General features: G+C 62.5%; 40 protein-coding genes and 1 pseudogene. 16 read left to right on the plus strand and 25 right to left on the minus strand.

Annotated features, from left to right (window positions below; all coding sequences use genetic code 11):
* Positions 1-213 precede the first annotated feature (213 nt).
* Genes RIF72_RS17195 through RIF72_RS17215 form a run of 5 tightly spaced genes read right to left on the minus strand, consistent with a single transcriptional unit; the run spans position 214 to position 4,901 of the window.
* On the minus strand, positions 214-1,326 hold the full coding sequence (locus tag RIF72_RS17195) for an FAD-binding oxidoreductase (RefSeq protein ID WP_309076048.1): 1,113 nt from the start codon (positions 1,324-1,326) through the stop codon (positions 214-216).
* A gap of 39 nt (positions 1,327-1,365) precedes the next feature.
* Positions 1,366-2,412, minus strand: a complete 1,047-nt coding sequence (locus RIF72_RS17200; RefSeq protein ID WP_375164246.1) for a Gfo/Idh/MocA family oxidoreductase — start codon at positions 2,410-2,412, stop codon at positions 1,366-1,368.
* Positions 2,413-2,426: 14 nt separating this feature from the next.
* Positions 2,427-3,218, minus strand: a complete 792-nt coding sequence (locus RIF72_RS17205) for an amino acid ABC transporter ATP-binding protein (RefSeq protein WP_309076050.1) — start codon at positions 3,216-3,218, stop codon at positions 2,427-2,429.
* Positions 3,215-4,003: an amino acid ABC transporter permease gene (locus tag RIF72_RS17210; protein ID WP_309076051.1), complete on the minus strand. Its 789-nt coding sequence runs from the start codon at positions 4,001-4,003 to the stop codon at positions 3,215-3,217. The genes RIF72_RS17205 and RIF72_RS17210 overlap by 4 nt, the downstream gene beginning before the upstream one ends.
* Positions 4,004-4,034: 31 nt before the next feature.
* Positions 4,035-4,901 (minus strand): ABC transporter substrate-binding protein, encoded by an 867-nt coding sequence (locus tag RIF72_RS17215; RefSeq protein ID WP_309076052.1) that lies wholly within the window; start codon positions 4,899-4,901, stop codon positions 4,035-4,037.
* 180 nt (positions 4,902-5,081) lie between these two features.
* Between RIF72_RS17215 and RIF72_RS17220 the strand changes: the two genes are divergently transcribed.
* The 3 genes from RIF72_RS17220 (at position 5,082) to RIF72_RS17230 (ending at position 6,837) form a co-directional block, all read left to right on the plus strand.
* Positions 5,082-6,176, plus strand: a complete 1,095-nt coding sequence (locus RIF72_RS17220; RefSeq protein ID WP_309076053.1) for a LacI family DNA-binding transcriptional regulator — start codon at positions 5,082-5,084, stop codon at positions 6,174-6,176.
* 131 nt (positions 6,177-6,307) lie between these two features.
* Complete coding sequence (locus RIF72_RS17225) at positions 6,308-6,454, plus strand: hypothetical protein (protein WP_309076054.1); 147 nt, start codon at positions 6,308-6,310, stop codon at positions 6,452-6,454.
* Entirely contained in the window at positions 6,451-6,837 is a 387-nt protein-coding gene (locus RIF72_RS17230; protein ID WP_309076055.1) for a nuclear transport factor 2 family protein, read from the plus strand. The genes RIF72_RS17225 and RIF72_RS17230 overlap by 4 nt, the downstream gene beginning before the upstream one ends.
* Here the strand turns inward: RIF72_RS17230 and RIF72_RS17235 are convergent.
* The 3 genes from RIF72_RS17235 to RIF72_RS17245 are packed head-to-tail and all read right to left on the minus strand — an operon-like array spanning position 6,834 to position 9,928.
* A complete protein-coding gene (locus tag RIF72_RS17235; protein WP_309076056.1) occupies positions 6,834-7,976 on the minus strand; it encodes a phosphatase domain-containing protein in 1,143 nt (380 codons plus the stop codon). The two genes, RIF72_RS17230 and RIF72_RS17235, sit on opposite strands and share 4 nt — an antisense overlap.
* 44 nt (positions 7,977-8,020) lie before the next feature.
* The gene (locus tag RIF72_RS17240) at positions 8,021-9,322 is read right to left on the minus strand and encodes a cation:proton antiporter (protein WP_309076057.1); all 1,302 of its coding nucleotides are present in this window, start codon (positions 9,320-9,322) and stop codon (positions 8,021-8,023) included.
* A gap of 42 nt (positions 9,323-9,364) precedes the next feature.
* The gene (locus RIF72_RS17245) at positions 9,365-9,928 is read right to left on the minus strand and encodes a TetR/AcrR family transcriptional regulator (protein ID WP_309076058.1); all 564 of its coding nucleotides are present in this window, start codon (positions 9,926-9,928) and stop codon (positions 9,365-9,367) included.
* Positions 9,929-10,024: 96 nt separating this feature from the next.
* Here RIF72_RS17245 and RIF72_RS17250 point away from each other — a divergent pair, with 96 nt between their 5' ends.
* Positions 10,025-10,858 (plus strand): alpha/beta hydrolase, encoded by an 834-nt coding sequence (locus RIF72_RS17250; protein ID WP_309076059.1) that lies wholly within the window; start codon positions 10,025-10,027, stop codon positions 10,856-10,858.
* Positions 10,859-11,067: 209 nt separating this feature from the next.
* Positions 11,068-12,435, plus strand: coding sequence for an MFS transporter (locus tag RIF72_RS17255; protein WP_375164247.1), 1,368 nt, complete (start codon positions 11,068-11,070; stop codon positions 12,433-12,435).
* On the opposite strand, the gene RIF72_RS17260 is transcribed toward RIF72_RS17255, so the two are convergent.
* The 3 genes from RIF72_RS17260 to RIF72_RS17270 all read right to left on the minus strand — a co-directional run bounded on the left by RIF72_RS17260 (position 12,432) and on the right by RIF72_RS17270 (position 16,141).
* Complete coding sequence (locus tag RIF72_RS17260; RefSeq protein WP_309076060.1) at positions 12,432-13,940, minus strand: APC family permease; 1,509 nt, start codon at positions 13,938-13,940, stop codon at positions 12,432-12,434. The two genes, RIF72_RS17255 and RIF72_RS17260, sit on opposite strands and share 4 nt — an antisense overlap.
* Positions 13,941-14,156: 216 nt before the next feature.
* Positions 14,157-15,653, minus strand: coding sequence for an aldehyde dehydrogenase family protein (locus RIF72_RS17265; protein ID WP_309076061.1), 1,497 nt, complete (start codon positions 15,651-15,653; stop codon positions 14,157-14,159).
* Between the two features lie 20 nt (positions 15,654-15,673).
* Positions 15,674-16,141, minus strand: coding sequence for a hypothetical protein (locus RIF72_RS17270; RefSeq protein ID WP_309076062.1), 468 nt, complete (start codon positions 16,139-16,141; stop codon positions 15,674-15,676).
* 118 nt (positions 16,142-16,259) lie between these two features.
* On the opposite strand from RIF72_RS17270, the gene RIF72_RS17275 reads away from it, so the two are divergent.
* Positions 16,260-18,230, plus strand: a complete 1,971-nt coding sequence (locus RIF72_RS17275; protein WP_309076063.1) for a primary-amine oxidase — start codon at positions 16,260-16,262, stop codon at positions 18,228-18,230.
* Positions 18,231-18,335: 105 nt separating this feature from the next.
* Positions 18,336-18,944 carry a TetR/AcrR family transcriptional regulator gene (locus RIF72_RS17280; protein ID WP_309076064.1) on the plus strand — a complete coding sequence of 203 codons (609 nt, stop codon included), beginning with the start codon at positions 18,336-18,338 and terminating at the stop codon, positions 18,942-18,944.
* Here the strand turns inward: RIF72_RS17280 and RIF72_RS17285 are convergent.
* Complete coding sequence (locus RIF72_RS17285) at positions 18,941-19,855, minus strand: LysR substrate-binding domain-containing protein (RefSeq protein ID WP_309076065.1); 915 nt, start codon at positions 19,853-19,855, stop codon at positions 18,941-18,943. The two genes, RIF72_RS17280 and RIF72_RS17285, sit on opposite strands and share 4 nt — an antisense overlap.
* Before the next feature lie 131 nt (positions 19,856-19,986).
* Here RIF72_RS17285 and RIF72_RS17290 point away from each other — a divergent pair, with 131 nt between their 5' ends.
* Genes RIF72_RS17290 through RIF72_RS17305 form a run of 4 tightly spaced genes read left to right on the plus strand, consistent with a single transcriptional unit; the run spans position 19,987 to position 23,692 of the window.
* Positions 19,987-20,418, plus strand: a complete 432-nt coding sequence (locus RIF72_RS17290) for a RidA family protein (protein WP_309076066.1) — start codon at positions 19,987-19,989, stop codon at positions 20,416-20,418.
* Positions 20,415-21,086, plus strand: a complete 672-nt coding sequence (locus RIF72_RS17295) for a DUF1028 domain-containing protein (RefSeq protein WP_309076067.1) — start codon at positions 20,415-20,417, stop codon at positions 21,084-21,086. The genes RIF72_RS17290 and RIF72_RS17295 overlap by 4 nt, the downstream gene beginning before the upstream one ends.
* Entirely contained in the window at positions 21,076-22,233 is a 1,158-nt protein-coding gene (locus RIF72_RS17300) for a M20 family metallopeptidase (protein ID WP_309076068.1), read from the plus strand. The genes RIF72_RS17295 and RIF72_RS17300 overlap by 11 nt, the downstream gene beginning before the upstream one ends.
* Before the next feature lie 40 nt (positions 22,234-22,273).
* On the plus strand, positions 22,274-23,692 hold the full coding sequence (locus tag RIF72_RS17305) for an aspartate ammonia-lyase (protein WP_309076069.1): 1,419 nt from the start codon (positions 22,274-22,276) through the stop codon (positions 23,690-23,692).
* Between the two features lie 63 nt (positions 23,693-23,755).
* Here the strand turns inward: RIF72_RS17305 and RIF72_RS17310 are convergent, their stop codons facing one another.
* The 7 genes from RIF72_RS17310 to RIF72_RS17340 all read right to left on the minus strand — a co-directional run bounded on the left by RIF72_RS17310 (position 23,756) and on the right by RIF72_RS17340 (position 32,378).
* Positions 23,756-25,033, minus strand: coding sequence for an NAD(P)/FAD-dependent oxidoreductase (locus RIF72_RS17310; RefSeq protein WP_309076070.1), 1,278 nt, complete (start codon positions 25,031-25,033; stop codon positions 23,756-23,758).
* 143 nt (positions 25,034-25,176) lie between these two features.
* A complete protein-coding gene (locus tag RIF72_RS17315) occupies positions 25,177-28,002 on the minus strand; it encodes an FAD-binding and (Fe-S)-binding domain-containing protein (protein ID WP_309076071.1) in 2,826 nt (941 codons plus the stop codon).
* A gap of 59 nt (positions 28,003-28,061) precedes the next feature.
* The gene (locus RIF72_RS17320; RefSeq protein ID WP_309076072.1) at positions 28,062-28,982 is read right to left on the minus strand and encodes an NADP-dependent oxidoreductase; all 921 of its coding nucleotides are present in this window, start codon (positions 28,980-28,982) and stop codon (positions 28,062-28,064) included.
* 60 nt (positions 28,983-29,042) lie between these two features.
* The gene (locus RIF72_RS17325) at positions 29,043-29,276 is read right to left on the minus strand and encodes a DUF6480 family protein (RefSeq protein ID WP_309076073.1); all 234 of its coding nucleotides are present in this window, start codon (positions 29,274-29,276) and stop codon (positions 29,043-29,045) included.
* A 34-nt stretch (positions 29,277-29,310) separates the two neighbouring features.
* Positions 29,311-30,153, minus strand: a complete 843-nt coding sequence (locus tag RIF72_RS17330; protein ID WP_309076074.1) for an SMP-30/gluconolactonase/LRE family protein — start codon at positions 30,151-30,153, stop codon at positions 29,311-29,313.
* A gap of 42 nt (positions 30,154-30,195) precedes the next feature.
* The gene (locus RIF72_RS17335) at positions 30,196-31,656 is read right to left on the minus strand and encodes an MFS transporter (RefSeq protein WP_309076075.1); all 1,461 of its coding nucleotides are present in this window, start codon (positions 31,654-31,656) and stop codon (positions 30,196-30,198) included.
* Positions 31,653-32,378 (minus strand): TetR/AcrR family transcriptional regulator C-terminal domain-containing protein, encoded by a 726-nt coding sequence (locus tag RIF72_RS17340; protein ID WP_309076076.1) that lies wholly within the window; start codon positions 32,376-32,378, stop codon positions 31,653-31,655. The genes RIF72_RS17335 and RIF72_RS17340 overlap by 4 nt, the downstream gene beginning before the upstream one ends.
* A 146-nt stretch (positions 32,379-32,524) precedes the next feature.
* Here RIF72_RS17340 and RIF72_RS17345 point away from each other — a divergent pair, with 146 nt between their 5' ends.
* A complete protein-coding gene (locus RIF72_RS17345; RefSeq protein WP_309076077.1) occupies positions 32,525-33,265 on the plus strand; it encodes a DUF2306 domain-containing protein in 741 nt (246 codons plus the stop codon).
* Here the strand turns inward: RIF72_RS17345 and RIF72_RS17350 are convergent.
* Positions 33,262-34,551 (minus strand): adenylosuccinate synthase, encoded by a 1,290-nt coding sequence (locus tag RIF72_RS17350; protein ID WP_309076078.1) that lies wholly within the window; start codon positions 34,549-34,551, stop codon positions 33,262-33,264. The two genes, RIF72_RS17345 and RIF72_RS17350, sit on opposite strands and share 4 nt — an antisense overlap.
* 408 nt (positions 34,552-34,959) lie before the next feature.
* On the opposite strand from RIF72_RS17350, the gene RIF72_RS17355 reads away from it, so the two are divergent.
* Positions 34,960-35,592, plus strand: a complete 633-nt coding sequence (locus RIF72_RS17355) for a uracil-DNA glycosylase (RefSeq protein ID WP_309076079.1) — start codon at positions 34,960-34,962, stop codon at positions 35,590-35,592.
* Between the two features lie 152 nt (positions 35,593-35,744).
* Here the strand turns inward: RIF72_RS17355 and RIF72_RS17360 are convergent, their stop codons facing one another.
* On the minus strand, positions 35,745-36,737 hold the full coding sequence (locus RIF72_RS17360; protein ID WP_375164248.1) for an ABC transporter substrate-binding protein: 993 nt from the start codon (positions 36,735-36,737) through the stop codon (positions 35,745-35,747).
* A 148-nt stretch (positions 36,738-36,885) separates the two neighbouring features.
* On the opposite strand from RIF72_RS17360, the gene RIF72_RS17365 reads away from it, so the two are divergent.
* From RIF72_RS17365 to RIF72_RS17375, 3 genes are read left to right on the plus strand one after another with little or no spacing between them, the layout of a single operon-like run.
* Entirely contained in the window at positions 36,886-37,977 is a 1,092-nt protein-coding gene (locus RIF72_RS17365; protein ID WP_309076086.1) for an iron chelate uptake ABC transporter family permease subunit, read from the plus strand.
* Complete coding sequence (gene fepG / locus RIF72_RS17370; protein WP_309076080.1) at positions 37,974-39,035, plus strand: iron-enterobactin ABC transporter permease; 1,062 nt, start codon at positions 37,974-37,976, stop codon at positions 39,033-39,035. The genes RIF72_RS17365 and fepG overlap by 4 nt, the downstream gene beginning before the upstream one ends.
* Positions 39,032-39,844, plus strand: a complete 813-nt coding sequence (locus tag RIF72_RS17375) for an ABC transporter ATP-binding protein (RefSeq protein WP_309076081.1) — start codon at positions 39,032-39,034, stop codon at positions 39,842-39,844. The genes fepG and RIF72_RS17375 overlap by 4 nt, the downstream gene beginning before the upstream one ends.
* Positions 39,845-39,962: 118 nt before the next feature.
* Here the strand turns inward: RIF72_RS17375 and RIF72_RS17380 are convergent, their stop codons facing one another.
* The 4 genes and pseudogenes from RIF72_RS17380 to RIF72_RS17395 all read right to left on the minus strand — a co-directional run.
* Entirely contained in the window at positions 39,963-40,385 is a 423-nt protein-coding gene (locus tag RIF72_RS17380) for a DUF3151 domain-containing protein (protein WP_011773312.1), read from the minus strand.
* Positions 40,385-41,404: a class II fructose-bisphosphate aldolase gene (fbaA, locus tag RIF72_RS17385; protein ID WP_309076082.1), complete on the minus strand. Its 1,020-nt coding sequence runs from the start codon at positions 41,402-41,404 to the stop codon at positions 40,385-40,387. The genes RIF72_RS17380 and fbaA overlap by 1 nt, the downstream gene beginning before the upstream one ends.
* A 170-nt stretch (positions 41,405-41,574) precedes the next feature.
* Positions 41,575-42,801, minus strand: coding sequence for a lipase family protein (locus RIF72_RS17390; RefSeq protein ID WP_309076083.1), 1,227 nt, complete (start codon positions 42,799-42,801; stop codon positions 41,575-41,577).
* 122 nt (positions 42,802-42,923) lie between these two features.
* Positions 42,924-43,044: pseudogene (locus tag RIF72_RS17395) on the minus strand (rRNA methyltransferase); the annotation flags it as partial.

The following is a 43,044-nucleotide window of genomic DNA, read 5'->3' on the forward strand; positions in this document are numbered from 1 at the left end:
GCGCCACCTCCACCATCGCCTTCGCCTTCACCGGCACCCAACGCACCGAAACCACCAAATAAACACAGCACCACAACAGCCCCGCCGGGCCTGATCGGTTTCCTTTCCCCCAGCCCGATCAGGCCCGGTGAAAACTCCAATGGCCCCGATACGCTTGAGCAGATGGCGTATCGGGGCCATTGGCCTCTAAAGCGACTTACGGCAAGAAGTGATCTAGGAGAAACGCCCCGGACGGAACGTAGTCAGCATGGGGTGCTTTTCGCCGCTCAGGATCTCGCCGGACAGCAGCTCACCAGCGATGAGGCCCAGCGTGGCACCGGAGTGCGTGAAGGCTACGAAGCAGCCCGGCACTTGGCCGAGTTCCCCGAAGACCGGTTCGCCGTCGCCTGGGATGGGCTTGTAGCCGATCTTCCAGGATGCCGGTTTGAGTTCGGGATTGCCCGCGATGAGCTTGGAGGATTCGTCGGCCAGCTCCTGGACGACGTCATCCGGGATCGTGAAGGTACCGTCGGCGTGCTCGGTGATGTGTTCCTCGTACCAGTCGTGATCCAGGGCGAAAGTGTTGCCGGGGTTGGGACGAACAGCAGCCCGGGGTGTATTCATCACTGCGGTGACCTGGTGCTCCACCGGCTTGGTAACCACCAGCATGGAAACCGGCGAACCGTTGGGGATCTCCACGCCCAGCGGCTTCACGACGGCGGGCGTCGCGGCACCGCAGGCAACCAGCACGGCGTCAGCGGGGTACGTTTCACCGCCCGCAGTTTCGACGCCGGCGGCCCGGCCGCCGTCGACCATCACCGAGGCCTTGCCGGCGTTAAGGACCAGCTGACCACCCAAGGCGTGGAATTCCTCCATCAGGAAGTTCACCAGGTCCGGCAGGCTGACCCACCCTTCGCCGGGGTTAAAGATGGCGTTCTCGGGTACGGCGCTGGCATCGATGCCGGGCGTCACAGAGGCGATCTCCTCAGGGGCCAGCAGCTTGGAATCGTAGCCAATGGACTTCTCGTAAGCGTGGCGGGCTTCGGTGACCCCGCTCTGCCCGGTCGCATTCCACATGAGTCCGCCCCCAAACTGCAGCCATTCACGGCTGGGGTCCGCTGCAAAGAGCGTGCGGTAGCGGTCAACGCCGGCTACCCGCAGCTGGTGATACGGCGTGGAGCGTTCACCCGCCGAATTGAGCCACGAGAGTGAACGGCCGGTGGCTTCACTGGCCAGGCCCTGTTCGGTCAGCAGGGTGACGGAGGCGCCTTGGCGGAGCAGGTGGACGGCGGTGGAGACGCCCAGGATGCCGCCCCCGATGACGGCGACATGCTTGGTGGAGGACATGGTTCTCCCTTTCTTTGAGGTAAATACTGCTCAACGCGCCTATGCGTACGCGTGGATGTTTTCGATGATCCTGAGGGTTTCCAGCGCTTCTGTCGGCTGCACTGGAAGAGTCCCGCCCCCACGGAGCGAGGCTGCCAGCTCCCTGTAAAACTGTGGATAGTCGCCCTTCTCTGCTGGCACTGGCGTAGCTGAACCGTCCACTCCCAGAAGCCCCCAAGACTCCTGGGGTTCTATGCCATAGGTGGCGTCCGACGGCGTGATGCCGGCCGCGAGGGCAGGTTCCTGGCTGTCCAGTCCCCACTTGGTGTATCCGGCTTTAGAGCCGAGGACGTGGAAGCGCGGGCCCACCTGAGCGGCCATTCCGTTCATCCACAGCCGTGTCCGGACGCCGGATTCGTGGCGCAGCGATACGAAAGCTTCGGTGTCGGCGGCATCCGAGTGAGGGCCGTGGTTGGCGGTCTCGCCGTAGCTCTCCTCCACAGGGCCGAACAACTGGACGGCTTGGTCGATCAGGTGCGCACCGAGGTCGTGGAGGATGCCACCACCCTCAGCCAACGTGGCCGAATCGCGCCAGTTCCCGAAGCCTTCCGGACACCACCATTCAAAGCGCGACTCAAACGTGCGCACCTCGCCTAAGGCTCCGTCCCGCAGTAGCCTCCGCAGCGTCAGGAAGTCGGCGTCCCACCGGCGGTTCTGGAAGACCGTGAGCTGCACCCCGGCGTCGGAAGCCCGCTCGGCAAGCTCCTCGCCGTGGGCGACGGTGGTGACGAAAGGCTTGTCCACCACGACGTTGAGTCCGTGGGCGATGGCCGTTGCACCGAGGTCGAGGTGCGTGAGCGGCGGTGTTCCCAGGACCACCAGGTCCAGGTCGCTGGCCAGGGCGAACATGTCCTCTGAAGTGGGGACAATCCTTGCCCGCGGGTAGAGCCGCCGGGCTTCGGCCATGCGCTGTGGATCTGCTGTGACAATGACGTCAAGGGAGTAGTCCGGGTCCGCTTCGATCAGCGGCGCGTGGAACACCTTGCCTGAGACGCCAAACCCGACGACGGCGGTCCGGATGGGTGCCGCTGTTGGCCGGCGCGTCACGGGATTCCCGCCCATCACAGGACTTCCGAAAGGAAGCGCTGCAGGCGTTCGCTGCGCGGGTTGTCGAAGAGCTCGGTGGGGGTTCCGATTTCCACTACTTCGCCTTCGTCCATGAACACCACTTGATCGGCCACTTTGCGGGCAAAACCCATCTCGTGGGTGACAACCAGCATGGTCATGCCGCGGCGGCCGAGACCTGCCATGAGGTTGAGGACGCCCTTGACCAGCTCGGGGTCAAGTGCACTGGTGGCTTCGTCGAACAGCATGACCTCAGGCTCCATAGCCAGTGCCCGGGCGATGGCGACGCGTTGCTGCTGCCCGCCGGAGAGGTCGCGCGGCCGGTGATCAGCCCGTTCGGCGAGGCCGACTTCGGCGAGGCGGCGCTGGGCGCGTTCGCGGGCCTCGGACTTGGACATTCCCTTGACACTCCACAGGGCCAGGGCCACGTTTTCCAAGGCGGTGTGATCCGGGAAGAGGTTGAAGTGCTGGAAAACCATACCAATGCGTGCACGGAGGATGTCCGGTTTGACCTTGAGGGCGCTTTCGCCGGCCAGCAGCACGTCGCCGCTCTTGGGTTCGTGCAGGCGGTTTACGCCCCGCAAGAGCGTGGACTTTCCTGAACCGGAGGGGCCAATGATGCAGGTGGTGGTTCCCGGTGCCACGTTGAGGCTGACGTTGCGGAGTACTTCAACGTCTCCGTAGGCCATGGTCAGGTTTTGCAGCTCCAGGCTGGAGCCGTGGAACTTCTCGATATCCTGGCTTGGCTGGTTGGTGCTGGTGGCGCTGCTGCTGCTTGTGAGGTTCACGTGTTGCTCCCGGTGATGAGCGGCGAGGCCGCATCGAGTTCCTTGACTTCCTTCAGCCCACTGGTGGGTGCCGTGGGACGACGGCGGCCGGTGCGGAACTTGTTATCGAAGTAGTTGACCAAGTGGGTCAGGGGCACCGTGATGATCAGGTAGAAGATGCCTGCCATGACCAGCGGTGAGAGGTTGCCGGACAATACTGCTGCATCCTGCCCTACCCGGAACAGTTCACGCTCGCTGACCAGAAGTCCAAGGAAGTAGACCAGCGATGAGTCTTTGACGATTGCGATGAACTGGTTCACCAGGGCTGGCAGAACCCTGCGAATGCCTTGCGGCACCACCACGAGGGCCATGGACTTGGAGTAGCTCATACCCAAAGCCCGGCAGGCTTCCCCCTGGCCTTTATCAACGCTCTGGATGCCTGCCCGGAAGATTTCACCGATGTAGGCACTCGCGATGAGGCTCAGGGCGATGATTCCCAGCGGGTAGGGAGAGGGCCCGAAGACCGACTGGCTCAACCGCGCAAATCCCTGGCCGATCAGCAGGATGGTGAGGATAGCGGGCAGGCCGCGGAAGAGGTCCGTGTAGATCCTTGCCGGGATGCGCAGCCACTTGGAGCGCGAGATGCCCATGACCGCCACCACCATGCCCATCACTACGCCGAGGATGGTTGCTGCGATGGAGATGATCAGGGTGTTGAGGAGGCCAACTCCGAGGAGCTGGGGCAGGACTTCGACCATGGCGTCAAAGTCGAGGAACGTGCGGCTGATGGTATTGAGCCAATCCATTGAGTGCTCTCAGACGTTAGGTGTTTGGGGCTTACTTGCTGGCGGTCGGAGCCGGGCTGGAGGTTTGCTCGGCTTTCGGAAGGTACTGCTCCGGCATCGGCGAACCCGGGAACCACTTCTCGTAGAGCTTCTTCCAGGTGCCGTCTTCCATTGCTTCGGCGAGGCCCTTGTTCAAGGCTTCCTTGAAGGCGGGCTTGTCCTTGGCGATGGCGAAGCCGGCGGGGGCATCGAAGGACGGAATGTCAGCGGCACTCACCAGGCCGAACTGCTCCTGGTATTCCTTGGCTGCCTCGTAGTCCAGGAAGTGGGCGTCCACCGAACCACTGTTGACTGCGGAGATGGCGGTGTTGTTGTCCGGGAAGCGGACCAGCTGCGCCGAGGTGAAGTTCTTGACTGCGTAGGCTTCCTGCAGGGTGCCTTGGACCACGCCCAAGCGCTTGCCGTTGAGGCCATCGGCGTCGTTGATGCCTGAGGTCTTGGTGGTGATGACCGTCAGGTATCCGGCGAGGTAGCCGTCGGAGAAGTCCACGGTTTCCTTGCGCTTGTCCGTGATCCCGATAGCTGCCACGCCGACGTCGAACTGGCCGTTGGCCACAGCTGCCAGAAGGCCGGAGAAGTCCTGTCCGGTGAAGACAACATTGTCTACGCCGGCGCGGTGGGCCACGTCCTTGAACAGTTCCACGTCAAAGCCGGTGAAGTTACCGGAGCTGTCCGTGAAGGTGTAGGGCTTGGAGTCGCCAAGGCTGGCGACACGGATGGTCCCGGGCTCAATCAGCCCGTAGGGGTTCTCTGCGGATGGCGAGGAGCTGGCGGAAGATCCGCCGCAGCCGGAGAGGGCGAGGATGGCCGCCAAGGCTGCTGCTGCGAGCGCTGCCGGGCGGAAGTTCAGTTTGATCACAGCGTTGTCCAATCGTGGGAGGGAAAGCGGTGCTGTCAGGAGCCGCTGAAAGTTATTGCTCGATGCGGGGTCTTGTTGAGTCCGGTCTCAGCCTCTAGGATTGAGACCGGACTCACATCGATTGATAAGAATGTAGCGGAACTCACAAAGCCGCGTCAACACCCCTCTTGAAAGGTGAACATGAGCACTGACGGATCCCGACGGCGGGACGTAACGGTTGCCGACGTCGCCAAAGCCGCGAAAGTTTCCAAGGCACAAGCCGCCCGCGCGTTAGGCAACTACGGCGCGGTCAGCGACGACGTCCGCGAGCGGGTCCTCGCCGCGGCCGAGGAACTTGACTACCGGCCTAATGAGCTTGCCCGCAGCATGAACACGGGCAAATCCAACACCATTGGCGTAGTGGTAGGCGACATCGAGAACCCCCACTTCGGGCTCGCCATGAGGGGCATCACGGATACCGCAAAGAAGAGCGGCTACAACGTCATCCTCATCAACACGGATGAAGAACGGGCTGCCGAAGTGGATGCAGTCCGCGTGCTTTTGGACAAGCGGGTGGATGGGCTCATCGTGGCTCCGGCTTCATCCGTGGAAACCTCGCACCTGCAGCAGGTCCGCGAGTCCGGACGCCCCTTGGTCCTCCTGGATCGCGCCGCCGCAGGGGTGGACGTTGAGACCTTCGCGGTGGACATGGGAAGCATTTCCTACGAATCCACCAAGCACTTGATCGAGGCCGGGCACCGGCGGATCGCCTTCGTCTCCACCGTCCGCACCGAAGCCCCCTATGTTGCAGGGATGGAGTTGGACTCTTCGCAGATCTCAGACCGCTTGGACGGGATCCGCCGTGCTTTCGACGATGCGGGCCTACCGCATCCCACGGACCTCATCCGGCTCAATGCCGGCGATGCAGACTCCATCATGCGGATCACACGGGAGCTGCTGAGCGGGCCGGACGCCGCCACAGCCATCATCGCCTCCGACGGCCTGATCGCCCTGAGCGTCGTGGAAGCCATCCAGGAATCAGGGCGCTCCATCCCGGATGACGTCTCGTTCCTTATGTACGACGATTTCGCATGGACCCGCCTCACCACTCCCCCGCTCACCGTCATCGCACAGCCTGTCTATGACATGGGAATTGCTTCGGCTGCTGCACTGATCAGGCAGATCGAGGGCAGGAAAGCCGCTGGGCCCGGCCCGGACTTGGTGGCGACTTTGATAAAGCGGGGATCCGTCGGGGCGCCCAAGGACGCTGAGGTGCTCAGCCAGGCGGGCGGCTAAGGGGTACCGGCGCCGAGATCGTCGGAATGCTGCCGGATCGCTGGTAGCTTCAGGGTGGTTTCGACGCTTTCCCCCGTTCTCGCCGGGAGACTACCCTTCTTCGCAGGGCGCCCCGGGAGGACAATGGGGTCATGAAGGTTGCCGACGGCGGCCGCTGGGCCTGGCCGCTCTTCCTCACCGCTTGGTTGCTGAGGAAGTACGGCACCAAGTCACTCACCGACCGTAAGCCGCGCCTGTACACCCCGGACCGGCCCCGCAACGTGCCGAACGCAGGATGATGGAACAGGAACTACTCGCCACGGCAAAAGACTGGGCACGCGCCATCGTGGAAAACGATGCCGCCCTCATCGCCACTTTTGTGACGGACGATTGGGTCATCGTTTCGGATTCCGGCGTCTCCCCTGGGAAGAAGTTCCTCGACTTGGTCGCCTCCGGGGACCTGACGCACTCAAGCATGGACATGGTGGGCGAAGCAAGAATCCGTATCTTCGGGGACTCGGCCGCCTTGACATCCCGCATCACCTCTACGGCGCATTACCGGGGCCTACGGTCCGATGCCGACGAATGGACTACTGATATCTTCATCAAGCGCGGAGACAGGTGGCTTTGCGCACTCACCCACTACACCGCAGTCAACCCGCACGAGTTAGGCGTCCGTTAGACGGAATCTGTGGTGATTTCCCCTTCCTCGGGGTCGTCGGCGGAGCGAACTTCATTCCGGATAATGCCCAACTCCTCGAGCCGGGCAGACATTCCAGCACCGTCCGGGGCATAGATCCACGGGACTCCGGGTGTAGGCTGCCCGCTCGACTTTGACCGCCCACCCGCGAGGACAGCTTCACCCGCGGACAGCTGGCGGATGGCGATGGCCCTGACGTTGGCGGGATGACGCTGGGCGAACTCGGAGTAGATGGCCTCGTCATGCTGCCCGTCATCGCCCACCAGCAGCCACTTGATGTTGGGAAACTCCTCTGCGAGGCGTTCCAATGAGGTCCTCTTGTGCTCCTGACCGCTGCGGAACCATCGATCAGGAGTGGGTCCCCAGTCAGTCAGGAGCTTGGGACCGGCAGGATACAGATTGCGGGACAGGAACCGGGACAGCGTTGGTGCGACATTCCACGCTCCGGTAGACAGATACAGCACGGGAGCAGTCGGTGCAGTCCTGGCGATCCGTTCGTACAGCACTGCCATACCCGGTGTGGGGGTCCTCGCGTGCTCGTTGAGGACAAAGGTATTCCAAGCTGCCAGGAACGGACGGGGCAACGCGGTGACCATTACGGTGTCGTCGATGTCGGACACTACGCCGAAATCGGCATCGTCCGCGACGATCTCCAGCGGAGCCTCAACGATTTCGGACTCCCCGGATTGCAGCGTGATGGTGTGCCAACCGGCGTCGAGAACTACCGGAACTCGCGCGTCGACTACTCCGCCGCGGTCAGCGACGACGTCGTGGATGGTGCCATCAATGGTGACCTGCACCTTCGCGTGGGCCACGGGCGCACTGGTGAAGTTGCGCCAGCCCCGCATGCTTTCCTGCAACGGGTTCGCGTGACCTGCAGCGTCCCGAGGGTCGCTACGGACCACACGCGCGAGGACCCGGACCCAGGAAGTGCTGCCGTACCCGGTGTAAGGAATGACGGTCTCCACCCGGCCACGCCGGATCGCAAGACGTGTCTGAAAACCAAGCCATGCGTCGTCGAGCCTCATGGCGAGGTGACGGCGACCTTTACTCAACGGCGTGGGGCCTTCATTGTCAGCGGCGTCGGAATGGGGGCGCGGTTTCATGGGACGGGGTGACATGTGTCCAGTCTTCCATGGCCGCACTTCATGGACGGGCTTCATTTCTAAACAGCAGTGGTGGGTGCCCTGCCTTCGTCGCCGTGCTGCTTACGTGCTTCCGCGGCCCGGAGCCGATCCAGCCTGTTCATGAGGGGCGCTGTTGTGGCCCCGTGCACCACGATGGAGAGTGCAACCACCAAGCCGATCAGGGCCCAAAGCCCGCGCGCCTCGGCGTCGAAGTTTCCATGACTCAATCCGTATCCCACGTAATAGAGCGAGCCGATCCCGCGAATGCCGAAATAGGAAATGGCCAGGCGTTCCCGGGGACCCGTCTTGCCGCCCAACAACCCGAACCATCCAGCCAAGGGGCGGACCAGCAAGAGGAACGCGAACGCTACCAACAGCTCCGGCCAACCGATTCCTTCCAAAAGTCCGCGGGCTATGGCGCCGCCAAGCAGCACCAGTATCACCACCGTCATGAGGCGCTCGATCTGCTCTACATAGCCGTGGAGAACTTGGTGGTACGCGTGGTGGCGCTCAGCGGAACGTATAGTCACGGCACAGACGAAGACAGCGATGAAACCGTAACCTTCCACAAATTCGGCCACTCCATAAGCCAGGAATGTGGCGGCGAGTGCCACGAAACCCTCGGAGTGTTCCGATAACCGGAAGCTCTTTCCTTTGGCGGCGAAAAAGATCAGGCTGAGGAGTTTGCCGGTGCCGAAACCGAGAAGCACCCCCACAACGATGCGCCACAGAACATCAACGAAAACCCATTCCCCCAGCCACCCCTCAGGGGATGCCCCCACCAAGCTGATAAGGATGGCCAGATACACAAACGGGAAGGCAAGGCCGTCGTTCAAGCCTGCCTCGGAGGTCAAAGCGAAGCGGACCTCGTCCTCGTCCGCGTCCTCTTCAGTGTCTGCAGGTTTTCCCACCTGGACCTCGGACGCCAGCACAGGGTCCGTGGGTGCGATCGCCGCCGCTACGAGGATGGCGGCGGCCAGGCCCAGGCCCAAAAGCCACAGGCCGAGTAGCGTCATCACCAGGATGCACAAGGGCATAACAATGCCGAGGAGGCGCCAAGTGCTGGACCACCCACGCCAACTTAGAGGCCTATCCAGCGCCAGACCGGCACCCATGAGCGAGATGATGACGCACACTTCGGTCAGGTGCGTCGTGAAATCCCCGTACTGGACGGGGTCCGGGTCCGGTAAGTCAGGAAGCAGGGTGAACGCCAGAATTCCGCTGCCCAAAAAGACCATCGGCATGGAAAGCGGCATGTTGCGCAACAACTTCGGCAGAACTGCCGCGGCCAACACCGCGAAGCCTGCCGAGAGAAACAAGATGCTGGGGACTTCAAACACGAAATAGTCTTCTTCCTGCCGCGCCGGACGCGTGTCAGAAGCCTAGTCGGCTGTGAGGGCTGCGTCGATCAGTACTTCAGCTGCTTGACGCGCCTGCCCAGCGGCATCGGATGTTCCTGCGATGGCCGCAGTGGTCTGGGCACCTTCGGCAAGGATGGCGAGTTGCGGCGCCAGGAAGCCTGGCGCGCCGGCCTCGCCGGCCAAACGGGCAACGTATTCCTGGAACGATTCCTTATGCTGCCGTGCATACTCGGCGACGTCCGGGCTGATGGCACCGAGCTCAGCGAAGCTGTTGATGAAACCGCACCCACGGAACGAATCCTGACAAAACCATCCGGCGAGGTAGTCGAAGATGGCAAGGAGTCGTTCCCGGGGTGCCCCGGCCTGCTGCACCGTGGCGTCGAGCCCTTCGGTCCAGGACTTATGCCTGTGCTCAAGCACGGCCATGACGATGCTGCTCTTTGAGGGGAATTCCGCGTAAAGCTTCTTCAGCGAGACCCCTGCCGCCGTCCTCAGTTCGTCCATGCCAACGGCTTGGATTCCCTTCGCGTTATAGAGCTCGTCGGCAGTGGCAACGATGCGTTCACGAACTTCGGAAATATGCATCCACCCATTGTACTTGCATTGAGAACGCACGTTCTCTACGATGGAGAACACAGGAAGAGAACGTACGTTCTCCGTTCACAGAAAAGGGACAACATCATGGGCTTCATCAAGGTCGGCACCGAAAACACCACGGACATTGAGCTCTACTACGAAGACCATGGAACAGGTCAGCCCGTAGTCCTGATCCACGGCTACCCACTGGACGGCGGCTCATGGGAAAAGCAGACGGCCGCCCTCCTCAACGCCGGATACAGGGTCATCACCTACGATCGCCGCGGCTTCGGCAAGTCCAGCAAGCCGACCACCGGCTACGACTACGACACCTTTGCAGCAGACCTGAACACCGTGCTTGAAACCCTGGACCTGCAAGACGTCGTGCTGGTCGGCTTCTCGATGGGCACCGGCGAAGTTGGACGATACATCGGCACCTACGGAGAAGCCCGCATCGCCAAGGCCGCGTTCCTGGCATCCCTCGAACCCTTCCTCCTCCAGACGGACGACAACCCAACAGGCGTCCCCTCGTCAGTCTTCGACGGCATCCGCAACGCCGCTATCGAAGACCGTTACGCCTGGTTCACCAACTTCTACAATGACTTCTTCAACACCGATAACTTCCTAGGCAACCGCCTCAGCGAAGAAGCGCTGCGGAATTCATGGAACGTCGCAGCAGGCTCATCCTGGTACGCATCGTTCGCAGTTGTGGATTCATGGCTCACGGACTTCCGCTCCGACATCGAGAAGGTCACCGTCCCGTCACTGATCGTCCACGGCACCGACGACCGCATCCTTCCCATCGACTCCACGGGCCGCGAGTTCACCAAGCGCCTCCCGTCCGCCGAATACGTCGAGATCGAAGACGCCCCCCACGGCATGCTCTGGACTCACGGCGCCGAAATCAATGAGGTCCTGCTGCGCTTCCTCGCCAAGTAGTAAATAAACGACGGCGGCAGGTCGCCTTGGTTCCCCTGGAACCAAAGGTGGCCTGCCGCCGTCGTGCGTTGACGTAGCGCACGTCACGCCCTTATGATTAATGAATCGATTCAAGATGTAACCTTCCTCACGCTGAATGACCACTTTGTTCAGTCCTGGATGGGAAGAGTTCTTGTTCCTTGCCAACGACGCCAGAGGAGTACAGCGACGTGACAGTCACGCACCGGAGGGATCTCAGCACCTCCCCCGAACACGCCACCGGGCCCGAACCAACCACTGGCCAAAAGGATCCGAAGAAGGCCGCAATGAGCGGTTGGATCGGAAGCGCGCTGGAGTACTACGACTTCGCTCTGTACTCACTGGCGGCGACACTTCTGTTTCCCACCATCTTCTTCCCCACCGAGAATGCCACCGTGGGCATCATCGCCTCGCTGGCCACCTACGCCGTTGGCTACGTTTCCCGCCCGCTCGGCGCCGTGATTCTGGGCGCCTACGGTGACCGACACGGGCGCAAGAAGGTGCTGGTTTTCGCGATGCTGCTCATGGGCTTCGCTACTTTTGCCGTCGGTCTCCTGCCCACGTACGGCCAGGTGGGCCTTCTGGCTCCCGTCCTCCTGGTGATCCTGAGGCTGATCCAGGGATTCGCCGTCGCAGGTGAACTCGGTGGCGCCAGCGCCATGATCGTGGAGCACTCCCCCGACGCCAAGCGCGGATTCTTCGCAAGCTTCAGCCTGCAGGGCACGCAGGTGGGCTCCATCCTTGCTACCGCGGTACTGATTCCGCTCGCAGCCCTCCTCCCTGAAGAGCAGTTCCACTCATGGGGCTGGCGCTTGCCGTTCCTGCTCAGTGCCGTGGTGATTGTGGCCGGTTACGTTATCCGTCGCCGTGTGGAGGAGCCTCCCGCCTACCTGGCCCATTCCGAGGACGCCAGCGCCAAGCGCCGCTTCCCGCTGGTCGACCTCCTGCGCACCCACCCTTGGGTTTTGCTCCGCTGCATCATCATGACCTTCACCAACGTCATCGGCATGGCCACCCTCATCTTCGGCGTCTCCTTCGCCACCCAAAAGGGCTACGGCATCGGCTTCTCCAGCAGTGAGTTCCTCTGGGTGACCCTGGCTGCCAATGTGGCCGCGGTGCTGACCATCCCGCTGTTCGGCGCCTTGTCAGACAAGATTGGCCGTCGAACTCTGATGGTGGCCGGCGGTATTGCCGGCGGGCTGCTGACTGTGGGTTACCTGTGGGCGATCGAACAGCGCAGCCTGCTCCTGGTCTTCGTCTGTGTCGTGATCGTCCAGGGCATCCTCTTCCAGATGTGGAACGCCACCTTTGCCACGTTCTTCCAGGAGCAGTTCCCCATGCGGATGAGGGTGACCGGCTTCGCTGTATCGCAGAACATCGGGCTCATGATCGCTTCCTTCTTCCCGAGCCTGTTCACGGCGATCGCTCCCCCGGGGTCCGCGAACATCCCCATGGTCATAGGCTTGACCACGCTGGGCATCTGCCTGGTTTCAGCTGTAGCAACCCTTTTGTCCTCGGACACCAAGGGCAAAACGCTCGAGGACCTGGAAGCGCGCTAGTCGTTGACCAGCTCGGCCGTCTCGCTCCTCGGCGCTACCGCATCCCTCACCTTCTTGCCCCGGGCATAACCCACGAGTCCGAGTGCCAGAATGCATGCAAGGGTGCCGAGGGCGAAGGCCTCGAAGGTGAACTGCGAGACGCCCCACGTTGCCTCGAAGTCGTACGGCAAGCCGAAGAGCACATCCAGTGTCCCCGGGAAGATTGCCACCCAGGACCCGATCAGGATCCACGCGAAGCAGATGTAACCGAGGATGCGGAAACCAGCGTCGGAGACAGGAACCTTGAAGGGCCGGTCGGCGTGGGGATACTTGCTCCGGAGCTTCACAGCCGCCGGGATGGCAAAGAGGTAGCTGAGCAGGAACGTCGAAATCGCGATGGAGAGGACCACTCCAAACAGGGCGCTGCTGGTGCCGCTGAGCTGCATGGCTGCCAGCATGAACAGCGTCGCCACCACACCTGAGAGCGTATTGACGCGAATGGGCGTGCCCAGCTTGGGGTGGAAGCGTCCGAAGAAGCCTCCGAAGAAAGAGCCGTCTGCCGCGGCCATGGCCTGCATGCGGTCGCTGATGATCATCCATGCCGCGCCTTGCGAGACCAGGATGAAGCAGAAAACTACGGCCGAAATAGACAGCATGATTTCAGCAGCAGGACCAAAGACGGTGTAGACCGTGGCTACTGCTCCAAACAGCCCGCCGATGCCGGTGATCTGGTCCAGTGGCACCACCAGCAGGATGGCAAGGATCGGGAGCAGGTAGCTTGCGGCGGCAATCATGGAGGAACGGGCAACAGAGATGGGAACATCCTTGGCCGGGTTCTTCATTTCCCCGGCGGCACTGTTTCCGGACTCGAATCCAAGGAACGAGAACAGCAGGAGTGGAGTGACGCCCAGGAAGCCGGCAAGTGTTGGCGAGAAGAAGCCCAGGTCCAAACCGTTGAAACCGTGCTGCAGCCCGTAAACCATGGTGACAATGATGAAGAAGGTCAGGAAGGCGACCTTGAGGATGGCGCCCAGTGAGGGCAGCCATTTACCATGCTTCAAGCTGATAATCGCTGAGGTAACGGTTATCCAAATGAAGAGCAGCTTGAAGATGTAATCGGCCGGGCTGCCGGCGTCCACGTGACCCACGTACTCGGACCAGGTTTCTACTGCGACGAAGGCCATGGCGCCACCGACCCAGACGGGCTGCGTCACCCAGGTGAAAAGGGAAGTGATTGCTGCAACCACCCGGCCGAACGCCATCTTTGTCCACACGTAGACGCCGCCCTCTTCGGTGAAGGCGCCGCCGGTCTCGGCGAAGATCAGTCCATAGGGGACCATAAACGTGACGGCCAGGATGAGTGTCCAAGTGAAGGTTTCCCCGCCAAAGCCGGATACCTGTCCCAAGACCTCCACTGAGATAACGGCCGCGACCACCAACAACAGGATGTCGAAGCGGCCCAGGGATTTTTGCAAATGCTTGCTTTGCTCTTGCGCGAGCCGCGTTGAGGCTACTGGCTGATCCATGATCGATCCTTTGCTACTGCTTAAGTTTGCTACTGAGCAAGAAGGGTGGGAAGGGAGGGTGTCTTAGCGACGAGTGCGATGGGGAGGGGTGGACGGGCTTTCGTCTGCTTTGACCTGCCCGGCTCTGTCGATTGTGAGCCCAGCGTAGGCCTGTGAACTGCATCACGTAAACCATTGAATGGTGATGCATATCAGCGGATTTCCAGATGCACCAGATCAGCCGAACTGGATCCAGGTGGTCTTTGGAGCGGTGTAGTTATCGAAAGCATGCAGGGAGAGGTCCCGCCCGAACCCGGACTGTTTGAAGCCGCCAAAGGGTGTGGTGTTTCCCAGAGCATCCACGGTATTGACGGAGACTGTTCCAGCAAGGAGCTCCCCTGCTACGCGATGTCCGCGGGATAGGTTTGACGTCCACACAGATGCAGCCAGCCCGTAGTCTGTGGCATTGGCTAAACGCACCGCTTCCTCCTCCGTGTCGAAGGCGTGCAGCACAGCCACGGGTCCAAAAATCTCGTCGCGGTGGACGTCGTGATCCGCGCCCAGGCCGCCCAACAAGGTGGGCTCCAAGTAGGCATCTGATCCCCGGATCTCGCGCCGCTCACCGCCGAAAAGCACCTCACCTTCGGCGCGGCCGCGCCGAATCCAGCCTTCGACGTCGTTCGTGTGGGCGATGCTGATCAGGGCGCCGTTCCCTTCCACACCGGCCAGTGGGTCCGCGGGTCGGTAGCCTGCCGCCGCCTCGGCCAGCAGTTTTGCGAACTCGTCATGGATATCCCGTTGCACCAGGATCCGGGAGTTCGCAGAGCAGACCTGGCCTTGGTTGTAGAAGGCCCCGAAGGCCGCCTTGGCTGCCGCTTCAGGCAGGTCTGCCGTATCGGCAAAGATGATGTTGGAACTCTTGCCGCCCGCCTCGAGGCTAAGCCGCTTAAGGTTACTGCGACCCGAGGCTTCCAACAGGGTGCGGGAGACGGCAGTGGAGCCCGTGAAGGCCAGCGCATCAACGTCCATGTGGTGAGCCAAGGCCGCGCCTACTTCCCGCCCTGTGCCAGTAACGATGTTCAGCACGCCATCCGGAAGGCCCGCTTCCGTGGCCAATTCGGCAAGGCGCAGCACACTCAACGAGGTCTGCTCAGCCGGCTTGAGCACCACGGTGTTCCCGGAGGCCAGCGCCGGAGCCAGTTTCCACACCGCGATTTCCAGCGGGAAGTTCCAGGGCACGATTGCCGCCACCACACCGACGGGTTCGCGGGTCACCAGGGCGGTTGCCCCGGGCGGAACTGCCGGTAGTTCACCGTTCTGCTTATCCGCAGCCTCCGCGTACCAGCGCAACGTGGAGATAGCGCCAGGCACGTCAACAGTGGTGGTCTGCAGGATTGGCTTTCCACTGTCCAGGGTCTCCAAGAGCGCCAATTCATCAGAATGTTGCTCCATCAAGGCAGCCAACGCCTGCAACAGCCCTTTTCGCTTCTCAGCCCCGGATCTGGCCCACACGGGAAAAGCGCGCCTGGCGGCTGCTACCGCGCGGTCTACGTCATCGGTTCCGCACGCAGCCAACTCAGCGAGGACGCGACCATCAATCGGGCTGATCGTGGGTCGGGTAAATTCCGCGCTTGACGCTGTTCGGCGCCCATTGACGAAAGCCCTGCCATCGATCTCGAGGGCGTCGGCGCGGCCCTGCCAGTCCAAGGACAGTGTGGTTGAGGTGGTGTTCATGGTGACTCCTGATGAGGGATTTAGTGGTGGGAATTCAGTTGTGGTGTTGAGATGCGGGCGATGCGGAGGGCTGCGGAAGCCGCCAAGAGGCAAAGGAGTTCAACGCCCATGAGGTCGAGCATGGCTGTTTGGTGACCAGCTACGGAGGCGCCCCGGTTGTCATCGTGGTGCCCGTTGCCAGGCCCCAACAGCAGGACCAGGTGGATGAGGATCATCACCGCGCTCATCGCCAAGAGATGGCCGGCGGCACGCGGCACCGCCTGCCGGGAGTAGAGCCGGGACCGATTGCGGGAACAGGCCATGGGAGCCGCGCAGGTCAAGCACGCAGCACCCATCGCCACCATCCACCAGGCCATGGCTCCTGCCGGACTACTTGCCGCCGCCGTCACGTGGGCTATGGCACTGCCCGTAGCGGCAACGCCCACCAGGCCCGCAGGAATGGGCATGGTTTTGCCGAGCCGCCTGGGGAGGCGGGATTGCTGGTTCATGGTTCTCCTGGTCGCCGGCGACGTTTGGGTCAAGGACTTTACGCCAGCCTGTGAGGTGGGTAACATCAAAGCGTTGGTTGAACAGTTGTATCATCAAAAAACGACTTCAGGAAGTGCCATGACCCTTCAGACCACCCCCTTGGCCGCAACGACGCAGGCTCCGCTGGGGCAGCATCCGCTTGAGCAGCTCTCGGCAGAGGAGATCCATCAGGCCCGCCGGATTCTGGCAGACGCCGGCCTCGTCGCAGAGACCACCCGCTTCGCCTACCTCGGCCTGATCGAACCGCCCAAGGCCGCCTTTCAGGGAGATGTCGCAGATTCCCCTCGCTTGGTCCGGACCATGCTTTGGGACGCGGCACAATCGCGTTCCCTCGATGTCAGACTGTCCCTGACCACCGGACTCGTCCTTGATACGCGGGAATTGAACCCCGCAATTGATGGCCAGTTGCCGGTCCTGCTGGAGGAATTCGGGATCATCGAGGACATCCTGGCTGTAGATCCACAGTGGAACGCAGCACTGGCCAGCCGTGGACTGACCCCGGCGCAGGTCCGTGTAGCTCCCCTCTCAGCAGGCGTCTTCGAGTACGGGAACGAGGAAGGCAAACGACTTCTTCGCGGCCTCGGATTCCGCCAGGACCACGCCGCGGACCACCCGTGGGCCCACCCGATTGACGGGTTGGTGGCCTTCGTGGATGTGGAAAACCGCCGAGTCAACCACTTGATCGACGACGGCCCCGTGCCGGTCCCGGAGGTCAACGGCAACTACACCGACCCCACAATTCACGGCGAGCTCCGCACGGACTTGAAGCCGATAGAGATCACCCAGCCAGAAGGTCCCAGCTTCACGTTGGAGGGCAATCACTTGTCATGGGCAGGCTGGGATCTACGCGTAGGCTTCGACGCCCGCGAAGGATTGGTGCTCCACCAGCTGCACCACTCGCACCAGGGACGGCGTCGGCCAGTGGTCCACCGCGCGTCCATCTCCGAAATGGTGGTCCCGTATGGCGATCCTTCCCCTTATAGGAGCTGGCAGAACTACTTTGATTCCGGCGAGTACCTGGTGGGCCGCGACGCCAACTCGCTTAAGCTGGGTTGCGACTGCTTGGGTGACATCACGTACATGTCCCCGGTGGTGGCTGATGATTTCGGCAATCCCCGCGTAATCGACAACGGCATCTGCATCCACGAGGAAGACGCGGGAATCCTGTGGAAGCACACGGACGAGTGGGCCGGCTCCAACGAGGTTCGACGCAACCGCAGGCTGGTGGTCTCCTTCTTCACTACCGTAGGGAACTACGATTACGGCTTCTACTGGTACCTCTACCTGGACGGCACCATCGAGTTTGAGGCGAAGGCCACGGGCATTGTGTTCACAGCAGCACTACCGAATAAGAACTACGCCTACGCTTCGGAGATCGCTCCGGGCCTCGGCGCCCCCTACCACCAGCACCTCTTCAGCGCCCGGCTGGACATGATGATCGACGGCGACACGAACCGGGTTGAGGAACTGGACCTGGTGCGCCTTCCCAAGGGACCGGGAAACCCGCACGGCAACGCCTTCACCCAGAAGCGCACAGTGCTGTCCCGCGAGTCGGAGGCAGTCCGCGATGCCGATGGCACCACGGGAAGGGTATGGCACATCAGCAATCCCGACTCCTTGAACCACCTTGGCCACCCCGTGGGCTACACCCTCTATCCGGAGGGCAATCCCACGTTGGCCATGGCCGATGATTCCTCCATCGCTTCGCGGGCCGCTTTCGCCAAACACCACCTGTGGGTCACGCAGCACGCCGAGGACGAGCTCTACGCCGCCGGCGACTTCGTCAACCAGCACCCCGGAGGTGCCGGGCTTCCCAGCTACGTGGCCCAGGACCGGGACATCGATGGCCAGGACCTCGTTCTGTGGCACTCCTTTGGCCTGACCCACTTCCCCCGCCCCGAGGACTGGCCCATCATGCCCGTTGACACCACCGGCTTCACGCTGAAGCCACACGGTTTCTTCGATCAGAACCCCACGCTCAACGTGCCTTCCTCTGCCACCGGGCATTGCGCTCCTGCCGATCAAAGCGGCGGCGGCTGCGGACACTGACGGTTTCACCCGCGCCCACCATTGCGGGAGGGCGCCCCGGCGTTCCCGCAGTGGTAGGGTGCTCACGGTCCCGCCATGGCCACCCGCCCGAATTGAAGGAGCAGCATGCCTCGCTTGGTTGATCACGAGGAACGTCGCCGTTCCATCATCGAGACCACGTGGCGGCTGATTGCTGAGCAGGGCATCGAGAACGCCAGCATGCGGGATATCGCCCGGGAGTGCGGCTACGCGGCACCGGGGGTGCTGGCCCACTATTTCCCCAATAAGGACGCCCTGCTGCTGGCGTCCTACGAGTTGATCTGCGAGCGAACCAACGAACGCATCGCGGCTGGTACCGCCGGCCGCCGCGGGCTTCCGGCCCTTCGGAGGTTGTGCCTGGAAATCATCCCGGCCGACCCCCTCACAGTGGTGGAAGCCCGGGTTGCGGTTTCGTTCTGGCAGCGCGCGCAGACGGAGGACGCGCTGCGCTCCGTCGGCAGGGAGGCCCTGTTGCACTGGCGCGGGCTGGTGATGGGTTTCCTTGCCCAAGCAGAGCACGACGGCGCATGCGAACCTTTGGCGGACCCGGATGCGGTGGCCGATGAGCTGCTGAACCTCATGATGGGCCTGCACGTGACCTCCATGCTGGATCCGGATGCCGTTACTGGTTCCCGGCAGCGGCACCTGGTGGAGCGTGCCCTTGCGCGCTTGGCTGTCCGGAAACAGCCCGCCTAGCTTCGGACCGAGCGCGCAGCAACTATTTGGTGCCGCACCGCCTGCGCTACCGCCCGCACCCTGGCCGTGGGGCGGTGAGACCTGAGGTGGGCCAGAACTGTCTTCAATTCCGGCACCTCGTCGCGGATTTCGACGGCGGCGAGCTGGCCGCCGTCGTACGTCAACTGGTGTTGCGGCCGCTGGTGCAGGATTGAATAGCCGAGGCCCCGGGCCACGAAAGTACGCACTGTTTCATAGCTGGCCGAACGGAACCTGACGTCGGGTTCCCGGCCACCGAGCCTGGCGATGGAGAGCATGAGGTCGCGGGTGTGCGGCAAGTCCAGCAGCACGAAGGGTTCATCGCTCAATGCGGACAGCTGAACTGTCTTTGACCCGGCCAGCTTATGGTCTGGTGGAAGTGCCACATAGGGCCTGACGGTATCCACCACCGAACTGGCTATCGCTTCGGGAAGGTCGAGGTCGTAGCACAGCGCCAAATCCGCTTGGCCACTGAGCAACGCGGCGATGCAGCCCGAAGTATCGGTTTCGATGACTTCCGCTTCGAGGGCGGTGTGGTCTTCCCGCAATTTCGTCAGGACACCGGGCAGCAGGAAGGGCGCCAGCGTGCTGAAGCAGGCAACACGGATCCGACCGGAGACGCTTTGGTGTTCACCCCGTGCGTGGTCAATGCTTTCCTCAACCTGAGCCAGGATGGCTTGGGCGTCCCTGACGAACAGCTCGCCTGCCGGTGTGAGCACCAGGCCTTTTGAGCGCTGCCTGATGAAGAACTGTGTTCCAACGTGCCGCTCCAGCTGAGCGATGGCCGCTGAGACTGCCGATTGGGCCACGTTGAGCCGAACGGCTGCCCCTGTCATGGACAGCTGGGCTGCCGCTTCCACGAAGTAGCGCAACTGCGTGAGTGTCACATCCATGAGAAGAGGCTACTCCATTCATCGGAAAAGTCGATGCAATCGTTCTAAAAGAACTGTTGGACAGATTTAGAGCACCACAGGAAGCTGAAGAAGACGAGCACGCGTCCAAGAACTGAAAGGCAAGCCGCGACATGAAGCACCACCGTATCCGTACGTTCAACACGAAAGAGACCTATCCCGAGCAGAACCTGGACAACGATCTGTGCCAGGCCGTGGTGGCCAATGGCGTGGTTTACCTCCGGGGCCAAATCGGACAGGACCTTGAGACGCGCGAGTCCGTGGGCATTGGCGACGTCGAAGCCCAAACGGAGAAGGCCATGGCCAACATCGACATGTTGCTCAAGGAGGCGGGCAGCAGCCTTGAAGACATCGTCAAAGTCACCGTCTACCTCATCGATCCCCGTTACCGCGAAACCGTCTACCGCACCATGGGCCGCTGGCTCAAAGGCGTTTTCCCCGTCTCTACGGGCATTGTGGTCCAGGCCTTGGCCCGTCCGGAGTGGCTCGTGGAAATTGACGCCACTGCCGTGCTCTCCGCGGGTACCTCGGAGGGGCGGTCATGACATTCAGCATCGCGGCCACAGACGGCAGCGGCAGGTTCGGCATAGCGGTCTCCTCGTCCTCACCCGCTGTTGCCGCCCGGTGCGCGCACCTGCGCGACGGAATCGGCGCCGTTAGCTCCCAGAACATCACCGATCCCCGGCTGGGAACAGCGTTACTCGACCGCCTGCAGGCGGGCTATTCCGCGCAAGAGGCGATTGACGCCGTCGTGCAGGAATCAACTGCCGTGGAATATCGCCAGCTGGTGGTCCTGGACGCAAGCGGCGGATCCGCAGTGTTCAGTGGTGAACATACCCTTGGCGTGGTTGGCGAGGGCCGGGGTGCAAACAGTGTGGCTGCCGGCAACATGCTCGCTCATCCGGGTGTTGCCCAGGCCCTCTGCGACGCCTTTGAAGCTACAGCCGGGGAACTTGAAGTGCGGCTGATGGCTTCCCTTCGTGCGGCCGAAGCAGCCGGTGGCGAAGCCGGACCCGTGCGGTCGGCCGGCATTTCGGTGGTGTCCGGACACGGCTGGAGGGATACGGACCTGCGTGTGGACTGGCATGACCACCCGATCGAGCAACTGGAGGAGCTCCTGCACGTCTGGCTGCCGCAGCGGGAGGACTACGTAGTTCGCGGCTTGGACCCCGCCGCTTCCGTGAGTTATGGGGTGGCCGGCGATGAGCGCTGAACCGGCAACCACCACCAATCCGGCGGTTCAGCGCCAACGGGTGCTGGATTCCGTCACCGCACAGCAGCCCCACCTGATCCGACTCTCGGAAACCCTGCACGCCAACCCTGAGCTCGGCTGGCAGGAACATCGTGCCGCCGACTGGACCGCGGAGTACCTATCCCTGCACGGCTTCGAGGTGGAAAGGGAGTACCTGGGCTTCCCCACCGCCATCCGCGCTGTTTTCGGAACAGGCTCCCGCCGCGTTGGACTCATGGCCGAGTACGACGCCCTTCCAGGCCTCGGCCACGCATGCGGCCACAACATCATCACGGCCGTCTCGTGCGGTGCCGCCGTGGCCTTGGCACAGTTCGCAGCCGAACACGATCTGACCGTGGAACTCTACGGAACCCCGGCAGAAGAAGGCGGCGGCGGAAAGATCGAGCTGCTCAAAAAGGGTGCCTTCCGTGGCCTGAACCTGGCCATGATGGCACATCCCAGCCCCGTCGACTCCGCCGAGGCCCGCCCCTACGCGGTGGCCCACAACCATGTGGAATATAGGGGCAAATCAGCCCACGCAGCTGCGTATCCCGATCAAGGCGTCAATGCCAACGACGCCTTCATTATTGCCCAGGTGGCTTTGGGCCTCCTCCGCCAACAGCTGCCTCCCGGTACCAGGGTCCATGGCATTCAAACACGCGGCGGCGAAGCACCCAACGCGATCCCTGAAAAGACAGAGGGCCGCTGGTACGTCCGTGCTGAATCACTTGCCCGGTTGGGTGAACTGGAAGAGCGCGTCCAGCGGTGTTTCGAAGCCGGGGCTGTGGCATCCGGCTGCGAGTTGTCGGTGACTCCGGAATCGGAACCGTACTCGGAGTTCCGCACGGACGAGCGGGCACTGGAGCTGTACGTGAAGCATGCGAAGGCTCTTGGCCGCGACTTCAACGCCCCGCCTGAGCAAGCCACCATGAACCGGGCTTCCACGGACATGGGGAATGTTTCCCAAGTGGTTCCGGCAATCCACCCCTATATAGGACTTGGCTGTTTCCCGGCGGCCAACCACCAACCCGAGTTCGCCGCGCATTGCGTCGGTGACGCAGCCAACCTTGCCATTCACGACGGCGCAGCCGCCTTGGCGCTCACGGCACTGGACTACCTGGCAACGTAGCCAGGAGTCCGGTGTCGGGAGCATTTCCAGGAAAAGGACCATGACACAACAAGAATCTTCTCCCTGCCCGGGAGTACGACGAGAGCACGACAGCCTCGGGGACGCAGACGTTCCCGAGGCTTCCTACTGGGGCATCAGCACGCACCGGGCCGTAGACAACTTCCCCGTCAGCGGACGAACCATCGGCACCCTGCGTTCCCTCATCTGGAGCCTGGGTGCCGTGAAATACTCAGCGGCACGGGCAAACGAAAGCCTGGGCCTCCTTCATCCGGACAAATCCGCAGCCATCCAGAAGGCTTCCTTGGAGGTCATGGATGGTCTCTTGGATGACCAGTTCGTGGTGGACACCATCCAAGGCGGTGCCGGGACCAGCACCAACATGAACGCCAACGAGGTGATTGCCAACCGTGCCCTGGAGCTGATGGGTCACGGCAAGGGAGACTACTCTGCGCTTCATCCCATTGATGATGTGAACCGCAGCCAGTCCACCAACGACGTCTATCCGACGGCCATCAAAATTGCACTGCAGCGGGAAATAACAAAATTCTGTGCGGAGCACTCCAGGCTCATCCAAGCATTTGACGCGAAGGCCGCGGAGTTCGCCGGAATCATCAAAGTGGGCCGCACCCAACTGCAGGACGCTGTGCCCATGTCCATGGGGCAGGAGTTCGGGGCATTCGCCGACACCCTCCGTGAGGATGGCCAACGGCTCCTTGAACTCCTTCCCCACCTGCGGGAATCAAACCTTGGAGCCACCGCCATCGGGACCGGCATCACTGCCTCCCCCGGCTACCGGGAAGCGGTGATCAGCGAGCTCAGTTCCATCACGGGATTGCAGCTCAGCTCCGCGACCAACCTCGTGGAGGCAACCAGCGATACAGGCGTCTTCATGCTCGTCTCCGGCGTCCTGAAGAGGGCAGCGGTGAAGCTCTCCAAGATCTGCAATGACCTCCGTTTGCTCTCCTCCGGTCCGCAGACGGGGTTTGGAGAGATACTCCTGCCCGCAGTGCAGGCCGGGTCCTCCATCATGCCCGGGAAGGTCAACCCGGTCATCCCGGAAATGGTCAACCAGGTTGCCTTCCGGGTGATTGGCGCGGATGCCACCGTGACCATGGCCGTGGAGGCAGGGCAGCTCCAGCTCAATGCCTTCGAGCCTGTCATTGCTGACGCTTTGCTTGAGTCGATCGCCTGGCTTACTGTGGCCTGCCGCCAACTCCGGACACACTGCGTGGACGGCATCACTGCGAACACGCAGCTGCTGCAGCAACGGATGGTGGAGTCCATCAGCGTCGTCACCGGATTGGCACCCTTGATCGGATACGCCGCCGCTGCAGAACTGGCCAAGGAGGCCCTCGCTAGCCATCGAGGCATTGCTGAACTAGTGATTGAACGCGGACTGCTTGACCCTCAGAAAATGGAGGCGGCTCTTTCGGCCAGGTCGCTTGCGGGGCTCGGCTAAAGCCAACCAGAGCAGAAAGGGGACCACGCCTGCTTGGCGTGGTCCCCTTTTGCGGCTCTGGCGTCAGACGGCTCCGCTCGCCACCAGGGCATTCTGCTCGTTGTGGGTCAGGTAGCTCCGTTGGATGGTGATCTGGTCGGCCACGTACTTGGCGTCGTGCCAGACGCCCCAGATGAAGCTGGATCCACGGCGGGACTGCCATGGCAGGCCCAGGAAGTAGACGCCGGGCTCGGTGGAGACACCGCGTTGCTGCAACGGCTTTCCTTTGTCATCGAAAGCGTCCACTTGAAGCCAGCCGTAGTCCACTGCGAAGCCTGTTGCCCACACGATGGAGGTGACTCCAGCCGCGGCGAGGTCCAGCTCATGGATGGGGTTGGTGAGGCTCTCCGGGTCCGGCCTGAGGAAACGGGCCTCGGGCTCCTCAGGAAGATCCAGGCCGTTACGTTCAACGTACGCGTCGGCTTCGTCCAGCAACTCCAGGTAGTGTGCGTCACCGTTCGCGATGTTGGTGCGGAGGTCGTCCGCGAAGCGCATTGTGCCGTCCTGGATCTCCAGGGTCCGCCCCACGAGCTTGATTCCGTTCTCGGCGAGCGCCCGGAAATCCACGGTGTGGCCGCCTTCTGCCCCGCTGACCGCGATGGTCACGTGTTCGGCGCCCAGTGCCGGGGTGGAGGCGTCCCACTTGCCCAGCACACCCAGCCACCAGCAGAAGTCCCGGCCACGGTAGTTCCGCGGGGGCCGGTCGTGGGGGCCAACGGAAAGGTACACCTGCCGGCCTGAACGCTGGATTTCCGCGGCGATCTGGACGCCGGAGGAACCGGCGCCCACCACCAGTACGGCACCTTGGGGCAGTTGGCCGGGGTTGCGGTACGAGCTTGAGTGCATCTGCATGAGTCCGGCGGTTTCGGGAACGACGGCGGGGATTACCGGCCGCTGGAACGGCCCTGTGGCGGCTACTACGTAGCGTGCGTTGTACTCCCCATCGGATGTTTGTACGTGGAAGCCTGGCGCTCCGGCGTTCCTGCGCACGGACTTTACTTCCACGCCGCAGCGGATGGGCGCGCCGATCTTCCCGGCGTACGCCACGAAGTAGTCGGCTACCTGCTCCTTGGATGGGAACGAGCCGGGCTCGATGTCGGTGAATTCCAGGCCCGGGAAACGATCGTGCCAGGCAGGCCCATTGGCAACCAGGGAATCCCACCTCATTGAACGCCACCGCTCAGCAATGCGGTGGCGTTCAAGAACGATATGGGGAATTCCCCGCTCGCTTAGGTGCTCGCTCATCGCTACCCCGGCCTGGCCTGCCCCTACGACGAGGACCTCAACCTCTTGGCTTGACATGTGATCTCCTATATGGCGAAAGGTCGCCCTTTTCTGTGACGGTTAATTCATTCTCACGTGCCCAAAGTGCATCTGCATAGTGAATAAAACCGCACAACCACATCGGAAATTACGATGATTGGCCAAGGGGACCACGTCGTCTTTTAGCGGGAGAGCTCCTCCAACAACTCCAAGACGTGCCGGTACTGGGAGCCCGTGGCGCGCGTCATGCCAAGCTCGCAGGTCCGGTTGCAGGAGGCGTGGGCAGCAGCATGCGTGTCCGCTACGTCCGTTGCCTGGCGTGCGGTTGCCGATGCCGTCAGTTCCGGATGCAACATGCCCCTATCGCCGGCGAACGCACAACAACCCCAGTTTTCTGGAATGTCCACACGATCCGCCACTGCACCGGCCACCACGCTGAGAGCATCGTTCAGGCCCATCCGCGTAGACGAACAGGTGGGATGCAGCGCCAAAGAACCAAGCTTTTCGTACTCGGGCAGGCGAGGCAGGATCCGTTCGGCTGCGAAGTCCACAGCGTCCACAATGCGCAAGGGAAGCTGATCCTCCGCCGGGACTTCGGATTCCACCGCATGGCGCAGGCCTTCCGTACAGGATGACGCATCGCACACGATAGGTAGCTCACCATCACGGGTTGCTTGACGAAGCGCTGCCAAGGTTTTTGCTCTCATGGTTTCCTGGCCGTCGGCCATCCCCTTGGAGGACCATGGCGTTCCACAACACAGGCCGTCAATGCCTTGCGGCACCCAGAGGGTGAGGCCTACCCGGGCAGAAAGCTGCTCGAAGCTGTACTGCACCCCCTGGCCTGGCGATTGAGGAGACACACCTGCCGGACCGAACATGGTGTTCACGCAGGCAGGAAAGTACACCGCATCCACGTGCCCTGCAGGGATCGGGCGTTTCCGCGCTGACCCTCCGCCCGGCAGTTCCGGGGAATAGAGAGGTACGGTATCTGCTCCCAAGACGGCCCTCGCTGCCTTGTTGGGCGGCGTGATGACGGCCGCTGGAAGCTTGTCCACTACTGTCAGCGCAAGAGCCGCTCCCCGGCTGACACCTTCCCAATGCTTGGCGGCGGCGTTCCACGCACCGTTGGCGAGTTTGCCGGCGTCGTTCCTTCTCAGGCGCTTCACCAGTGAACCTGTGTTGATGTCCACCGGGCAGGCGGTTTGGCACATGCCGTCCACGGCGCAGGTGTCCACCGACTCGTACCCGTAGTCCCGCTCGAGCTCTTTCACCAAGGCCATGTCCCCGGCCAACCTCGCAGATTCGATGGCACGCAGTGTGACGATCCTCTGGCGCGGGGTGAGGGTGATGTCCTTGCTGGGACAAACCGGCTCGCAATAGCCACAGGAAACGCAGCGGTCCACTTCCTCCGCTACCGCCGGTGCCGTCTTGATGTGCCGGAGGTGGGCAGTCGGGTCCTCCTCCATCACCACCCCCGGGTTGAGCACGCCTGTGGGGTCGAAGAGGTGCTTGATGGTGCGCATGACGTCGTAGAGCTCGTCGCCGTACTGTCGGCGAACAAAAGGCGCCATGACCCGCCCCGTGCCGTGCTCCGCCTTCAGCGATCCTCCTTCGGCAAGGACCAGGTCCACCATGTCCTCGGTGAAGGCGCTGTAACGGTCCAGTTCGGACGTCGAGGCAAAACCGTCCGTCAGCATGAAGTGGACGTTGCCATCCTTGGCATGGCCGAAGATCACGCTGTTGCTGTAGCCGTACTTTTCAAAGAGCCCGATGAGGCCCCGACAGGTGCGGCCCAGCACGGGCACCGGCACCACAATGTCTTCCAACAGAGCCGTGGTGCCTTGAGGACGCGCCCCGGCCACGGAGGCATAGAGTCCCTTCCGCAGCTGCCACAACTGACCGCGCTCCCTAGCGTCTGCGGTGAATTGCGCAGGAGCCGACAGGCCAAGGCCCGTCAGGATTTCCGAACCGCCGACCTGAAGCTCTTCCAGTTGGCCGGCACTCCCCGCGGAGTATTCCACCAGAAGGGCGGCATGGTCCCGGACCGCAATGTCATGCACGACGGCGGGCGTTCCCTTGAGCGTCTGGCCCACCTTGAGTGACAGGGCGTCCATGAGTTCGATGGTTGCAGCTCCCGTGTCCACCAGCGCGGGCAGGGCAGCGTTTGCTGCCTCAAGGTCGGGGAAGACCAAGAGGCCTGCTGCAGCGTGCTGTAGCCGCGGAATGGTGCGGAAGACTGCCTCGGCGACGAATCCCAGGGTGCCTTCACTGCCGATGATCAGGTGCGCCAGGATGTCTACCGGGTTCCGGAAGTCCAGCAGGGAGTTCAGCCCATAGCCCATGGTGTTCTTCATGGAAAACTGCTGCCGGATCCTCTGCACGGAGTCCGGGTTGTTCCGGACCCTCTCGGCCAGCAGGGCCAGTCCCTGATACAGATCCGGCTCAACGGCGAGGAGCCTCTGCTCGGCGTCCGGCGCGCCAGTGTTCATCACCGTCCCCGACGGCAGCACTACGGTCAATGACTCCAACGTGCGGTACGTGTTGTCCACGGTGCCGCAGTTCATACCGGAGGAGTTGTTTGCTACTACCCCGCCGATGGTGCACGCAGCTTCACTGGCCGGATCAGGCCCGAACTTCCGACCGTAACGCGCGAGTCTGGCATTGAGTGCCCGAACGGTGACGCCAGGCTGGACACGGACCCGGGCGCCGTCGTCGAGCACTTCAATATCCCGGAAGTTCCGGCGAACATCCACCAGCACGCCATCGGTGACAGCCTGCCCGCTCAAGCTGGTACCGCCGGAGCGGAATGTCAGCGGCACTCCCTGGGCTGCGCTGGCACGCAGCAACCCACCAACGTCCGCAGCGCTCTTCGCCGTGACCACCGCCTGCGGAATCAACAGGAAATGCGAAGCATCGTGGGCATGCGCATGGCGATCGATTGCCCGAGTACTCACAGCGGCCGGATCCTGCACCGCAGCACGGAAGCTTGAGAGGTCAAGAGAAGCCACTAGGGCACCATCCAATCCAGTACGGGAGTGGATTGCATTATGTCAGCAGCTCGGCTGCCCTACGGGACGGTGACCACAATTTTCCCGCGCGTATGCCCTTCCATGTTGAGCCGGAAAGCATCAGCAGCCTCAGCCAATGGCAGTGCGGTAGCCACTTCCACCCGAATTTTGTGCTCGTCCACCAGGTCGGCGAGCTGCTGCAGTTCGGTCCCCACGGGATTGACCCACATCCAGGTGCCGCCGTGGCCTTCCACCTCGCTATCGGCGATAGACGCATGCCGTCCGTTGCTGGTTAGCACCTCCAGCGTTGCTTCAAGATTGCCGCCTACAAAGTCTGCCACGACGTCCACTCCATCCGGACGCAGCGTCTTCACCCGGTCAGCGAGCCCCTCGCCATAAGCAACAGGTTCGGCACCCAGCGACCGCAGGAAGTCGTGGTTCTTCTCCGACGCCGTGGCGATCACCTTCGCGCCACGCGCCACTGCGATCTGAATACCAAGTGACCCGACTCCGCCGGACCCGCCGTGGATCAGCACAGTCTCACCCGACGACAGACCCAAGCGATTGAGGACCTGGAAAGCGGTGAGCCCGGCCAAGGGAAGCCCTGCCGACTCGTTCCATTCCAATGACTCCGGCTTGCGGGCGAGCAGCCGCTCCGGCAGTGCGATGTACTCGGCGAAACTGCCGCCGTGGACGTAGTCCTTGCGGCCATAGGAGATGACTTCATCACCGGGCTTGAAGTGCGGAGCGTCAATACCCACAGCTTCAACTACGCCCGCAACATCCCAGCCGGGGATCGCCGGAAATTGGAGGTCCATGAATGAGTCCAGGTAGCCGGCCATGATTTTCCAGTCCACCGGGTTTACCGACGCCGCCTTCACCTTGACCAACACCATTCCCGGCCCAACCTTTGGCCTGGGCTGCTCGGTCAGTTCCAGGACGTCGGGGGTTCCGTATTTGCTATAAGTAATTGCCTTCATATGAGCGCCAACTCCCGTTTAGTGCCGCGTATTCCGCTGAGGCACGACGACGGCCTGCGCCTAGTCGAAAAAGCCGACAATGTACCCGATGAAGAACAGCAGCGACATCAGCACTACGACACCGATGGCCGCCAGCCACAGGAACTGCGTGCCCTTCCTGGGGCCGCCCTCGCCATGGCCCTGCGGACCGGCTGTTGACGACTCGCCGGGAGGGGTTTCTCCAGGGGGCACTCCCCCGCCCGGCTCCAAGCCGGTGATTTTGTCCTCATACGGGTCGGGGTTGCTTCCGGACACATTCACTCCCTCGATCGCAGTGCTGGTGCTGTTTTCAGATTACTCTCATGGTCGTGTCCCGCGTCGACGTCCGGACCCTGTACAAGGACGTCGTAGCCGTGATGTAGAGATCATGTCCGTCAACTCCGCCAAAGCAGAGATTGGACACCTTTTCCGGAACATCGATCGCGGTCAGCAGGTTGCCATCGGGCGAATAGACACGCACTGACGGTCCCGCGGACGTCCACACCCTGCCCTCGACATCCACTCGGAACCCGTCCGAAGGCGCGTCGTCCTCGAGCTCAACAAAAGTCCTGCCCTCTCCGCATGCGCCACCTTCCACCGGATAGGCGGCGATCCGGAACGGCACTCCACGGCTCCGGCCCGCCGTGTCCGAAACGTAGAGAAGCGATTCATCCGGAGAAAATGCAAGGCCATTAGGGTGCACCAGGTCCGTGACTACCGGAGTTATCTCCTGGCTTTTGGGGTCTAAACGGAAGACGTAGCAGCCGCCGTATTCCTGCTCGCCCTCATGTCCTTCCACCGTCCCGGCCAGGATCCCGTAAGGAGGATCGGTGAACCAGACCGTGCCGTCGCCGGCCACTACAACGTCGTTGGGCGAATTGAGCCGATGCTCACCGAACGCGTCAATCATCGGCGTCACCACGCCGTCGTGATCCCGCTCCACGCGCCTGCGTCCGTGGCTGCACTGCACCACGCTGCCGTCGGGGTGAAGCGTCCGGCCGTTGGTGTATTCGACGCCGGTGGCATACTCGCGCGTCGTGCCGGTGGCAGGAGAGAACTCAAGGATCCTGTTGTTGGGGATGTCGCTCCAGCGAACGGTCTGCCACAGCGGAATCCAGAGTGGGCCCTCGGCCCAGACAGTTCCTTCAAACAACTTTCCAGGGTGCCCGCGATCAGTTCTTCCATGAGCTCGAGACTAGTCGTTGGCAGGTTCCGAGCTGGGCTTCTGAGCAGGTTCTTTGGTCCTGTGTGTTGCGTCGTCGGCGGGCATCACAAGGACCGCCACAACTGTAAGGACGGCGCTGACGAGCACAGCCAGGAAGACGGCAGTGGAGGCATGCACGGTTGTTTGCGGATCGGGACCGCCGCCGGGACCGTTGGCGTAGATGGCGTTGGCAATGGCACCGAACACGGCAACACCGATGGAGCTGCCGATTGAGCGGGCAAAGAGGTTGGTACCCGTGACGACGCCGCGCTCATTCCAGTCGACACTGGTCTGTGCGGCAATGAGGCTAGGCGTCGCAACCAGCCCCAGCCCGAGCCCAACGATGAAGCATGCCATTGCCACCAGCAGAATATTGGGCGTCGAGGCGGTTAGGGCAAGGATGGCCGAGCCGATCACCGTGATCACGATGCCGATGATGGCCGTGTTTTTGAACCCGATTCGGAGGTAAAACCGGCCGGCTTGCGATGCACTGATCGGCCAGCCGAGCGTCAAGGCCGCTAACGCGAGCCCGGCCAGAAGGGGTGAAGTCTTCAGGGACCCTTCGAGGAACGTCGGGACGTAAGTTGTGATGCCAAGCATGACGGCGCCTACACCGAAAGCGACCATCGCCGTCGTCGCCAGCAGCCTGCGGGAGACAACCCAAGGTGGCAGTACCGGCTCCGCTGCCTTCCTTTCCACCAAGAGAAACACCAGGAACAACAAGGCCCCTCCGCCAAAGACTGCGAAGCTGATCGCGGAATCCCAGGGCCAGGCTTGACCGCTCTGGAGGGCCCCAAGGATGAGCAGGCTCAAGGAAATCGTCAGCAGTCCGGCTCCCAAATAATCGATGCGGTGCTTGGATCGTTCGACGTTCTCGTGGAAAGTACGGAGGAGCATCCAAGCCGCGATCAGGCAGAGCGGGATGTTGATCAGGAAGATCCACCGCCAGATTCCCAAGGACGCGAAAACCCCTCCCAGGGTTGGTCCCACAACGGAAGAAAGGGCCCACACACTGGCCAGATACCCTTGGACCTTTGCCCGCTCGGCAAGTGTGTAGATATCGCCGGCAATCGTGATCGCCACCGGCTGGACCGCGCCGGCTCCAAGCCCCTGGAGCACCCGGAAGGCGATGAGCGCAGGCATACTCCAAGCCAACCCGCAAAGAATCGAACCAAGCAGGAAAAGACCAATGCCACCAAGGATGATCGGCTTGCGGCCCACAACGTCTGAGAGTTTGGCGTAGACGGGCACGGAGACCGCCTGAGCCAGCAGATAGGCGGAAAAGAGCCAAGGGAACGAGGCGAACCCGCCGATGTCCTCCACGATGGACGGCACTGCCGTGGCCACAATGGTGGCGTCGATTGCCACCAAGCCCGTTGCGAGCATCAGCGCAATGAGTACGGGTCCGCGCCGGGACCGGAAGCCGACTCCTTCGTCAGGCACTGTAGTCATCTGCCCTTGCCCCCGCCTGATGTCCAGTTCTGCTGGTGGAGTCGTTCGAAGCCGTCCAGGAGGAGGTCCAGGGCAAACTCGAACTCGAATTGGTCGTCGCAGCCGTTCCCGACCACGGAATCGTCTTCATGCGCTGCCGCGGCAGCAATTTTGAAGAGATGTGGAAAGTTTTCGGCCATCTGCCGGGCCATGGCGGCCCGGACTTCAGCCGGCACCTGTGGTTGTTGGTCCCCGGCCTGCCCCGCAGAGTCATCGAAGACCTCTTGGGTAAAACCCCACATTCGGCTGCCCATGGCATGCATGACGTGGTGCGTAAGGTCCACCGAGAATCCGCCCGTCAGGAACATCCCGGCGAAGCCGTCCATATATCCCAGGACTGCGGGGGTTACGTTGGTGCGGGTCTCAATCACAGAGCGGGCCCAGGGATGCCGCAGGAGTACCTGCCTGGCCGAAAGGACCCGGAGCCGGACAGCGGACTTCCACGGAGCGTCCGGGACAGGCGGACCGATCTCACCAACAATGGTGTCCACCATGCCGCCGAGGAGTTCTTCCTTGTTGGCAACGTGCTTGTAGAGAGCCATAGGAACAACGCCCAGTTCCTGCGCGAGGCGGCGCATGCTGAGCGACTCGATGCCTACCTCGTCCGCGAGCGTGACTGCGGCGTTTAACACGCGGTCACGGTTGAGGGGGATGCGCCGAGCTGCCTCCGCTAGCTGGGTCATGCGGATTCCTTCCGATCGGCCGGGGTGCGGGTACGACCTTGACAGGTATACAGCGTACACCTAGTGTTTGGAACGTACAGGTGTACGGCGTACACCTTGCGTTATTCGTACCCTTCTCGTCATCCACCCAGAACGCAGGCAGAGTCATGACATCTCAAAAGACCCCACCCATCCGGAGCCACAGCCGCAGCCGCCGCCGCACGAAATGGGCCGTGCCCATGGCGCTGATCGTGCTCAGCCTCATCCCCGTGATCGCCGGTGCGGCGCGACTCACCGAGCTGACAGGCGGTGCAAACGTCACTCCGCAGAACGCCCGGTTCTTCGCTTCACCCATCCCGGTGCTAACGCACATCGTCACAGTCACGGTGTACAGCCTGCTGGGAGCCTTTCAGTTCGCGCCCACACTTCGACACGCTTCCCCACCTCGACGCGGCAGGCAATCGTGGCATCAAATGGCCGGACGCATCCTGGTGCCGGCGGGCCTGCTCGCAGGCTTGTCCGGCCTGTGGATGTCTCTGTTTTACGCCCTACCGGAGGGAGACGGCGAAGCACTTCTGGTTCTTCGACTGATCTTTGGCTCCGCCATGGTTGCGAGCATCATCATGGGCCTGTTCGCCATCCGCCGGCGGGACTACGCCACACACGGCGCATGGATGACACGCGCATACGCCATCGCACTGGGCGCGGGAACGCAGGCCTTCGTGTTTCTGGCTTGGATGCTGGTTGTGGGCCCCACTGATGAAACAACACGGGCAGTGCTCATGGGAGCATCCTGGGTCATCAATCTGGCGGTGGCCGAGTACTTCATTCGACGACGGCGGGCCTCCCATAAGTTCCGATGGGAACCTCGGGTGACCCGCCGTCGTCGTGAACTTAGCGGTACTTAGTTGTTAATCAGGTCGTGGACCACAATGGTCTGATCGCGGTCCGGACCGACGCCGATGGCCGAGAAGCGCGTGCCTGACAGCTTTTCGAGGGCCAGCACGTAGTTGCGCGCGTTCTCCGGGAGGTCTTCCAGGGTGCGGGCACCGGTGATGTCCTCGGTCCAGCCGTCGAAGTACTCGAAAATGGGCACTGCGTGGTGGAACTCAGTCTGCGTCATGGGCATTTCATCGTGGCGCACACCGTCAACGTCGTAGGCAACGCATACGGGGATCTGCTCAATACCCGTGAGGACGTCCAGCTTGGTGACGAAGTAGTCCGTGAAACCGTTGACCCGGGAAGCATGGCGGGCAAGGACGGCGTCGTACCAACCACAGCGCCGGGGACGGCCGGTGTTCACACCGAACTCGCCACCGGTCTTCTGCAGGTAAACGCCCATCTCGTCGAACAGTTCCGTGGGGAACGGGCCGGCGCCAACACGCGTGGTGTAGGCCTTGATGATGCCAATGGACCGCGAAATGCGGGTGGGGCCAATGCCGGAGCCAACAGACGCGCCGCCGGCTGTGGGGTTGGACGAGGTGACGAACGGGTAGGTGCCGTGGTCTACGTCCAGGAACGTTGCCTGGCCGCCTTCCATGAGCACAACTTTGCCCTCATCCAGGGCGTTGTTGAGGACCAGCGTGCTGTCGATGACCAGTGGGCGCAAGCGCTCGGCGAAGGACAGGAAATACTCCACGATCTCGTCCACCACGATGTCGCGGCGGTTGTAGACCTTGACCAGGAGTTCGTTCTTCTGGCGCAGCGACCCTTCCACCTTCTGGCGGAGGATCGATTCGTCGAACACATCCTGGACACGGATGCCCAGACGGGCCACCTTGTCCATGTATGCCGGGCCGATGCCGCGGCCAGTGGTGCCAATGGCCCGGCTGCCGAGGAAGCGCTCCGTGACCTTGTCCAGGACCTGGTGATACGGAGCAACCAGGTGCGCGTTGGCTGAGACGCGCAGGCGGGACGTGTCCGCGCCCCGGGCTTCGAGCCCATCGATTTCCTGGAAGAGGGCCTCGAGGTTCACCACGCAGCCGTTGCCAATAATAGGTATTGCGTTAGGGCTCAGGATGCCCGCGGGAAGGAGCTTCAGCTCATACTTCTCACCGCCAACAACCACGGTATGCCCGGCGTTGTTACCGCCATTGGGCTTAACCACGTAGTCAACGCGGCCACCGAGCAGATCGGTTGCTTTGCCTTTGCCTTCGTCGCCCCACTGGGCTCCGACGATCACGATAGCGGGCATGGGATCCTCCCCCATTCTTTCGGGCCCGGACCCAGCCGGATGACCAGGACGAGACGCCGTACATGAGAATGCCCCGACGTAGCTGGTGCAGCCTGCCACAAGGCACGGCATACGCAAGAGTTTCGGGGCTCTTACCAGCCAAGTTTAGCCGATGACAACGGTTTCTCTGGTGTTTGGCCGGTGTAAGCCGACTTCCGCCGTCGAGAATTGCCTGTCGTCGTCGAGACGCCCGCCACGTTCCGGGCAACACGCCGTGTCGCATTCGGGGACGCGCCGAAGCGGCACCTGTTCACCCACATAGTCCGGTAAGGTTAGTTAGCCCCCAACAGCACCCTTTGAGGTTCGGCTGCGGCATGCCCGCGGCACCTTGGAACGGTGCGCTGTAACACCTAGGAGACCTAACCCCTGATGCAAGAACTGGCGACTGAATCACCTGAAGAAATCCTCTGGAACCGCCGCTACGAACCGCACATCGCCGAGGTCAACGAGCTGTGCGATTCCATCAAGGAGCAGAAGCCGGGAAGCGAGGTCCTCTACATCGACCCCGCCCACAGCATGGATGACTGCCGCATCGTCAGCCTTTTCTCCAACCAGCGCACCAACACCGGCGAAGGTTTCATCACCCCGGGTGACGAGGAAGCCAACACGCGCATGCTCGGCATGCAGTGGCAACTGGGCCTGCGTCCTGAGCTCATGATGCCGTGGAACGCCTACCCGTGGATCGAGCCCAACGAGGAACCGGGCAAACTCACGCCGGCCAACATCACCGAGGGTCTCAAGCCGCTCCTGCGCCTCCTGCAGCTCCTGCCGCGCACGTCCGCCCTGGTAGCACACGGCAACGAGGCACATCGCCTGGCCGATCAGCTCATGAAGGCCGCACCGGCCAGCATCGCCCGCCGCGGCTTCAAGACCTTCAAGGTCCGGTCGTTGGGTGGCCGCTCCTTCGCCGGCACCCCGGCCCGCCAGCAGGAATACCTGGACGCCATCCACGGCGCCTATGCCGAGGCAATGGCTCGCACGGGCATTCCGCGCAAGGCCTAGTCTTTCGTTGCGGGGCCCGCTTTGCGCCCCAAATCCTCGGGTTAGCCCGCAGACCAGGCCTCACAACGCACGTACGACGGCGGCCCCCACCTTTTGGTGAGGGCCGCCGTCGTCGTTGGGGTGCTTGTGCTGAGCGTGTCGGGCTGGAGGCCTTAGCCGACCAGCATGCTGCGGAGATCTTTCAGGATCAGCTGCGCGCCTGTGGGACCGAGGCCAAGGAACCAAACGTCGTCGCTGACTGACTTTGCCTGGCCGGTCTTGACTGCGCCAAGCTTGGGCCAGACTGCGCCTTCAACCACGGAGGTTTCGCCTGTTGCTGCGGGATCGCCGTAGCTGCTATAGAAGATCCAGTCGGCGTCGCCTTGTTCGATGTTCTCGGCTGAAATCTCGGCAGCGAGTTCATCAATGTTCTGGTTCTCGGGACGGGCAAGGCCTGCGTCCTTCAGGATGACGCCGATCAACGACTTGTTCGCATACAGGCGGATCTTGCCCGGCAGGAATCGGACCAGGGAAATTTTGGGATCGCCCTTCACGTCTGCCTTGAGGGCATCCGCTTCGGTCTGGTAATCGTTGAGCGCCTTGACCGCTTTGTCTTCCTCGCCCAGGGATTTGCCCACCAGAAGGAAGTTTTCTTTCCACGGGAAGCCGGGGCGGATGCTGAAGACCGTGGGAGCGATGGCGGACAGCTGCTTGTACAGCTTGTCGGCGCGGAGCTGGCTGCCCAGGATGAGGTCCGGCTTGAGAGCTGCGATTGCTTCAAGGTTGAGGTCCTGGATGGTTCCTACGGAAGCCACATCCTTGACCTTGTCGGCCAGGTAAGTGGGGACAGGGTTGGCGCCCTCAGTGGTGGCCATGCCCACCGGCGTGATGCCGAGGGTCACGACGTCGTCCAACTCGCCGGTGTCGAGGACCACCACGCGGGTGGGCTTCTTCTCCAGGGTGGTCTCACCGTTGGCGTGCTTCAGGGTTCGCGGGAAAACACCGGGGGCGGCGTCCGTGCCCAGCTTGGCCGTTTCCTGGTCGGCGGTGGTGAATTTGGAACCGCCCGTGGCAACATCTGCGTTGCCGGCAGCCGAACCTGACCCACCACTGGTGCCGCAGCCAGCAACGAGGCCAGCCACCAAGGCCACTCCGGCCACCTTCATAGCGAGCTTACGCATGCGGGATGCCTTACGCGGCTGCACTTCAAAATCGTCATTTTTCACTGGGTAAGGCTAACCTAATTAAGTCACACATTCGTGACGTTGTGACGACGGTCACGGAATGACCGTCAAAATCCTGCCCCTCTTCGAAATGGTCCCCTGCTGTGTCCCCATCAACGGCGTTATGTCCCAGGTAGTCGCTCCCGCCCTTCCGGCCGCAAGCGCAGTAGCCAGTTCCGGCGTCGTCAATAAGTCCCGCTGGCGGATCCTCTTTCTGGCCTTCGCCGCAGCAGTCCTTCTGGGCGCGACGATCCTGAGTCTCGGTGTGGGAGCAAAATTCATCCCCGCGACTACGGTCCTTGAAGCGTTCACCAACCCCCAGGACACGGCGGATCACGCGATCATCCTTCAGAATCGGCTGCCGCGTACGTTGATGGGCATCGCCGTCGGCATTTCCCTTGGCGTGGCCGGCGCGCTCATTCAGGCGATCACACGGAATCCGTTGGCCGATCCTGGCATCCTGGGCGTCAACGCCGGGGCTTCTTTTGCCATTGTGATTGCCATCGGCGTCTTCGGGGTTGGATCCCTCAGCGGCTATATCTGGTTCGCATTTGCCGGGGCCATCCTGACAACCGCGGCGGTCTACCTGATCGGCACCTCCGGTAGGAACGTGGTGAATCCCATCCGGCTGACACTCGCCGGTGTGGCGTTGGGCGCGGTCCTCACCGGCATCGGCTCGGGACTCACCCTCCTGAACCCCAAGGCCTTTGACCACTTGCGCTCGTGGAGCATCGGTTCGCTGGACACCCGGAGCATGGAGTCGGTCATGACTGTGGCTCCCTTCATGGCCGCCGGACTGATCATCGCCCTGTTCTGCGTTCGCGGCCTCAACGCCGTGGCACTGGGCGACGACCTCGCCACCTCCCTGGGCGCCAACGTCAATCGGACCCGGATCCTGGGCGTTGTGGCTATTACCCTCCTCAGCGGAGCAGCAACCGCTGGCGCTGGTGCGATTGGTTTTGTGGGGCTCATGATTCCGCACGTGGCGCGGTGGATCGTCGGCCCGGACCAGCGCTGGATCCTGGCCACCACCGTAGTGCTCTCCCCCATCCTGCTCCTGGTGTCGGACGTGGTGGGCAGGATCGCCGCGCCCGGCGAGCTCCAGGTGGGTGTGGTGACGGCGTTCATCGGCGCGCCGGTACTTATCGCGTTGGCTCGGCGCCGGAAGGTGAGTGGGCTATGACGCGATTAGACCCAAGAAGCCCGGATTTTGGCCGGTCTACAGTCCTGGTCCGCAACCGCGGGCTGAGCCTCCGCTTTGACGTCCGCAGCATCTTTGTCTGTATCCCGTTGATCCTCGCGGCCCTTACGGTGGCGATCGTCAGCCTGGCCACCGGCGACTACGACGTCACCGTGCAGCAAGTCCTGCAAGCCTTCACGGGTGACGCCCCGGGACTAGCCCAAACCATCGTCATGGAGTGGCGGCTCCCCCGCGTTCTTTCAGCGCTGGTGTTCGGCGCGGCCTTGGGAATGAGTGGCGGCATCTTCCAATCCATGACCCGTAACCCGCTGGGAAGCCCGGACATCATCGGCTTCAACACAGGCGCCTACACGGGAGCCTTGATCGTGATGCTGACTGTTGGTGGAGGCTACCTTGGTATTGCGGCCGGAGCCCTTGTTGGCGGAATCCTCACAGCATTGGCCGTCTACTTGCTTGCCTACCGGCGCGGCTCCCAGGGCTTCCGACTCATCATCGTGGGCATCGGCATCAGTGCCATGCTGGCTGCCTTCAACCACTGGCTGATCCTCCAAGCCGAGCTCGAGGCCGCCTTGGCTGCAGCTGTCTGGGGAGCCGGCTCCCTCAATGGCATCACTTGGGAGCAAGCGGCGCCTGCCGCCGTCGTGGTTCTTGTGGTTGGCTTGGCCACGCTGGCGGTGGCACGCCGGATGCAACTTCTGGAAATGGGCGACGACGCCGCACGCGCCTTGGGCGTCCGGGCAGAGCCCACCCGTTTGTTGTTGCTCATCCTGGGTGTCGCGTTGACGGCGGCCGTCACCGCCGTCGCTGGTCCCATCGCGTTCGTGGCCCTCGCGGCACCCCAGCTTGCTCGTCGTCTTACCCGAAGCGCCGGCATCACACTGGTGCCCTCCGCAGTGATGGGTGCCTTCCTCCTGGTTGCCAGCGATCTCGCGGCCCAGCGTTTGTTCGCGCCGATCCAGCTGCCTGTGGGCGTTGTGACGGTGTGCATCGGCGGTATCTACCTCGTTTGGCTGCTGGCCAGGGAAGCAAGGAAATCATGAGCCTCACCACTGCTGCACCACAGCTCCACGCTGAAGCACTGACCATCGGTTATGAGCAACGCATCATTTCCGAAAACCTCAATGTGCGCATCCCCGAGGGTCAGTTCACGGTGATCGTCGGGCCTAACGCCTGCGGTAAATCCACGCTGCTTCGCGCCCTCGCCCGGCTGATCAAGCCGCGGAGCGGGCAGGTTCTGCTCGACGGGAAATCCGTGACTGCACTGCCCGCGAAGGAACTGGCCCGCCGTCTGGGGCTCCTGCCGCAATCCTCCATCGCGCCCGACGGCATCACCGTTGCCGACCTCGTAGCCCGCGGCCGCTACCCGCACCAGAAGCTCCTGCGGCAGTGGTCTGAGTCTGATGAGATTGCGGTGGTCGAAGCGATGAGGGCCACCGGCGTCGCATCCTTATCCGGCCGACTGGTGGATGAACTGTCCGGCGGCCAGCGCCAGCGTGTGTGGGTGGCCATGGTTCTCGCCCAGCAGACTCCGCTTATGCTCCTGGACGAACCCACCACGTTCCTCGATATTGCCCACCAGATCGAGCTGTTGGAACTCTTCCGCGAGCTGAACCTGGACAAGGGCCACACCTTGGTTGCCGTGCTGCACGACCTCAACCACGCCAGCCGCTACGCGGACCACATCATCGCCATGAAGGACGGCGTGGTGGTGGCCGAGGGCGCTCCCACGGACGTGATCACTGAATCCTTGGTGGAAGAAGTGTTCGGCATGGCCTGCCGGATTATCGACGACCCCGTGACCCACACACCGCTGGTGGTTCCGTTGGGCAGGCCGCGACTACCCAACTAGGTAGCAGATCAGGTCGTTCTCAGCGCTCATAACGACCTGAAGTGCTGCTTACTTGGGTTAACGACGACGGCGACTCTCGCCTTTCGGTGAGGGTCGCCGCCGTCGTTTGCTTGAGTCCCTAGCGGGCTTCGAGCGCTGCTTTGGCCTTGGGGTCCGAGTCGTTCAGGAACTTCTCGATCCGCTCCGGCTCTTCAGCCTCGCCGATTGCAGAAGCGGCGCGACCCAATGCGTAGAGCGCCCGCAGGAAGCCCTGGTTGGGCTCGTGCTCCCAGGGGATGGGCCCGACGCCGCGCCAACCGTTGCGGCGCAGGGAATCCAGGCCGCGGTGGTAGCCGACACGGGCGTAGGCGTAGGACTCGATGGTCCGGCCCTCGGCCCAGGCTTCCTCCGCGAGGATGGCCCACAGAAGAGACGAAGTGGGGTTCTTCGCAACCAGATCCAGCGCCTCATTGCCGAGCGCCAGGTGCTGGTAGATCTCGGTTTCGGCGGGCAGGAGCGTGGGCTCCGGCCCCATCAGGTTCTTCCGGAATTCGTCGGACATTAGAAGGTCTTGCCAACCGATCCGAGCTGCTGGGCGGCTTCGACGATGCGCGCGGCCATGCCGGCTTCGGCCGAAGCGCCCCAGACGCGGGGGTCGTAGGTCTTCTTGTTGCCCATTTCGCCGTCGACCTTGAGGACGCCGTCGTAGTTGGAGAACATGTGGCCGGCAACCGGGCGGGTGAACGCGTACTGGGTGTCGGTGTCGATGTTCATCTTGATGACACCGTAGGAAACGGCGTCAGCAATTTCCTGCTCGGTGGAGCCCGAACCGCCGTGGAACACGAGGTCGAACGGGTTTTCCTTGCCGATCTTGGCGCCAACCTCGGACTGGATCTGCTTGAGCAGTTCCGGGCGGAGCTTCACATTGCCCGGCTTGTACACGCCGTGCACGTTGCCGAAGGTCAGCGCGGTGAGGTAGCGGCCGTTCTCGCCGGCGCCGAGCGCTTCGATGGTTGCGAGGGCGTCTTCGGTGGTGGTGTAGAGCTTCTCGTTGATTTCGTTCTCAACACCATCTTCTTCGCCACCGACAGTGCCGATTTCAACTTCGAGGATGATCTTGGCAGCTGCGGCGCGTTCCAGAAGCTCGCGGCCGATGCGCAGGTTCTCGGAGAGGACTTCGTGCGAGCCATCCCACATGTGCGAGTTGAAGATCGGGTCCTTGCCGGCCTTGACGGATTCCTCGGAAGCGGCCAGCAGCGGGAGGACGAAGTCCGCCAGCTTATCCTGCGGGCAGTGGTCCGTGTGGAGAGCGATGTTGACGTTGTAGTTCTTGGCAACTTCGCGGGCGAACGCGGCGAAACCGAGGGAACCGGCCACCATGTCCTTGATTGAAGCGCCGGACCAGTAGGCTGCGCCACCGGTGGAAACCTGGATGATGCCGTCGGACTCGGCCTCGGCGAAACCGCGGATCGCAGCGTTCAGAGTCTGCGACGACGTCACGTTGACCGCAGGGAAAGCGAATCCGCCAGCCTTCGCGCGGTCGATCATCTCGGAGTAAATCTCTGGGGTTGCAATGGGCATGGTGACTCCTATGCTGAATTCGTCTGTGGGTTGGTAACCCTGGAGTAGAGCGCTTACGGCTAGCACCCATCCTAGCGATATCCGCGGGGAGGCCGTGTTTCGGGTCACTGGGCGTTCTTAACACTTCCGCCGAGTTGGCATTTAACTCCCATGTTGCGGCGGGAGGTGGGTTATCCGTACAGCCAACAGTTGCTCGCCGGGCTCCTGTCCGCAAAGCGGCGCTCCAGAAAGAGGAAGGCCTGCGGGATCGCCGCCGCATACCCTCCAACGTGGGTAGCCCCGGCGGTGGTGTCGAAGTACACCGACGAACCCGCCGCGCACCAGCGCTTGGCCAGCTGGCGGCCCTGATCGTAAGGAATGACATCGTCCAGCACACTGTGGGAGAGCAGAACCGGAACCCCGGGTGCACGCCCGTTGCCGATTTTCTGCTCCGCGATCACCGGTTTGACCTGCGGCAGGTCCAACAGGGAACTCAGTTTTTCCCCCGACACCGTGAGCTTGGTGGTGTCCAGGAAGCCACTGGAGGCAATGGACTGCACAGTGCATTCCTGGTCCGTCGCGGCGATTTTCGCTTGACCGGCACCAGTGAGATATGGGCTAAGATTCAGTCCGCCGGCAGCACTCATGCCCGTCACGGCGTAGAGAAGAAAGCCGGTGTACAACCCGCCGTCGAGGTTGCGCCCCACTGCCGGAAGATCCGCGGGGACAGCACCGGCATAGGCGCCCTTGAGGTTCAGTTCCGGTGCGTACTGCGCCGCAAGCTCGACGGCGGCTGCCGAGGCGCCGCCGCCCTGGGAGTATCCGGCAAGGGCCACTGGTCCGCCAGCCACGAGCTGGGGGTTCCCAAGTCGCTGGGCCGCGCGGACAACGTCGAGCACTGCGTGCGCCTGCGATGCGCGAGCCATATATGTGTGGCTGCCAGGCGTGCCCAGCCCTTCATAATCGGTCACCGCAACGGAGTATCCCCGGGCCAGCAAACCGGCGATGAAGACGCCCTCGTACTCCTCGCCCGCAGCCATGGCCCGGGACGGCGCACACTGGTCGCCTTGCCCTTGTGTTCCTACGGCGTACCCCACCAGCGGACGCGCGCCCGCACCTATCCAAGGTGTGGACGGAACCAGGACGGTGCCGGTCATTGCGATGGGAACACCGGCGCTGTTCACGGATCGGTACATGACGCGCTGCACCGCGGCCTGCGCCCTGATGGTCTTAAGGGGATCGACGTAGAAGACCGAAGGCTCGGTCCGGATCACGTCGCCGTTGGTGGGTGGAAGCGCGGCCGGGGCCGCGTAAAAGTCGGCGGGCTCCGGGGCCGCAGTGGCAGCCCCACCGCTGCCCACCGCTAGCAGGAAAGCAAGGATAAAAGCTGAAGAAAGGCGAAGAGAAGGATGCTTCATTGAACCTCCAGTAGTAGCCGTGCTCCACGTTGAGCACGGTTCACGCCAGATGTTACTGATGAGTAACAACTTGGCCTAGGGATTCAGCGAATATTTCTTGCCGCGAGTCGGGGCAGCGGCGGCTACGAGACGGGCTGCTGGAACACGTGCCGGCGGACCCAGGCGTGCATGGCGATGGCCGCCGCGGAGGCTGCATTCATGGAGCGAGTGGAGCCGAACTGCTCAATGGAAAGCGTTGCGACG

It is taken from the genome of Paenarthrobacter sp., assembly GCF_031180005.1.
Taxonomy (GTDB): domain Bacteria; phylum Actinomycetota; class Actinomycetes; order Actinomycetales; family Micrococcaceae; genus Arthrobacter.

Bases quoted from the DNA above. Each gene is read 5' to 3' on its own strand.
- RIF72_RS17195 (WP_309076048.1), bottom strand. From the start codon at position 1,326: ATGTCCTCCACCAAGCATGTCGCCGTCATCGGGGGCGGCATCCTGGGC.
- RIF72_RS17210 (WP_309076051.1), bottom strand. From the start codon at position 4,003: ATGGATTGGCTCAATACCATCAGCCGCACGTTCCTCGACTTTGACGCC.
- RIF72_RS17220 (WP_309076053.1), top strand. From the start codon at position 5,082: ATGAGCACTGACGGATCCCGACGGCGGGACGTAACGGTTGCCGACGTC.
- RIF72_RS17225 (WP_309076054.1), top strand. From the start codon at position 6,308: ATGAAGGTTGCCGACGGCGGCCGCTGGGCCTGGCCGCTCTTCCTCACC.
- RIF72_RS17230 (WP_309076055.1), top strand. From the start codon at position 6,451: ATGATGGAACAGGAACTACTCGCCACGGCAAAAGACTGGGCACGCGCC.
- RIF72_RS17235 (WP_309076056.1), bottom strand. From the start codon at position 7,976: ATGTCACCCCGTCCCATGAAACCGCGCCCCCATTCCGACGCCGCTGAC.
- RIF72_RS17245 (WP_309076058.1), bottom strand. From the start codon at position 9,928: ATGCATATTTCCGAAGTTCGTGAACGCATCGTTGCCACTGCCGACGAG.
- RIF72_RS17250 (WP_309076059.1), top strand. From the start codon at position 10,025: ATGGGCTTCATCAAGGTCGGCACCGAAAACACCACGGACATTGAGCTC.
- RIF72_RS17260 (WP_309076060.1), bottom strand. From the start codon at position 13,940: ATGGATCAGCCAGTAGCCTCAACGCGGCTCGCGCAAGAGCAAAGCAAG.
- RIF72_RS17265 (WP_309076061.1), bottom strand. From the start codon at position 15,653: ATGAACACCACCTCAACCACACTGTCCTTGGACTGGCAGGGCCGCGCC.
- RIF72_RS17270 (WP_309076062.1), bottom strand. From the start codon at position 16,141: ATGAACCAGCAATCCCGCCTCCCCAGGCGGCTCGGCAAAACCATGCCC.
- RIF72_RS17275 (WP_309076063.1), top strand. From the start codon at position 16,260: ATGACCCTTCAGACCACCCCCTTGGCCGCAACGACGCAGGCTCCGCTG.
- RIF72_RS17280 (WP_309076064.1), top strand. From the start codon at position 18,336: ATGCCTCGCTTGGTTGATCACGAGGAACGTCGCCGTTCCATCATCGAG.
- RIF72_RS17285 (WP_309076065.1), bottom strand. From the start codon at position 19,855: ATGGATGTGACACTCACGCAGTTGCGCTACTTCGTGGAAGCGGCAGCC.
- RIF72_RS17290 (WP_309076066.1), top strand. From the start codon at position 19,987: ATGAAGCACCACCGTATCCGTACGTTCAACACGAAAGAGACCTATCCC.
- RIF72_RS17295 (WP_309076067.1), top strand. From the start codon at position 20,415: ATGACATTCAGCATCGCGGCCACAGACGGCAGCGGCAGGTTCGGCATA.
- RIF72_RS17300 (WP_309076068.1), top strand. From the start codon at position 21,076: ATGAGCGCTGAACCGGCAACCACCACCAATCCGGCGGTTCAGCGCCAA.
- RIF72_RS17305 (WP_309076069.1), top strand. From the start codon at position 22,274: ATGACACAACAAGAATCTTCTCCCTGCCCGGGAGTACGACGAGAGCAC.
- RIF72_RS17310 (WP_309076070.1), bottom strand. From the start codon at position 25,033: ATGTCAAGCCAAGAGGTTGAGGTCCTCGTCGTAGGGGCAGGCCAGGCC.
- RIF72_RS17320 (WP_309076072.1), bottom strand. From the start codon at position 28,982: ATGAAGGCAATTACTTATAGCAAATACGGAACCCCCGACGTCCTGGAA.
- RIF72_RS17335 (WP_309076075.1), bottom strand. From the start codon at position 31,656: ATGACTACAGTGCCTGACGAAGGAGTCGGCTTCCGGTCCCGGCGCGGA.
- RIF72_RS17340 (WP_309076076.1), bottom strand. From the start codon at position 32,378: ATGACCCAGCTAGCGGAGGCAGCTCGGCGCATCCCCCTCAACCGTGAC.
- RIF72_RS17345 (WP_309076077.1), top strand. From the start codon at position 32,525: ATGACATCTCAAAAGACCCCACCCATCCGGAGCCACAGCCGCAGCCGC.
- RIF72_RS17350 (WP_309076078.1), bottom strand. From the start codon at position 34,551: ATGCCCGCTATCGTGATCGTCGGAGCCCAGTGGGGCGACGAAGGCAAA.
- RIF72_RS17355 (WP_309076079.1), top strand. From the start codon at position 34,960: ATGCAAGAACTGGCGACTGAATCACCTGAAGAAATCCTCTGGAACCGC.
- RIF72_RS17360 (WP_375164248.1), bottom strand. From the start codon at position 36,737: ATGAAGGTGGCCGGAGTGGCCTTGGTGGCTGGCCTCGTTGCTGGCTGC.
- RIF72_RS17365 (WP_309076086.1), top strand. From the start codon at position 36,886: ATGGTCCCCTGCTGTGTCCCCATCAACGGCGTTATGTCCCAGGTAGTC.
- fepG (WP_309076080.1), top strand. From the start codon at position 37,974: ATGACGCGATTAGACCCAAGAAGCCCGGATTTTGGCCGGTCTACAGTC.
- RIF72_RS17375 (WP_309076081.1), top strand. From the start codon at position 39,032: ATGAGCCTCACCACTGCTGCACCACAGCTCCACGCTGAAGCACTGACC.
- RIF72_RS17380 (WP_011773312.1), bottom strand. From the start codon at position 40,385: ATGTCCGACGAATTCCGGAAGAACCTGATGGGGCCGGAGCCCACGCTC.
- fbaA (WP_309076082.1), bottom strand. From the start codon at position 41,404: ATGCCCATTGCAACCCCAGAGATTTACTCCGAGATGATCGACCGCGCG.
- RIF72_RS17390 (WP_309076083.1), bottom strand. From the start codon at position 42,801: ATGAAGCATCCTTCTCTTCGCCTTTCTTCAGCTTTTATCCTTGCTTTC.